Origin of the sequence: Pseudomonas sp. ICMP 3272 (assembly GCF_001466905.1) — a bacterium.
GTDB classification, from domain to species: Bacteria; Pseudomonadota; Gammaproteobacteria; order Pseudomonadales; family Pseudomonadaceae; genus Aquipseudomonas; species Aquipseudomonas amygdali.
This window is the reverse complement of the sequence record NZ_LKEK01000046.1, coordinates 56,282-97,922: the sequence shown is the minus strand read 5'-3', so window position 1 is coordinate 97,922 and position 41,641 is coordinate 56,282. Positions and strand designations below refer to the sequence as shown.

Below are 41,641 nucleotides of genomic sequence, written 5' to 3'. Positions count from 1 at the left end.
CGTGCCAATGCTCCGCGTTGGCATGCAGTTCGTGACGCTCCGCGTCACAGATCTGCGCCGCACCACCTATTCAAGAGAGGACGCAGAGCGCCCAGAACGGCATTCCCACGCTGGAGCGTGCGGAACGATAATCGTCAGAGCACCATCGTGCCAATGCTCCGCGTTGGCATGCACTTCGTGACGCTCCGCGTCATAGATCTACAGCCTTGTCCGGTAGCAAATGCAGCCGAGACAAGGTTTCAGTAGCAATAAAAAAAGCGGCTACCTCGATAGCCGCTTTCCATTTACCTCAATAACGCATCACTTCGGCAGTTTGAACGCCATCACGTAGTCACCCTGTTTGGTGCCCAGTGAGCCGTGACCGCCCGCAACGACCAGCACGTATTGCTGACCGTCCTTGCCGGTGTAGGTCATCGGGGTGGTTTGCGCACCTGCGGGCAGGCGGGCTTCCCACAACTGCTTGCCGTTACGCACGTCATAAGCACGCAGGTACTGGTCAAGCGTAGCGCTCATGAACGCCAGGCCGCTGGCGGTGGTGAACGTACCACCCAGGCTTGGAACGCCCATGGTCAGCGGGAGCGGGATCGGCGAGCTGTCGCGCACGGTACCGTTCTTGTGCATCCAGATGGTCTTGTGGTTGGTCAGGTCGACTGCTGCCACGTAACCCCACGCGGGTGCCTGGCAAGGCAGGCCCATCGGCGACAGCAGTGCTTCCAGGATCACACCATAAGGCGCGCCCTTGTTCGGCTGTACGCCTTCGGTTTCGCTCTTGCGACCCGGGCCGCCTTCAACTTCGGCAGACGGTACCAGCTTCGAACGGAAAGCCATGTAGTTAGGATTGACGAAGGCGATCTGACGCACCGGGTCGACGGAAAGACCGCCCCAGTCGAACACGCCGAAGTTACCCGGATAAACGATCGAACCCTGCAGTGAAGGTGGTGTGAACGGACCATCGTAGCGCAGCGACTTGAAGTCGATCCGGCACATCATCTGGTCAAACGGCGTCACGCCCCACATGTCGCGCTCCTTGAGCGGCGGCGGCATGAAGTTCAGGTCGGACTTGGGCTGGGTCGGCGAGGTGTGATCGCCCGCGACAGCGCCTTGCGGGACCGGCACTTCATTGATCGGCACGATCGGTTTGCCGGTGCTGCGATCCAGCACGTAGATGCTGCCCTGCTTGGTCGACGCCAGCACTGCGGGTTTGACGCCGTCAGCGGTTTTCATGTCCAGCAGCGTCGGCTGACCGCCCACGTCCATGTCCCACAGGTCATGGTGAGTGAACTGGTAGTCCCAGCGCACGCGGCCGGTAGCGATGTCCAGTGCAACCAGGCCCGCGCTGTACTTCTCGGACTCTGGCGTACGGTCGCCGCCCCACTGGTCAGGGGTCTGGTTACCCATCGGCAGGTAGATCATGCCGAGCTTTTCATCGACGCTGAACATGGACCACATGTTCGGCGAGTTGCGGGTGTAGATCTTGCCTTCGGCAATCGGTGCAGTTTCTTCCGGATTGCCGCTGTCCCAGTTCCACACCAGACGGCCGGTGTGCACGTCATAGGCGCGGATCACGCCGGACGGCTCGTCCATGGAGACGTTGTCAGTGACGTGGCCACCGATAATCACCAGGTCCTTGGTGACCGCGGGTGGCGACGTGGAGTAGTAGCCGCCCGGAGCGAAGGTGCCCATGTTGGCGGTCAGGTCAACCGAACCCTTGTTGCCGAAGTCTTCACACATCTTGCCAGTATCGGCGTTCAGCGCGATCAGACGGGTGTCGGCAGTCGGCAGGAAGATTCTGCGCGGGCAGGCAGCACTGGCAGTGGCCGTGCCGTCAGCAGCCGGGACCGTCGGGCTTTGCGCCGGGGCGCTGGCGGCGTAGGCAGCGTCGTCATGATAGGTGACGCCACGGCAGGTCATGTGCGCCCAGCCCTTGAAGTTGGCTGCGTTCTGAGTGCTGAGCTTCGGATCGAAGCGCCAGATTTCCTTGCCCGAATCCGGGTCAAGCGCGATCACCTGGCTGTGCGGCGTGCACACATAAAGCATGCCGTTGACCTTGAGTGGGGTGTTCTCGGCAGTCGTTTCCCCCGGATCGTTCGGCCCCGGAATGTCACCCGTGCGATAGGTCCAGGCCGGCTCCAGCTTGTTGACGTTTTCCGGCGTGATCTGCGCCAGCGGCGAGTAACGGTCACCGAAGGCGGTGCGGCCGTAGGACTGCCAGTCGCCGTCAGGCATGGCTGGGGCGGTGTTGGTCGTGCCAGCCGTCTCGCGGTCCAGCTGGCCCTCGATACGACCCGGATTGGTGAACTGGCTCGCCAGCGCGGTCAGGCCGGCCAGCACCACAGCGATGCTCAATGCACCGGTGCCCATGCGTGCCGGACCGTTGCGCAGCAGTGGCTTACGGAACCACGGCAGCAGCAGGACGATGCCCAGTGCGAACCACAGCGCCAGGCGTGGCACCAATTGCCACCAGTCGAGACCGACTTCCCACAACGACCATACAGTGCTCGCGAACAGCAGCAGTGCATAAAGGCCCAGCGCAGCCGCGCGACCCGTGATCAGCAACACGCCGGTCACGGCGAAGCCGATACCGGCCAACAGGTAATACAACGAGCCATCCAGTTGCAGCAGTCGGGCACCACCGACCAGCAAGGCCAGCCCCATCAACAGGATCACCAGCCCGAGCAGGGTCGGCAACAGGCGATTTCTATTTGAAGCACCGTCAGTGCTCATAATGCGAATCTCCGCGAGAAGTAAGTAATTGAAATCTTTTTTTAAGCATCGCCTGCCCTGGCGCCATTCCTTGAAGCTGCTTGTTGAGACGAATCGCCGACGGTGGAATTAAACCGTCAGGCAGAGCGCGGCTGCACGTTCGGCTGGCGCGGTCGTTGAGTCGTAGACCATTACCGCCCGAATTCGTGCATAGGCTTTTTGTCCGAAGGAACATCTGCAGAAGGGGGAATCTTCAATCCTTAACCCGGCAATGATAGGGCGCTAACGATTTTTCTAAAAGCGAAAAACCTGACATGGATCATTGCAACGCCGGCAACAGTGCTGCAGGTCGACGGTGTTTTATGAAAGCGCGGCGCTTACAATGGCAGACTTTCGGGAAGCACCTGCGTACTCCAGAGATCCGTTCAGGTTCGTCTCTTCTTATTTCGTTGCAAGGCTCATCATGACAACACCCAATTCCGACCCGTTGCACGGCGTCACGCTGGAGCAGATCCTCAGGGCGCTGGTCGAACATTACGAATGGTCCGGCCTCGCCGAACGCATCGATATTCGCTGCTTCAAGAGCGATCCGAGCATCAAGTCCAGCCTGACCTTCCTGCGCAAGACACCCTGGGCGCGGGAAAAGGTCGAAGCGCTGTATGTGAAATTGCATCGCAGCAAGGGCTGGTAACAGGCCCGCCAGACAGTCCGGCAGGGACGCCGGCACGCAAGGATACCGATTGATGCTCAGTGAACATCCACAACCTGCGCAGGGACAGCGCTATTACGCCCTTGTGGCCGCTTGTCTCGGCTGGTCGGGATTGGTGATTCAGCTTTACCTGATCCTGATTGGCCGTTATGCCGATCACGCCAGTCTGCTGGGTGGGCTGGTGCGCTTTTCAAGTTTTTTCACCGTACTGACCAATACGCTGGTAGCGGTCGCCCTGAGTTGTGCGCTGACAACACGGCAGTCGGCAGGCCACCGGTTTTTCCGGCATCCGGTGGTGTGTGGTGGCATTGCGGTGAGTATTGCGCTGGTGGGCATCGCCTACAACATTCTGCTGCGCCACTTGTGGCACCCGGAAGGCTGGCAGTGGGTGGCCGACGAACTGCTGCACGACATAATGCCGCTGGCGTTCGTGCTCTATTGGTGGCTGTACGTGCCCAAGGGTACGCTGCGTCTGAGCCATGTAGTGCTCTGGGCGATCTATCCGATCGTCTACTTCGCCTATGTCCTGCTGCGTGGCCACATGTTCGGTGATTACCTGTACCCGTTCATCGATGTCGGCACGCTCGGTTTCCCGGCGGCATTCATCAACGCGCTGGGCGTGCTGCTCGGTTTCGTGCTGATCGCATTGGTGCTGCTGGCAGTTGATAAACGGGCGTCTCGTCGTACGCGGTGAGTCGCCCGGTCCTGCTCATTCTTCAGTGCTGTCCAGCTTCCAGTAACCGGCGGCCTTGACGAAGTCCTCTTCCAGGCCGAACTCGTCGAGCAGCACACGACGTAACTTGCGTGACAGCGCGGATTCGGTCGCGACCCAGGCGTACAGCTTGCCCTCGGGCATCTCCAGACGACGCGTGACGTCCAGCAGACTCTGTTCGCCGCGTACGATCCAGATCACGTCGACCTGTGCGGCACTGTCGAACACCTGCTGTTCCTGCGGGCTGGCCACTTCGACCACCACCAGCGCAGCACGATTGGCGGGCAGCGATTCAAGGCGTCGGGCGATGGCCGGAATGGCTGTTTCGTCGCCGATCAGCAGGTAGCTGTCGAACATGTCCGGCACCACCATCGACCCCTTTGGCCCGGCGATGTGCAGGAATTGCCCGGGCGCTGCCTGCGCGGCCCAGGTGGCCGCCGGGCCTTCGCCATGCAGAACGAAATCGATATCCAGTTCCCCGGTTTCTTCGTCGTAGCGACGCGGCGTGTAATCGCGCATCGGCGGGCGCGGCGTGTCCTTGTCGCCGGCAGGGTTCAGGTTTTCCAGCGCGGCCTGCTCTTCTGCCGTTTGCGGGAAGAACAGTTTGACGTGGTCGTCGGTACCCAGGCTGATGAAACCCGCCAACTCCGGCCCCTGCAAGGTAATGCGCCGCATCAGGGGTGTCAGTTCCGTGACCCGCACCACCTGCAGCTTGCGACGCTTGATTTCATGCATGACGCGATGGATTGACTGGGGCGAATTCATGCCGACTCCTCCGAGGCAGGTTGAGGCCCATCGACGACAGCCTTGGCCGTGCTGTTGAGCAGTTCGCTGACGCGCAAAATCTCTTCCGGGCTCCAGCGGCCATGGTGCATCTGCAGCGCGTGGCGCAGGTTGTGCACCGCTTCGTGGATTTCCGGCGGACGATCGTGGCCGCGCAGTGACCGCTTGCTGACATCTATGCGCATGCGCACACCTTCCAGCGCCACGGCCTGATTTTTCAGGGATTGGCGACCCGCATCGGTGATGGTGTAGAGCTTCTTGCCAGCCTGGGCGTCGCCGACCACCATTTCGCTTTCTTCAAGAAACGTCAGGGTGGGGTAGATAACGCCGGGGCTGGGGCAGTACGCACCTTCGAACAGACCTTCGATCTTGCGGATCAGGTCATAGCCGTGGGCGGGCTGTTCGGCGATCAACGCCAACAGCAGTAATTTCAGATCGCCAGGGGCGAAAACCCGAGGGCCACGTCCACCGCGTTCACGGCCCGGGCGTTTTTCAAAGCCGTCGCGATCTTCACCTGGTTCACGAAGATGCGGCGGACGGTGGTGGGGAGGGTGTTTATCTTCACGCATGTTTTTGCTCTCTGGTTACAAGTTAGATATACCTTAAGATATATCTTATTGTAATCACAGAGCTGGCAGACGAGCGGTCATTGCCGGTCAAACACCCTTGGGCGGATCGGCAAGCGGGGCGTTGCACATCGCCTGCCCATGATTCTCCAGGTACGGGGTCAGGATCGGAGCCATGCCTTTGAGTACCTGCACCGGCAGCGCCGAAGTAAAACGAAAGCCTTCGGCGGCGCGCCCTGGCACGAACGCGGTCAATGCGCCGAAGTGGTTGTCGCCGATATAAAACACAAAGGTCGCCGTGCGATTGATCGCCCTGGAACTGAGAATGCGTCCGCCTGCGCCGATGCTCTCGATCCTGTTATCACCCGTGCCAGTCTTGCCGCCCATCGCCAGCACGCTGCCGTCCTGCATCTTGAAGGTGCCTTGCACACGCTTGGCGGTGCCGCCATCCACTACCTGCGACAAGGCTTCGCGCATTGCCGCGGCAACTTCTGATGGCAGCACGCGCTGGCCCAGCTCCGGGTTGATGGTCAGTTCGGTGTCGTAAGGTGTATCAGCGGCAAAATGCAGACTGTCGATGCGCACGGGCGGCAAACGGATGCCATCGTTCTGGATAATGCCGATCAGCTCGGCCAGCGCCGCCGGGCGATCACCCGAGCTGCCGATAGCCGTTGCCAGCGATGGCACCAGATGGTCGAACGGATAGCCCACGCGCTGCCAGCGCTGTTCGATATCCAGAAACGCTTCGACCTCCATCATGGTCCTTACGCGGCTGTCGCGAGCGCTTTTGTGGCGACTCTTGAACAGCCAGCCGTAGACTTCCTGGCGCTCGTAACGACTGGCGGCCACGGCGTCCTTGAATTGTGCTTCAGGGTGTTTGAGCAGGTAGCCCACCAGCCACAGCTCCAGCGGGTGGACGCGGGCGATGTAGCCTTGATCGGGCAAGTCGTAAGTGCCCGGCCCATAGCCCTTGTACAAGTCGGCAAGACGCTTGTCGGTCAGCTTCGAGGTTGCTTTCGGCTCATCCAGATGCGCGCGGATGAACGCGTTGAACGTCGCTTGATCAGCCCCAGGCAGCAAGTAGCGATGCACGGCAGCCAGGCGAATGGCCGTGGGATGGATACCGTCCAGAAAAGTATCGAGGCGTTCCTGAGTGGTCTTTTCCTTGTAGCGTTTCCAGAAGCGCAGCAGGAACACCGTGCCCTCGCGGTCGGCAAACTGCGCGAGGTATTCCTGACGGCGCGGGTTGTCGTCATCCTTGAGCAACTCGGCACTGTTGTTGGGTGCCTGATATGTGCTGTAGCGCACCACATCGCGCATCAGACGAATGAACGGCAGGTTGATCGACTCACGCAACGACTCGCGCAGGGTGGGAATCCGCTCGTTGTCCTCACGCCGGAAGTTATTGAAACGGTGCATGCCGCCACCGGTGAAGAACGCTTCTGCCGGGCTGGCCGAATAGGTGCGGTCCAGTGCGGCCGAAAGCATTTTCGCCAGATCACGGTCCTTGTTCATCAGCAGGTAATCCACTGCCCAGCGAGTCAGCCGGTCCGGTTCTTCGACAGGCACTTTGCGCAGTTGCGCGGTACTCAGGTTCCCATACCGCCCATGCAGCTCGGCGATGATCTCCAGGTAAGTGGTCAGCACGCGCATCTTTGCGGTCGAGCCCAGTTCCAGCTTGCTGCCTTCGTTGATGTCGAAGGGCTGATCGGTGCTGTCGGTCTGCACCCTGACCCGCGAGCCATCCACGCCGCGTTCGAACAACGTGAAGCTATAGCGTACCTGGGTGGTACTGGCCGGGGTCAGCAGCCGCTCTCCCATCAAACCGGTTTTCGCAGCGAACTCAGGGTTGGCCAGGTCACGCAGGTATTGGCTGACGCTGCGCTGTAATTCGCCGTGCAGGGTGCTAGTGGCCGATAGATCAAGACGGTCCAGATCGTAAAGCGGGCGATTGAGCAGGTTCGACAGACGAGTGCGCGCGACACTGATGCCCTTGTTGGTTTCGATAGGCTGAATGGTCGGCTGCTGTGCCCAGTCACGGTAGGTAACCTGGGCGGCCAATGCGGCATCGGCCAGCGGTTGATCAATGACATTGGCCTGGGCCAGCAGGCGTAGGTGGCTATCGGTCAGGTCCGCCAATTCCAGGCGACCCTTGGCCAGATAATGCGACGGACGACGCTGAGCAATGACCAGTGACAGCACTTCGCGCAGGGCCAGTGCCTTATCGGCCAGCCGTTGTTTGTCAGTGGGGCTGGAGGCCAGTAATTCATTGGTTTTGGCAAAATCTGCACCGAACCACACCCGCAACCCTTCGGCCAGCCCGTGCACTTCACCGTGCCCCGGCACCGCGGACAACGGCACGCTGTTCAGGTAATCACGCACCACCCGTTGGCGTACCGCGAGGGTCTCGGTGCCCGGTTGATAGGCGCGAACACTGGCGGAAATCATCTGCCGCAACTTCTCTGAACCCGACAGCGTCAGCCCGTCGGGTGAGTGGCGATATTTTTCCAGTTGAGTCGCCAGCGTACTGCCGCCGGCCGACTGGCCGGGAAGGGCGAACATCTTCGCCATTTGCGACCACGCAGCCTTCACGAAGCGTGGCCAGTCCACTGCCGGGTTGGCCAAGGGTTGCTGCGGGTCCAGCAAGTCGCGGTTTTCGATAAACAGCAGGCTGTTCACCAGCAGTGGCGGAATAGCGGTAAAGGTCGGGTAAAACTGCTGCGGGTATCTGAACTCATACAACGGTTCATTTCGGCAATCAGTGATCGACAGGCCAGCCTGGGTTTTTTCCTCGTAAGGTACGAAGAAGCCATGCTGAACGTAGCGCATCAGCTCTGGAGAGAAACGGGTCTGGCGAGTAATCACATAATCGCGCTTGAGCAGGCGCTGCAGGAACTCATCCAGCGACGAATAGCCCAGGCGCCTGTCGAACGGCCCGTCACCGGGATACACCACGTCATGGCTCGGCCCAGGCTGCATTGAATAACTCAGGCTCGCGGCAAATCGGCTGAACTCACGCGCCTGCAGCCTTGAACTGCGGCTCTCCACGGTTATTGCAACACCCAGCGCAATGCAGGCCAGCACCACAATCACCCAAAACACCCGCCATCCGTATCGCTTGCGACGCGGACGCTTTGGCGCGCGTGGGTCATCCTGGCGGTCAGCTGACAGCGCTTCATGCTTGCTATCGGAATGCCGAAATACGCCCATAGTCGATTGTCCGGTCATCCTGTCAACGCACCTGACCCAAGCTTAGACGCTGGATGGGAATGTGGGGGAATTGTGTGGTGGTTTTCGAGATTGGCTGAGGCGATGCCTGGGCTGGCATGGCTTGTATGCTTTTTCGTCTAAGCACAGGATTTGACTGAAAAAAAATCAGTCATAGATAAGCGCCTGAAAACCAGTCTTTATAAATCCAGGCGCTGGACTTATAAAAGCCTATCGGTTATTTGTAGGACGTTTCTGATAATTGTTTCCAGCGCTTGATCTTGAATTAAACAGGTGATTACGTGCGTTTGTGTCTGGATTGCTATTGGCAATGTCTTACCACGCCATGGCACAAGTAGAAGGAGCTCCTGTCGTCAGTCAACAACCAATGTTGCAGGAACAGGCTGTACAAAACCCAAGCCATTCGAATCCTGTGGTGCTGTCGGACAAGATTCATCAGATCAGTCATATTCTGGAGAATACCTCCGCAGTTCATCAGTATAATTTCACCGCTACGCGCGGCCAGAATGTGCTGATTACAACGCCAGATTCGGATTACGACCAGAAATGGAGGTTGGAGTATCAGGTGGATGGCGGGGAGTGGCAGCCCAAGCGTCATTCATCGGCGCAGAGAATCGAAGGGCTCAATCCTGGTTCACAAGTCAATATACGTATTATCGCGACTGACGGTGCCAGGTTTGATACCACTGATTACAGCGTGGTGTTTGGCTCGTTTCCTCATATGCGTTATGACTTGCACCACGAAGAGGGCTTCAGGTTGATTCCCTATGGTTTCACCAAACCCGCTTTTCTGGCGACTCAAGCGCTCACAGAGGCAATGCTCGAGGTTACGTTTACCGACAGCAAGGCTTTTCCGCTGGAGGGCGGTGTTTTTGATTTCGAGCTCAGTATCAAACATCACCAGGCTAACGGGCAATACACCTCGGACAGTTCGGGGAAAATAATGCAGCGGGTAACGTTTAAACGCTGCGAGGGTGGTTTGCTCGCTGATAACTTCACTCACTTGAGTGAAAACGGGCGAGAAACCTGGAGTACTCGCTACGAGCCAAAAAAGTATTGGGCTAATAATAGGCTCGCTGAACAATTGGCGGATAAACCTCATGTGTACAACTTGGGGCTGATTTGCAATCGCTGGCTGATCAACTGGTCAAGGAACTGATTTAAAAAAACGCTCTGTCTGCCGTAGGCGCTACAGAGCGTTTTCTGACCGTCAGGCCCTCGTATCGATCAAGTGTGTCGAATCTTTTTCTGCTTTTTCTTTGATCTGACTTATCCAGATTTCACTAGGGTCATCTTTTTTGCTGAGTGCTATTTTTCCAAGATCAATGACGTTTTGAAAATTTAGCAGGTCCAGTTTGTAGGTTCCTTTGAATGTGTCTGTGTCATGGTCAGCCAGCGTCATGAGGATTTTGGCATGCGTGATCGCAGCATCCTTGAGATGGTTTTTTTGGTTGATGGCATCTGATAAATACTTGATTTCATTGGTGCCTAACTTATCGTCCAAGTCTATTATTTTAAGCTCGGCATCATCGCCTATCGTATAGCTGAAATTTTTACCCGTCAGGTCGGGCCGCAAATCTATAAGCTCCGCTCTGAACTCTTGGTAGAAACAGGATTGTAATTCCGACATGAGCAATGCATCCACATTAAGGTGCTCTAGATAAAGCTCTTTTGTCATTGGGCGAATGACTTTTTTAGTCGGGTCTTTCTCGTCGGGATGGTTGGAGGTGAATTGCAGCCACGGCTCTTCCTCACGCGTGTAGAAAGCATTTGCAAACTCTTCTTTTTTACTCAGTGCCGGTTTATCCTCAGGCGATCGTGGGAGGGGTTTTGTTTGAAGGTGGGTCAAGGGGCGCGACGGAGGAAGTAAAAAGTCGGAAGTAATAGTGCTAATGTACATTTTCTGCTCCTTGCTGAATGACTGTATCTTTCTTGTTATCGGTGAATGGGCTGGATACTTGGGCTGATAAAGCTGTGGGAAAATTCCTGGTCACAGGCTTTGTGTGATCTGCGTCACGAACCAACCGCATGTCACTGGTTATTCCGAGCGAAATATCAACGGCCTGTATTTGCATTCATCAAACGTGTACATCAACCAGAGGTTTTGGTTCTTCCTCACGCTTCGGCGCATAGCGCTCGATCTGGTAAATAATCGTGTCCATGAAATTGCCAATATGGTTGCGGCTGAAGATCTGTCCGTAGTCGATGACCTTGCTGTAATTCTCAAGGTTGAGCGTGTGCTGATCGCCGAATTTTTCCGTGTAATGGTCGAGTAGCGTCATCACGATTTTTGCGTGCGCACGCAGATCTTCTTTCAGTTGTTGACGTTCGTTCAGCTTTTCGGTCAGGTACGTGAACTCTGTCGGGGTGAGAACCTCGTCCGGGTCGGTCACCTGAATGTCCTGATTAAAGCCCAGCGTGAAGCCGAAATGCTTTTTTGACAGCTCAGTATTGAGGTAAAAAAGCTGCTGCTTGAAATCGTGGAAATTGTCGTACATACGGCATATGGTTTGGTCAAAATCCTTAATGCAGTTTTCCAGATACTTGCCTCGGATATCTTTTGCTTCCTTTTCAGACATGTTCTCTAAAATAGCGCGTCCTGCCGCCGAATTTTTGTAGCTGGAAAACCAAGGTGTCTCTTCGGTTGTATAGAATTCAGCGTTCGGGTCACGCGGTTTATCATGTGCCAGAGGGACATTGATCGGCAGAGCAGCAGATGAATTGAGGGGTGGCGAGCCTAAGAGAGTGCGCTGTTGATTTTGTAATGGAAAAGCCAAGGGGTTGATATACATGCTAGGCGCTCTTTGGTGTTAGTGATAGCTATCTAACGGCAGGCCTTTGCAAAACTTTGCCTGATAAGCGTGTAGGATATTTCCCAGGCTGTAGGTGGTGGTTGTTTTTGTAGGAGATTTCCTTAATTTCAATATGATGGTTGACTAAGTGTTCGGCTCTCTATTACGTCGATTTTGTCAGTGGCAACCTGCCTCTGCATAATCTGCGAGAGTATCTATGAATATTTATGGGGAAAAATGTGTTGGTTTTTGCTTGTTTTCTATCTTCGTGGTACTGGCATCGGCGTCCGGCGCTCACGCCAATACAGGTAGTGAGGATCCGGTCGTTGCATCAACTAACGAAACCAGCGAAACCGTTTTGGCTGAAGCTGTTCAAGAAATTTCCGAGCCAAGATTCACCGTCATGCTGGATAAGCTGCACTCGGTAGCAGATGCGTTGACAGTTAAATATCCTGTTCACTACTACGGTTTTGTGTCGCATCGTGGGCAAGATGTACTACTCTATGCGCCTGTTGGTGACCCGGTAACTAACGAGTGGAAGACCGAGTATTACGAAAATGGTGAGTGGGTTGCTCAGACACTTGAGACCAAGGTTTTTACAAATCTGACTCCCGAGGCAGAGGTGATTGTCAGAATCACGCCAAGAAACCCGTTAGTAGGGAGCACTCTCCCATACACCGTCAGATTTGGTTCCTACCCTGTTCTAAAAAGCTACGAACTGCTTGACGAGCCGGGTGTGATAAGGATTCCAAGTGGGTATACCAATCCTGACTGGTTGGCCACCCAGATTTATAAAGAGGCTGTTTTTGAGGCGAGATTTACCGACACCAAAGGCACGCCCTTGGAAGGCGGCATGGCGATTCTTGACCTGAGTTTTGGTAAAGCAGAACCTTCAATTGAGCATGTTGTAGTCAGTGATGCTACCGGCTTTGCTTCTCAGCGTATCGAGTTTGGACGCTGTTACGGTGGCGTGGAGGCCCAAGATTTTGTGCACGCACAAAGAGGTTTCAATACATGGAGAAGTCACTATAAAGTTGCTGGCTACACCGTACACAATTTTTCATTGGGACCAATGACAGCGACCCCTCATATTTTTTACATGGGGCATATCTGTACACAGACCGTTCTGCGAACTGTCGCTCCTCGTGGTTAACATTCAGCTCAGTCTGGCGAGCCGTTTGTCTCGCCAGACTGATTTCTCATACCGCCAAAGAAATATAGGAAAAATCTCGCTTTCAGCATTGCTCTGGACTTGCTGTATCCATTCGTCCTGCATTTTTTGCACGCTGGTGCTCATAATCCTGCCATAATCGATCACATCCTGAAAATTACTGATATCCAGTTTATATCGACCACCAAATGTTTCATGATCATGGTCAACTAAAGTCATGACCGTCTTTGCGTGCTGCTGTATTTGCTCTTTGAACTCTCTGAACCCGTTGATAGCATGGGTAAGCACTGATGTGTCATTCTCAGTCAGGCTGTTATCGTAGTCAATTATCTTGATGGACGCGCTTTCGTTCAGTGTAAAACCAAATTTTTTACTTGCGATGTCGGGGTGCGTTTCTTGCAGGTCTTTACGAAAACTGTCGTAGGTGACATTTATCAACGCAAGCTCCAGTACGTCGACTATTTTTTTATGCGCCACGTAGTCGAGCCGATTTGTAATGTGCTCGTTGATCGACTCCAATAACCACGGCTCTTTCTGATATTCATAAAATACATTTTCTTCTGTCTTTTTTGCTTCGGATGCAATGGCCTTTTCCAAGCCAGCATCTTCTGTCGGATCGCCATTTTTGGTGCCAGGTATCAGCGCCGTTTGTTGCAGGGTGTTTGCCTGATTCGGAATGCCATTAATGTTCAAAACGTTGCCCTCCCTTTGGTCTCATAACGAATAGCGGCCAGTTCCTGAAAAACTTGGCCTGATAAACCAGTAGGAGATTTCCGAGAGGGCGTGCAAACGTGACGCTGTTCTCAAGTAGTTAACAAGCGGGGCGATTTCCCCAGCCGCTTATTCAACTCCAGCCCATTGGCCATCAGCATCATCAAGCCGAGCCCGACAATCGCGGTAGTCACCTGCATAGGCCATGTATCACCTGCCAGTGCATTTGCCATGTCTGCCAGTGGCGCGAGCAATACGCCCAGGCAGAATACTTCCAGCGAATAACGGCCCATGCGGCAGGTCTGGCGGGCGGGCCAGTTTTCGAGCCAGGCGCTTGAGGTTGGCAGTAGTCGGGCGACGACGTAGACCAGTGCAAGGAAGTGCAGCAGGCGCGCGGGTGCCAGGTCGGTCTTGCTGATGGGGTACAAGGCGTCGAGGTGCAGGGTCGAGACTAGCGCGCTGTGCAGGCCGGGCCATTTTTCGCTGAAGGTCAGCATTCCGGCAATCACCACGTAGACGGCGGCCATCAGGAACAGCGGTTGTTGGCGCAACGGAGGTTGCACAGCAGTTGTGGCTGTTTCGCTGCGCAATGCACAGGCGCCGCCGAGGATGAACAGCAACTGCCAGGCCACCGGGTTGAAGTACCACACGCCACCGCCTTCATAGGCACGCAGGTTCCAGCCGAATAACGGCACCATCAGGTACAGCGCGATCGACAGGCCGACCGCCAGTTCCAGTTTGCGCAGCATCAATGGCAAGGTCAGGGGCAAGGTCAGCAGCAGGACGATGTACAGCGGCAACGGGTCGGTCAGGTTGGGCTTGAAACGCAGCAGCAGTTCATCGGCCAATGCCTGTTGCGGGTTGCCGACGAAGTATTCAAGGCCCATCTGCTGGACCATGTCGCGGGTTTCGACATGGTTGTTGGCGACGAAGACGATGCCCATCAGCAAGGTCAGCAGAAAGATGTGCACGACATACAGCACCCAGGTGCGGCGCAGGATCCGCACGCCAGCCACCAGCATGCCGTCGCGCCGGGCGATGCGCCCATAGGCCAGGATCGATGCGTAACCGGCAAGGAAAACAAAGATTTCCGCTGCGTCGCTGAAGCCGAAGTTGCGTACGGTCAACTGAGCGAGAGGGTTGTCCGGCACGTGATCCCAGAATATGAAGACCAGCGCCAGGCCACGAAAGAAGTCGATTCGATGATCGCGTCCGTTATTCATAACGGTGGACTCTTGAAAGTGCTAATGAGTAAAGATCGGCCACAGAGGCTCAGGTTCCAGGCCGGCGACCAGTGACGTTCGGCGGCGCGGCAGGGTGCCGTTAATTCGGCTCGATTGCAAAGTCACGCTATTACAGAATGTCTCTGGCACGCTGGTTCTGGCGGTTTCAGGGCGACAGCGGCTGCATGCGCGCGTTCGATCAAGCTCGCCGATGATGGCAATCAACAGCAATCATTCTCATCTTCTTTTATGTTACTGTATAACGATTGCAGTCAACTCACCGGAGAGCTAACCATGAAACCCGATATCCATCCTGCTTACCGTACTGTGCTGTTCCACGACACCGCTGCCGACGTTTACTTCCTGATCGGCTCGACCGTAGACACAGACCGCACGCAGCAGCACACCGACGGCAACACCTATCCTTATGTCGCACTCGACGTGTCCAGCGCCTCGCACCCGATGTACACCGGGCAGCAGCGCAAGACCACCAACGAAGGCCGGATCGCGGGTTTCAACAAGCGTTTCGCCACCTTTGGCTCTGGCGGCAAGAAAGAAACCGCAGCGGCTCAATGAGCTGTCTGACCTCCCGGTGATGGGCATTTCGCATGGATTGCCCACCACCGGGTTTTTTTTGTCTGAATTTCAGGTGTGCGGCCAATCATCTGCTGGACTAACAGCCGACATTGCTTTTATCTTCGCGGCCTGAAAAACAGGAGTAACCGCTTTGAAAAAGTCAGTCGCCATCGTTTTCGGTGGGCAATCCAGCGAGCATGAGGTTTCGTTGCAGTCGGCACGCAACGTGATCAATGCGATTGATCGTGATCGCTATGCGCTGACCCTGATCGGTGTCGATAAGCTGGGCCGCTGGTTGCGCTTCGACGAAGCCGACTACCTGCTCAATGCCAATGATCCTGCGCGGATCAAACTGAGTGCATCCGGCAAGCAGTTGTCGCTGTTGCCTGGCAGCACTGGCGGCCAGTTTGTCGAGGTCGAGACAGGCAAACCGCTGGCAGCTATCGACGTGGTATTTCCGCTGATCCACGGCGCGTTTGGTGAAGACGGTGCATTGCAAGGCGTGCTGCGCATGCTGGCCGTTCCGTTTGTGGGCGCTGACGTACTCGCCTCGGCGGCGTGCATGGACAAAGACGTGACCAAGCGTCTGCTGCGCGATGCAGGCATTGCTGTCGCGCCGTTCATGGTGCTCAGCCGTGGGGAAACCCTGTCGTTCGCCGATGCAGCCACGCAGTTGGGCCTGCCGATGTTCGTCAAACCGGCCAATCAAGGCTCGTCGGTGGGCGTCAGCAAAGTGTCTGACGAGGCTGGCTTCGTGGCTGCACTGGCATTGGGTTTCGAATTTGACCACAAGCTGCTGATCGAGAAGGGCATCGTCGGCCGGGAAGTGGAGTGCGCGGTACTGGGTAACTTCGATGCGCAGGTCAGTGTCTGTGGCGAAGTGATTGCCAACGACGAGTTCTACGCCTACGACACCAAGTACCTGAATGGCGACCAGGCGCGCATCGCGATACCCGCCGAGTTTCCCGCCGATCTGAGTGATCAGGTACGTGAAGTCGCGTTGCAGGCTTACAAAGTGCTGGGTTGCGCAGGGCTTTCGCGGGTCGATTTCTTCGTGACCGATATGCATGACATCATCATCAACGAGGTCAACACGCTGCCCGGCTTCACCTCGATCAGCATGTACCCCAAGCTCTGGCAGGCCAGTGGTCTGACCTATGCCGAACTGATCCATCGCCTGATCGTGCTGGCCCTTGAGCGCGCTGATCAGGCGCGTTTGCTGAAAACGGAAATCTTTGCATGAAGATAATCCGCATCGCGGCGGCGCTACTGGTCGGCACAGACGGCCGGACTCTTCTGGTGCGCAAGCGCGGCACTCAGGCATTCATGCAACCGGGCGGCAAGATTGAACCTGGCGAACCGGCACCGCGGGCGCTGGCCAGGGAGCTTGAAGAAGAACTCGGGCTGATCATCGATCCGCAGCAGGCGCTGTTTCTCGGCGAGTTCGTTGCACCGGCTGCCAATGAGCCGGGCTTTGAGGTGTGTTGTCAGCTTTACGAGGTCAGATCTGATGCCCAGGTTCTGCCCGCCGCCGAGATCGAAGAAGTACTCTGGGTCGGCGCAGACAGTCTTGCGGATGTGCATCTGGCTCCGCTGACACGCGACCTGATCCTGCCGTTGTACCGCCAGCGGCAAACCCGAGCGAACTGAACCCGTGTCGTCCTGTGCCTTGGCGCAGGACGATACTGTCAGCGAACCACGCTCACCCCGTCCAGCGTTGAAAACGAGGTGTCCTTGGCGGTCAGCAGGAAATCGCGCATGTACGGTGCATCGAGCATGTCGGCGCGAATACCGGCATACAGCGTTGCGAACAGCCCTTTCTCACCCAGGCGCTTGGCCTTCACATAACCGCGTGAGCTGTATTCATGCAGCGCCCAGTGCGGCATCCCACAGACCCCGCGTCCGCTGGCGACCAACTGCATCATCATCACCGTCAATTCCGAGGTTCGTACCTGTGCAGGCTCGATATCGGCGGGCTCCAGAAAACGGGTAAAGATGTCCAGTCGGTCGCGCTCCACCGGGTAGGTGATCAGCGTTTCGCTGAGCAGGTCTTCCGGAACAATGTACGGCCGGCCCGCCAGCGCGTGTTGATTGGCCACCGCCAGCATCGCTTCATAGGTGAACAGCGGCACGTAGGTGATGCCGGGCAATTCCAGTGGGTCGGACGTTACCACCAGGTCCAGGTCACCACGCGCCAGCGCCGGCAATGGCGCGAAAGAGAAGCCGGAAGACAGGTCCAGCTCGACCTCGGGCCAGGCATCGCGGAACTGGTCGATGGTCGGCATCAACCATTGAAAACAGCTGTGGCATTCGATTGCCATGTGCAGCCGTCCCGCCGTGCCGCCTGCCAGACGGGCAATGTCGCGCTCAGCACTGCGCAGTTGCGGCAGCATGGAGTCGGCCAGTTGCAGCAGGCGCAGACCGGCGCTGGTAAACCGTACCGGTTTGGTCTTGCGCACGAACAACGGCATGCCCATGCGCTCTTCCAGTTCCTTGAACTGATGGGACAGCGCCGACTGCGTCAGGTGCAGGCGTTCGGCGGCCTCCACAAGGCTGTCGGCCTCGCGCAGGGCGTGCAGGGTTTTGAGGTGGCGTATTTCAAGCACCGTGAGTGCTCCATGAGCAGTATTTGTGATCAACACGAAAAAAATGAGTTTGTCTCATGTTGTGTCAGCTGTCGACAATAGACCCATCTTTTATGGAGGACGCATCGTGGCCCTGACTCAACACCCTGACTATTTTCACATTGGCGCAGACCGTGAATTGCAGCACGCTCTGCAGGCTTTCTGGAAACAGGATCAGGGTGTTGCGACAACGGACGCCGAACTGCGCACCTGGCTGATGGCGCGTTACCCGCAGCAGGTGCCACACCTGAAACGCGACCAGCGTTTTCAGCCTGACTGGGCACCGCTGCTGGCGAGCGTCGCTGAAGCGTGCGAGCAAGGCCGCAAGCCTGCGTTGATCGGTCCTCTGACACTGCTCTGGCTAAGTGATGTTCAGGGTGGCGAGGTCGATCGCCTCGACCTGCTGGAGCATCTACTGCCGGTGTATGGCGAGATCTTCGGGCGTCTGGCGGCGCGCGGTGTCGAGTGGATTCAGATCGACGAACCGATCCTGGCGCTCGACCTGCCGCTGGCATGGAGCAACGCCTTCGAACGCGCCTATCACATTCTTCAGTATTCGCCGTTGAAGAAGCTCATTGGCCTTTATCACGGTGACCTGCGGCCCAACCTGGGTGTCGCGGCCTTGCTGCCGGTTGCAGGGTTGCATCTGGACAGCGTGACCGAACCGGAGCTGCTGGCTCCGGTGTTTGATCGTCTGCCGGTTTACAAGGTCCTGTCCCTGTCCCTGGGCGAGTGCGACACGCATTCGGGCTGGCACCAGGAGTCCCTCCTCGAAGCGCGCGCCCGTTTTGGGGAAAACCTGATGGTGGCGGATCAGGTCGCTGCGTAACGCAACACCCGATTAACGACCGCTCAGCGCCATTCATCAAACTGTCACGCAAGTGTGGCAGCGCGCTTGGCAAAACATCATCAGACTCTCTGCCTACTGGGGATCTGTTTTTTGGTGTTTTTCATGCGGGTTTTAATTTTTCTGGCCGCGCTTCTGTGCGGCTTGCCGTCTTTTGCGGCCGATCGTTGTGATGTCGATGTTCCTGTACAGCATGCTGACCTTAAAGAGGTACGAATTGCCTATCAAAGCATCGGCAGTGAGTCCGACCCTGCCTTGCTGTTGGTAATGGGCCTGGGCGGGCAGTTGATTCATTGGCCGGACGAGGTTGTGGTCGCGCTGTGTCAGCAGGGCTACCGGGTGATTCGCTACGACAATCGCGATGTCGGTCTGTCCACCTGGGTGCAACAGCCCGCCGAGGCCAATCTGACCTTTGAAGTGCTGCGCTACAAGCTGGGCCTGCCGGTCTCTGCACCGTATTCGCTGACCGATATGGCCGACGATGCCTTGGGCCTGATGGACGCCCTGCAGATTCGCCAGTTTCACGTTCTTGGCGCGAGCATGGGCGGCATGATTGCTCAGCACCTGGCCGATCTGGCCCCGTCGCGGGTCGAAAGCCTGACGCTGATCATGACCAGCTCCGGTGCACAGGGCTTGCCGATGCCCAGTGCGGCGTTGATGCAACTGCTGGCGCGGCGCGGCGCGCCCAACCGGGAAATGGCCATCGAGCAACAGGCTGATCTGCTTGCAGCGCTGGGCAGCCCGCAGGTCAAGGACGATCGCCAGCAATTGCTGCATCAGGCTGCGGTGTCCTACGACCGGGCCTTCAATCCCGAGGGCGTCAAGCGTCAGATCATGGCGATTCTGGCCGAGCCGAGCCGGGTGGAGTTGCTGAACCGTCTGCGCCTGCCGGTGCTGGTGGTGCATGGCACGGCTGATCCATTGTTGCCGGTCATGCACGGTGTGCATGTGGCCGCGCACATTCAGGGCAGCCAGCTGCGCCTGATTCCGGGGCTGGCGCACCGTTTTCAGGAAGCCTTCAAGGCACCGTTGCTCGGGGCGGTGCTGCCGTACCTGAAAGCCCAGCATGAGGACGGTCGCAGTCTTGCTCAACTGTGAAGCCTGCCCGGTTGTCAGGCTCCGACAGAGGTGTATCGTATGGCCCTTGTTTATTGAATTAGCTGACTGAAAAGGGCCGACATGACGACTGCACTGAAGATCGATTTCATCTCCGATGTTTCCTGCCCCTGGTGTGTCATCGGCCTGCGCGCGCTGGATCAGGCGCTGGAGGCACTGGGGGATGAGGTGCAAGCGCACATTCACTTCCAGCCTTTCGAGCTGAACCCGAACATGCCTGCCGAAGGGCAGGACATCAAAGAGCACATTGCCGAAAAGTACGGCTCCACGCCGGAACAGATCGAAGGTATTCACCAGACCATCCGTGAACGCGGTGCTGAACTCGGCTTCACTTTTGCCAGCGGCGAGCGGCGTATCTACAACACGTTCGACGCCCATCGCCTGCTGCACTGGGCCGAACAACAAGGCAAGCAGTACGCATTGAAACAGGCGCTGTTCGAAGCCTATTTCAGCGACCTGAAAGACCCGTCCAGCCACCAGACTCTGGCAGACGTAGCGCAGAAGGTCGGCCTGGACCGTTTGCGCGCTCAGGCCATCCTCGACAGCGGCGAGTACACCGCAGAGGTCCGCGAAGCCGAGCAACTCTGGACATCCCGTGGTATCACGTCGGTGCCGACCATGGTCTTCAACGACCAGTACGCCGTCTCGGGCGGTCAGCCGGTCGAGGTATTCGTCAGCGCGATCCGCCAGATTGTCGGTGAATCGCAGTAACGCACTGCCTGTGCAGGATAGGACGCAGAGCGTCCGGAAAGGCATGCCCACGCGGAGCATGGGCACGATAGGTGTCTTGCGGACGCCTATCGTTCCTCGCGCTCCTGCTTAGGGACGTGCGGACGCCGATCGTTCCGCACGCTCCAGCGTGGGAATGCAGTGGGTGACGCTCTGCGTCACAGATCTGCGTTACACCGCATACTCAAGATCGGACGCAGTGCTCAAAGCCCGTATTTCTTGACCTTGTCGAACAAGGTGGTCTTGGCCATGCCCAGCTCCTGACTGGCCTGGCTGAGGTTGCCGCCGCTGCGTTGCAGGGCTTCGCTGAGCAGGGATCGTTCGAAGGCCTCAACCGCTTCGGCAAACCCCAGGCTTTGATTTTCACTGACCGTGCCTGCCTGTTTGAACGCTGGCAGACCCAAGGCAAACCGCTCGGCTACGTTGCGCAGCTCCCTCACGTTACCCGGCCAGTCGTGGCTCATCAGGCTTGAACTGGTCTGTCTGTCCAGCGTCGGCGGCTCACGGTCGAAGCGCAATGACGACAACTGCAGGAAGTGTTCGAACAGTTGCAGAATGTCTTCGCGGCGCTCACGCAATGGCGGCAGCTCCAGCGTGACGACGTTCAGACGGTAATACAGGTCGCTGCGGAACTGACTGGTCTTGCTCAGTGCATTGAGGTCGGATTTGGTCGCCGCAATGACCCGGCAATCCACTGCAACACTTTGGTTCGAACCAAGCCGCTCCAGAGTTCGTTCCTGGAGGACGCGCAACAGTTTGATCTGCAGGTTGACCGGCATGCTTTCCACTTCATCGAGAAACAGCGTGCCATTGTGGGCGTGTTCGATCTTGCCGATGCGCCGCTTGCCCGCGCCGGTAAATGCATTGGCTTCGTGACCGAAAATTTCCGACTCGAACAGACTTTCTGCCAGCCCGCCGCAATTGAGTGCCACGAACTGACTGTCCTTGCGCCGGCTGAAGTCGTGCAGGCAACGCGCGACGAGCTCCTTGCCGGTGCCGGTCTCGCCTTCGATCAGCACATTGGCCGACGTATCGGCGACGTTGGTAATCAATGCGCGCAGGTTTTGCATGGCGGGGGAGCGGCCGATGATTCGGCCTTCCAGCGAATCGCGTTCGGCCAGTTGCTTGCGCAACGCCCAGACTTCCCGGGCCAGCCCGCGCTGCTCCAGCGCGCGCCGGGTGACGTCGACCAGGCGCTCGGGAGAAAAGGGTTTCTCCATGAAATCGTAAGCGCCATCGCGCATTGCGTTGACGGCCATGGTGATGTCGCCGTGACCGGTGATCAGCACTACCGGCAGGCTACTGTCACGCGCCTTGAGACGGCTCAGTAATTCCAGCCCGTCGATACCCGGCAAACGAATGTCGCTGATGACGATACCGGCAAAATTGTCACCAATGCGCTTGAGGGCGTCTTCGGCGCTGGATAGGCCTTCGCTGGCAATGTCTTCCAGCGCCAGCGCCTGCTGGCAGCCGAGCAGCACATGCGGGTCGTCTTCGACGATCAGCACGGTCAGGTCGCTGTTGATGCTCATGGGTGTCGTCTCATGTCAGCCCACCTAGGCCGGGGCCGGTCGGGCGATTGTCGGTCGGGGCATCGGGGACAAATGGCAGGCTCAGTACAAATGTCGTGCCGCCGTCACCCGGATGCTCTGCGCTCAGGCTGCCCCCGGCTGCGGCGGCAAGGCTCGCCGACAGCGTCAGGCCCAGTCCCAGGCCTTGTTCGCCGGGTTTGGTGGTGAAGAAAGGTTCGAACAGGTGCTTGCGGGTTTCGGTATCGACGCCGTGTCCGTTATCACGCACCCGCAAGCGATAACGGCCGTCTTCAATTGACCCGGTAAGCCACAATTCGGGCGCTGGCTGGTTGAACATGGCGTCCAGCGCATTGCCGATCAGGTTGACCAGAATCTGTTCCAGACGGGTCTGATCGATGGTCAGGGTGGCGTCGACAAAGTCTCGATGCAATGCCAGGCCGGATTGCTCCAGGCGTACGCCGAGCAACTGCGCCGCCGCCTCGACGGCCTTGCTCAGTTGCGCCTGGCCCTGATCGTCGCCGCGTCTGGCGAATGCGCGCAGGCTGGCGGTAATGCGGCCCATGCGGTCGACCAGATCATTGATGGTGCGCAGGTTGGCGCTGGCGGTGTCCAGTGCGCCTCGCTCAAGAAAACGCACGGTGTTGCCAGACAAGGTGCGCAATGCTGCCAGAGGCTGGTTCAGTTCATGAGCGATGCTGGTCGACATCTGGCCGATAGCCGCCAGCTTGCCAGCTTGCACCAACTCGTCCTGGGCTTTGCGCAGGGTGTCTTCAGCCTGTCTTCGTTCGCGAATCTGCGCCTTGAGGCGTTCGTTGCTGGCACGCAGGTGTTCGGTACGCTCGGCGATCTTGCGTTCCAGCTCATTGTTCGCAGCCTGCAGCGCCTCTCTGGCCGCCAGCCGGGTCGAGATAACCTTGCGCCGCTCGTTCCAGGCAATCAGCAGAAAGGTCACCAGCGCGCAGGCCACAGCTACCAGCATGCCCTGGTTGGCCGCTTCACGGCGCAGGTCTTCCAGGGGCGTAAGCAGTGTCAGGTGCCAGGCGGTATCGCTCAGCGGGCGGCTCTGGGCCAGATAGCTGACCTGCTTGTGCTCTCGATCGACACTGACGTTGGCCGGGAACACAAGCTTTTCGACGCCTTCGGAAAGGGTTTCCCGTTCCAGCGGCACCAGTTCGTTAAGCGGCCACCAGTAATATTGCAGGCTGCGGGCCAGACGTTCCTTGACCTGCGGAGTGAGCGGTCGAACTGACTTCAGGCGTCGAGCCGGGTCACTTGAGAGGATGATGATGCCGTTCTCGTCGCTGACAAATGCCTCCAGACGAGCACGCTGCCAGCGTTCTTCCAGTGCTTCAAGGCGCACCTTGATCACGGCGACGCCGATGATCCGGCCTTTGTCTTCCAGCCCGTGGGCCAGGTAGTAACCCGATTCGCCCGTGGTGGTGCCAATCCCGTAAAAACGGCCGGGCAGGCCGCGCACGGCGTCCTGAAAGTAGGCGCGGAAGGACAGGTCTTCACCCTGATAGCTGTCGGAATCACGCCAGTTGCTGGTGGCCAGCACTCGGCCGGTGGTGTCCATCACATAAATGGCGCGGCTGCCGCTGCGTCGATTCATCCCTTCCAGATAACGGTTGACCTGCTGCTGAAGCTCGGGGCTCGGCTTGTTGAGCATCTGCGACACGCTGGATTCAAGCTCCAGCACGCTGGGCAAATAGGTGTACTTGCTTATTTCGCTCTCGACCGTACGGGCGTGCAGCTCCAGCTGGCGCTCACCGGTCTCGCGCAGGCTCTTGATACCGCTGTGTTCGCTGATCAGGTAGGCGATATAGCCCAGTCCGATCATCAGCATGAGGATCAGTGGCGGCAAAAACAGTTGGCGTATCAGACGAGGTTTCACGGCGAGTGATGGCGGCGCGGCGCGATACAGAGTGGGGTCGCATTTCATCACAGTCGTCCTGAACCGAACAGCTGCCCGCGAGCGCGCGGGCAGCCGGCATTACCTAGTGCTGGAGAATCTTGGCGAGAAATTGCTGAGCGCGTTCCGAGCGTGCGCTGACGTCACCGAAAAACTCTTCTTTTTCGCAGTCTTCGACAATCTGTCCCTTGTCCATGAAAATCACCCGATTGGCGACCTTGCGAGCGAAGCCCATTTCGTGGGTCACGCACATCATGGTCATGCCTTCGTGCGCCAGTTGCACCATCACGTCGAGCACTTCGTTGACCATTTCCGGGTCCAGCGCAGACGTCGGTTCGTCAAACAGCATGACCACCGGGTCCATCGCCAGGGCGCGAGCGATGGCAACACGTTGTTGCTGACCGCCGGAAAGCTGCCCGGGATGCTTGTGCGCATGCTCGGAGAGGCCGACGCGGTCCAGCAATTTCAGGCCTTTTTCGGTCGCTTCGGCCTTGCTGCGGCCCAGTACCTTGATCTGCGCGATGGTCAGGTTTTCGACAATGCTCAGGTGCGGAAACAGTTCGAAGTGCTGAAACACCATGCCGACCCGCGAGCGCAGTTTTGGCAGGTTGGTCTTCGAGTCGGAAATGGAAGTGCCGTCGACGACAATGTCGCCTTTCTGAAACGGTTCCAGCGCATTCACGCATTTGATCAGGGTCGACTTGCCGGAACCGGAGGGCCCGCACACCACCACCACTTCACCTTTGCTGACCTCGGTGCTGCAATCGGTCAGCACCTGGAAGTCGCCATACCATTTGTTGACATTTTTTATGGAAATCATACGGCAAACCTTTTTTGCAGACGCTTCACCAGCAGCGAGGCGGCAAAGCTGATCGTGAAATAGACCAGACCGGCAATGATCAGGAACTCGTTGGCGCGCCCGATGATGTCGCCACTGGAGCGCGATGCGTTGAGAAAGTCCACAAGGCCCACGGTGTACACCAGAGAGGTGTCCTGGAACAGAATGATGCTCTGTTGCAGCAACAGCGGCGTCATCTTGCGAAATGCCTGGGGCAGGATGATCAGTCGCATCATCTGCGAGTAATTCATGCCCAGCGCCTGGGCTGCGCCCATCTGTCCTTTGGAAATCGACTGCACGCCGGCACGGACGATTTCGCAGAAGTACGCGGCTTCGAACATCATGAAGGCCACGACGCAGGAGGCGAAGGCCCCGATGGGCGTGTCTTCACCGGTAATCCAGCGCAACACGAATGGCACTGCGAGGTAGAACCAGGTGATCACCAACAGCAGCGGGATCGAACGGAAGTAGTTCACGTAAGCGCCAGCCAAATTGGCCAGCAGCTTGTTCGATGACAGGCGCATCAAGGCCAGCAGCGTACCGAGTACCAAGCCGCCGACGACACCCATTGCCATCAGCTTGAGGGTCATGACCATGCCGTTCCACAGGCCGGGAATGGCTGGAACGATTCCAGTGAAGTCCATTATTTGCCCCCCAGTGAGATGAGTCCGGGTACAGCGACTTTCTTCTCGATCATGCGCATCAGCAGCATCAGGCTCATGTTCAGCGTGAAGTAGATGAGGGTTGCGAGCGTAAAGGCTTCAAACAGGTTCGCGGAAAACTCGGCGGTCTGTTTGGTCTGCGCGAGCAGCTCCATCAGGCCGATCAGCGACGCTACCGACGAGTTCTTGAACACGTTCAGGAATTCGGAGGTGAGCGGCGGAATGATGATCCGGTAAGCCTGTGGCAACAGCACGTTCCAGTAGATCTGCGGCAGCTTGAAGCCCATTGCACGCGCGGCCGACTCCTGGCCCTTTGGCAGTGCTTCAATGCCGGTACGCACCTGTTCGCAGACCCGTGCAGCGGTAAACAGACCCAGGCAGACCACCACGCTCAGGAACGCTGAGGTAGTCGGGTTGAGGTCCTGCTTGTACCACTCCTGCAGGTTTTCCGGCAGCAGGTCGGGCACCAGAAAGTACCAGATGAACAGCTGCACCAGCAGTGGCACATTACGGAAAATTTCTACGTATACCGTGGCAATACCCGATACCAGACGGCTTGGTACGGTGCGCATGACGCCCAGTACCGAACCCAGTATCAGGGCGATGATCCAGGCAACGACAGCAATGGCGATGGTCCAGCCCAGGCCGGATATGAACCAGTCCAGATAGGTCTCGCTGCCGACGCCGGTGGACTTGAAGAACACGCCCCAGTCCCAGTTGTAATTCATCAGGGTCTCCCCCTATTTTTCTATTTATATCGAGATGCACGCACTGTCGGACTTCGAGAGTGAGGGGCCGGTCCCGAACAGGTTTTGCCTGCCCGGGATGCGATCAGTTCAGGCTGGCTGAACCGGTTGCTCAGGCTTTCTTGTCTTCTGCGGCCTTGTCGGTCGGGTTCTGAATCAGTTCCTTGAGCTTGTCGCTCATCGGGAAATTCAGATTCAGCCCTTTAGGCGGGACGGGGGACATGAACCACTTGCTGTAGATGGCATTGATGTCGCCAGACTTGTAGGTGGCAACAATGGCGTCATCCACTGCCTTCTTGAACGGGGCATCGCCCTTGCGGACCATGCAGCCGTAGATTTCGTAGGATTGCGCAGTACCGGTCACTGCCCAGTCATCCGGCTTCTTGGCCTTGGCCATCTCGCCGGCCAGCAGCGCGTCGTCCATCATGAATGCGACCGCACGGCCAGACTCAAGCATCTGGAAGGATTCGCCGTGGTCCTTGGCCGAGATCACGTTCATGCCCATCTGCTTGTCGGCGTTCATCGCCTTGAGGATGCGCTCGGACGTTGTGCCAGCAGTGGTCACGACGTTCTTGCCTTTCAGGTCATCGAAGTCCTTGTAGCTGGAGTCCTTTTTCGACAGCAGACGCGTGCCGACTTCGAAGATGCCGATGGAGAAGTCGACCTGCTGCTGACGCTCGACATTGTTGGTGGTCGAACCACATTCAACGTCGACGGTGCCGTTCTGAACCAGCGGAATACGGGTCTGAGACGTTACCAGGTTGTACTTGACCTTGAGGTCAGGCATGTCGAGGTCTTTCTTGATGGCTTCGACGATTTTCAGCTGGATGTCATGCGAGTAGCCCATCGGTACGCCAGAAGCGTCTGCGATGTAGGAAAACGGAATGGACGCGTCACGGTGGCCCAGCGTGATGGTGCCGGATTCCTTGATTTTCTTCAGGGTGCCGGTAAGTTCGGCGGCGAAAACCGGGGTGCTGATCAGAGCGGCAGTGATTGCTACGCCCAATAGATGGGGAACGATGCGCATTGATGAATCCTTGATTTCATTTTTATTGATGGGGCCGCAAGGTGAGTCGGCCCGCTTCTTGGCGAATGCTTCAACGGCGTCCAGATCCAGACACACGCCCTGTCGAAACGCTCGGTTCAGAGTGTAGAGCATGAGTCGTGCCAAGCAGCTTGAATCAAACAAGGCTATGAATTTAAAGGGTTTTATTCATGGTTGAATGCGACGCCCGGAATCGAAGCGTCCGGGAAGCCGAATCAGGCAGAGCGAAATGTTCGGAAAACCGAATGCAACGGAGTATTCAGGGGGAGGGCGGTGCAGAGGAACAAACCTGTTCGCCGCGCGATGGGCGAACAGGTGGTATGCGAGCTATCAGGCAGCCTCGATAGCTGCCTTGTTGCGCACAACAGTTTCCAGGTAGCTGCGCACAGCGGCCTGTTCTTCAGGCGTAGTGAACAGGCCAAGCTTGGTACGGCGCCACAGGATGTCTTCGATGCTGGTAGCCCATTCCTGGTCGCACAGGTAATCGACCTCTCGAGTGTACAGACCGGCACCCAGATGCTGGCCGAGGTCTTCAAGACCTTGCGCGCCTTCCAGCAAGCGCCAGCTGCGGCTGCCGTAGGTAATCGCCCAGCGTTTGGCGATAGGCGCGGGCAGCCAACTGAAGCGGCGAGTCATTTCTGCTGCCAGGGCTTCTGGCGTGGTCATGTCTTCGCCGCCTGGCAGTGCTGCCTTGGCCGTCCAGCTCGGTTTCATCTGCTTGAAGAACGGTGCCAATTGCGTCATCGCCGATTCGGCCAGTTTGCGGTAGGTGGTCAGCTTGCCGCCGAACACCGACAGAATTGGCGCCTCGTCCGCGCCGCCTGACAACGAAAGCGTGTAATCACGGGTAATGGCAGACGGATTATCGGACTCGTCGTTGCACAGCGGGCGCACGCCAGAGAATGTGTGGAGCACGTCTGCGCGACTCAACTGTTTCTTGAAGTGGTCGTTGGCCACTTTCAGCACGTAATCCATCTCGCCTTCGGTGATGTCCACCTTGTTCGGATCGCCCTGATACTCACGGTCGGTGGTGCCGACGATGGTGAAGTGCTCCAGGTACGGAATCGTGAACACGATGCGCTTGTCTTCGTTCTGCAGAATGAACGCGTGCTCACCCTCGTACAGTTTCGGCACGATCAGGTGGCTGCCTTGAATCAGGCGGATGCCGTAAGCCGAATCGAGCTTGAGGTCTTCACGGATGAACTTGGCCACCCACGGGCCTGCCGCATTGACCAATGCCTTGGCGTGGATCGAGAACAGGCTGCCATCGCTGCGTTCCAGGTGCAGGTGCCACATGCCCTTGATGCGGCGGGCACTGACACAGCGGGTCTGCGTATGAATATGCGCGCCGTTTTCACGCGCGGCCATGGCGTTGAGCACCACCAGACGGGCGTCGTCGACCCAGCAATCGGAGTATTCGAAGCCACGGGTGATGCTCGAGTTGAGCGGGCTGTCCGCACCAAAACGAATGGTTTTCGAGGCGGGCAGTTTTTCGCGCTTGCCGAGGTTGTCATACAGGAACATGCCGGCGCGGATCATCCACGCTGGACGCAGGTGCGGGCGGTGCGGCAAGACAAAACGCATGGGTTTGACGATGTGCGGCGCCTTGGCAAGCAGCACTTCGCGCTCTGCGAGTGCTTCGCGGACCAGACGGAATTCGTAGTGCTCAAGATAGCGCAGGCCGCCATGAATCAGCTTGCTGCTGGCCGAGGACGTGTGGCTGGCCAGGTCGTCCTTTTCGCAAAGAAAAACCGACAGGCCGCGACCGGAGGCATCCGCCGCAATACCGACACCATTGATGCCACCGCCAATAACGGCGATGTCGTAAACCTCGGAGAGGGGTTGGGTTGGCACGGTAGTGTGGGGCATTGGTGGCCTCCTGGACAATTCGTGAGCAAAGCTCGAAAGGCGAATCTGAACATTAATGTTCACTTTCGAAAATAATAGCTCAATAAAATGACCCTTGCTAGCGAGTATCGATTGAAAATACTGATGGTGAAGTCAGGAAAAGAACAAAAATGAACATTGTAGGGCGGGATGTCACGCGGGGGATGACCGTACTATCTGATGCTTTTCGTTCTGCACGCGCCAGCCTGGACACCTCTCGTGTCTCAGGCTCCAGCGGGAATCAAGTTCGCGACGCTCTGCGCATAAAAGAGGACGCAGAGCGTCCGGAACGGCATGCGACGCGGAGCGTCGCACGATATTCGGGCTTATCGTTCCTCACGCTCCAGCGTGTCCGGAACGGCATGTGTTATCGCGGACACCGCTCGTTCCTGACAATCACACCACTTCCAGACGAATCTTGTGCTGGGTCAGCAGTTGTTGCAGTGCGGGCACAGGTGGCTGATCGGTGACCAGGCAATCGATCAGGGTGATTGGTCCCAACCGGACCATCGCATTGCGCCCGAACTTGCTGGAGTCAGCGGCAAGCAGCACTTTGCGTGCGTTGGCGATTATCGCCTGGGAAACCCGTACTTCCTGATAATCGAAATCCAGCAGGCTGCCGTCTTCGTCGATGCCGCTGATGCCGACCAGGGCGAAGTCCACCTTGAACTGGGTAATGAAGTCGATACTGCCCTGGCCCACCACGCCGCCGTCACGACGCACATTGCCACCGGCTACTCAGGACCTCGAAATCGTCCTTGGTACTGAGGATCGATGCCACATGCAGGTTATTGGTGATGATCTTCAGGTTGTTGTGGTTGAGCAGGGCGCGTGCGATGGATTCGGTGGTGGTGCCGATATTGATGAACAACGAGGCGTTGTCCGGGATCTGCGCGGCGATGGCCTCGGCGATCCGCTGTTTTTCGTCGCGCATCTGATCTGCACGCATGGCGTAGGCGGTGTTTTCGATGCTGGAGTCATAGGCCGCGCCGCCGTGGTAGCGACGCAGCAGATTCATTTCCGCCAATTGATTGATATCACGGCGGATGGTTTGTGGGGTCACGACGAACAGCGTCGCCATTTCCTCGATGCTGACGTAACCACGGTCACGGACCAGTTCGAGGATCTGTTGTTGGCGGGGAGGCAGGTTCATTGTTTTTCCTTGAGCGCCCTCTGCAAATGGCGCCCATCATGCCGCAGGAAAGTGTGACCTGTCAGCCGGAATCCTGTCCCCTCCGCACAACAGCGGGTATCACTCTTCGTTTTCGTGCGGTTCCCAGTCACGGGTGCGCGCGACGGCTTTTTGCCAGCCTGCGTAGAGTTTCTCGCGGTGGGCCTCTTCGCAGGAAGGTTCGAACACGCGCTCGATCACGGCCTTGTTGCGCAACTCGTCCAGGCTGCTCCAGAACCCGATCGCCAGGCCGGCCAGGAAGGCTGCACCCAGTGCCGTGGTTTCACGCATTTGCGGACGCTCGACGTGGGTGCCGAGGATGTCTGCCTGGAACTGCATCAGGAAGTTGTTGGCCACGGCACCGCCGTCCACGCGCAGCGACTTGAGGCGTTCGCCGGAGTCCTGTTGCATGGCGTCGAGCACGTCGCGGGTCTGATAGGCGATGGATTCCAGCGCTGCACGGATGATGTGATCGACTTTCACTCCGCGGGTCAGGCCGAACAATGCGCCTCGTGCGTACGGGTCCCAGTAAGGTGCGCCCAGGCCCGTGAACGCCGGCACCAGATACACGCCGTTGCTGTCCTTGACCTTGCCAGCGAAGTATTCTGTGTCCAGCGCGTCGTTGATGAGCTTGAGTTCGTCGCGCAGCCACTGCACGGTCGAGCCACCGTTGAAGACCGCGCCTTCCAGTGCATAGGCCACTTCACCACGCGGGCCGCAGCCGATGGTGGTCAGCATGCCGTGCGCCGACTTCACGGCTTTCTTGCCGGTGTTCATCAGCAGGAAGCAGCCGGTGCCGTAGGTATTCTTGGCCTGGCCGGGTTCGACACACATCTGGCCGAACAACGCCGCCTGTTGGTCGCCTGCGATACCGGCAATCGGGATGCCGCTTTTGCTGTGACCGTAGACCTCGGAGGAGGCTTTGACCTCTGGCAGTATCTCGCGCGGGATGTCCAGCACGTCGAGCATGCGCTGATCCCATTCCAGCGTATGGATATTGAACAGCATGGTGCGCGAGGCGTTGGTGTAGTCGGTGACGTGAACCTTGCCGCCGGTGAATTTCCAGATCAGCCAGGTATCGATGGTGCCGAACATCAGCTCGCCTTTGCGGGCGCGCTCGCGGCTGCCTTCGACGTTGTCCAGAATCCACTTGACCTTGGAGCCGGAGAAGTACGGGTCAATCACCAGACCTGTGGTGTCCTTGATGTACTCCTCAAGACCGTCGCGCTTGAGCTGCTGGCAGATCTCGGTGCTGCGGCGGCACTGCCAGACGATTGCGTTGTAGATCGGGCGGCCGGTGTCGCGCTCCCAGATGACCGTGGTTTCACGCTGGTTGGTGATACCGATGGCGGCGATCTGGTTGTGGTGCAGATCGGCCTGCGCCAGCGCCTTGGTCATGCAGGCCGTCTGGGTGGCAAAGATTTCCATCGGGTCATGCTCGACCCAGCCTGCCTGCGGGTAATGCTGGACGAATTCGCTTTGGGCAGTGCTCACCACGTTGGCATCGCGGTCGAAGATGATGGCGCGCGAGCTGGTGGTGCCCTGGTCAAGAGCAATGATGTAGTTCTTGTTCTGTGTGTCAGTCATGTCGATTGCCTTGCATTTATTGGGTGGGATTCAGTTGAGTGAGATTCAAATTGAGGGGTGCTCAAGATGAAGCCTGAACTTTGCCGCGAACCACAGGAGCCTCTTTTTCATTTTCAACAGGAGCGGCGCTGGGCAGATGACGCGCAATCAGCGCGCGGTAGCCAGCAGCACCAAGGCAGGCACCCAGAATGGGCGCAAAAATCGGAACCAGGAAGTAAGGAATGTCACGACCGCCGGTGAAGGCCATTTCACCCCAGCCAGCGAAGAACGTCATCAGCTTCGGACCGAAGTCGCGCGCCGGGTTCATGGCAAAACCGGTCAGTGGGCCCATCGAGCTGCCTATCACGGCTACCAGCAGGCCGATCAGCAAGGGCGCCAGCGGGCCGCGCGGCAAGCCGTTGCTGTCATCGCCCAGAGCCATGATCACACCCATCAGAATGGTGGTGATGACCACTTCGACCAGAAAGGCCTGACCGACCGAAATGGCCGGGTTTGGGTATGTCGAGAATACCGACGCCAGTTCAAGACTCTGCTCGCTGCCGCGAATGATGTGGTGAGCATGTTCGAAGTCGAAAAAAAGGCTGATGTACATCAGGTACACCAGACCCGCTCCGCAGAACGCGCCTGCGATTTGCGCCGAGATATAAAAGGGCAATTTGCGTTTTTCGAAACCGGCGAACAGACTTAGCGCGATGCTGACGGCCGGGTTGAGGTGGGCACCTGAAATGCCGGCGCTGAGGTAGATCCCCATGCTGACGGCCATGCCCCAGATGATGCAGATTTCCCACAAGCCGAAAGTGGCTCCCGCGACCTTGAGCGCTGCAACGCATCCTGTGCCGAAAAAAATCATCAGGGCTGTGCCAAGAAATTCAGCTACACATTGCCCGGTGAGTGTCGGTTGTTTTAGTGCGATGGTCATGGATACCTCATTTTTGTTTTTGTCTCGGCACCCTGAGACAGGCATGGGTGCTCGTTATTCGTGCGTATCAGAAAAACCCCATTTCTGATCGCTGGTGCGAGTTATACCGAAAAACCGCTTTCGATAATATTCGTAAACGAAAAAATATAGACAAGAAACAACGCTGTCAAAGGTCGGAACCGAACGGTCATGGAGTGGATACGAGCCCGCACAGCCGCTTTATACCGGGATTTTATGGCTGTTACCAAAAAGCCATCAGTGTTGCAGGTGGCGTGAATCAAGGCATGTTCACTTTACTTGGCTTAAAGTGGCAGGCAGTCGGAAGCCTAAGGAGCGTTGCATGACCCCTGCACTGGATTTACTGAAAAAACTTCGCGCCGAACATCGTATCCACAGTTACGAACACGATCCCAAAGCAGCGTCATATGGGCTGGAAGCAGCGGAAAAGCTAGGGCTGGAGCCCGCGCGGGTTTTCAAGACATTGTTGGCCAGTACCGAAAAGGGCGAGTTACTGGTCGCCGTAGTGCCGGTCGTCGGAACGCTTGATCTGAAGGCTCTGGCACAGGCCGCCGGGGCGAAAAAAACCGAAATGGCTGACCCCGCGGCGGCGCAGCGCTCAACGGGCTACCTGTTGGGTGGCATCAGCCCACTGGGCCAGAAGAAGCGCCTGCGTACGTTCATTGACGACACAGCGCAGGGTTTTGAGAGTATTCACGTCAGCGCCGGGAGGAGGGGGCTGGAGGTTGAGCTTTCGGCAGCCGTGCTGGCCGAGCATACGCAGGCTCGCTTCGCAGCGATTGGCCGGGAATAAGCTGGGGCTCAGTGATTGACCGTATGCGCCGCGACGCTGCCTGGCGCTGCAAACAGCACCAGATGGTCAGCTGCCACACGAATACCGACTTCCTCGCCCTGACCGTGATCGGCATGACTGGGGAAAATGGCTTCAAGTTGGCTGCCGGTAGACAGCTGCAGGCGATACAGCGTCGATGCGCCCTGAAATGTTCGACCGATTACCCGCGCTTTCAGGTCGCTGCGCGGCGCGTAGACGATATCGTCAGGTCGCAGCAAGACATCCACGGCGCTGCCGCTGACGCCCGGATATGCCCGGTTGCCGCGCAGAACACCCAGTTCGGTGCGCACCGATTCGGGGTCTATCATCTGCCCGCGAATGAAATACCCCTGGCCAATGAAGCTGGCGACAAAGGGCGTACGAGGTTCGTGATACAGGTTGTAAGGCGTATCCCACTGCTCCAGGCGACCTTCCTTGAATACGCCGACATGATCGCTGACCGCGAAAGCCTCTTCCTGATCATGGGTCACCAGAATGGCACTGGTGCCACGCGCCTTGAGAATATCGCGCACCTCATGGCTCAGACGTCTACGCAACTCGCCATCCAGGTTGGAGAAGGGTTCATCGAGCAACAACAGTTGTGGCTCCGGTGCCAGCGCCCTGGCCAGGGCCACTCGTTGTTGCTGCCCGCCGGATAACTCGTGAGGGTAGCGTTTGCCCAGGGCACCGAGGTTGACCAGTTCAAGCAACTCGGCGATCACCTGATCAAGGCGCGGGTGGTTGCGAATGCCGAATGCGATGTTCTCGGCGACGCTCAGGTGCGGGAACAGCGCGTAATCCTGAAACACCATGCCGATACGGCGCTTCTCCGGTGCCAGAGTCCAGCCCGGACGGGAAATGACTTCGCCCGCCAGGGTTATCTCCCCTGCATGTATCGGCTCGAAACCGGCAATCGCACGCAGTGTGGTGGTCTTGCCGCAGCCCGACGAGCCTAGCAGGCAGCCAATATCGCCCGCGTTGAGGTGCATGTTCAAATCCTGCACCACGCGCTGTTTCTGATAGCCGCAAGCGAGGTTGCGCAGGTTCAGCAGCAACGGGTTCATGCGGGCTTGCAGGCCGGCGCGACGAGAAACTCCAGCAGCGCTTTCTGCGCGTGCAAGCGATTTTCTGCCTGATCCCAGGCGATCGAGCGTGAATCATCCAGCAGGTCGACACTGATTTCTTCGCCGCGATGAGCAGGCAGGCAGTGCATGAACAGCACGTCCTTGTCAGCCAGGTCGAGCAGGGCGCGCGTGACCTGAAACGGCGCGAACAACTTCTTGCGCCGGGCGGTTTCCTCTTCCTGACCCATGGAGGTCCACACATCGGTGCTGACCAGATGGGCGCCCTCAACTGCGGCTTTCGGGTCGCGGACCACGGTGACACGCTCGCCAGCCAGCGTCAGGAACTCGGCGTTTGGCTCGTAGCCGGCAGGGCAGGCCACACGCAACTGGAAGTCGAATTGAATCGCCGCTTCTATATAGCTGTTGCACATGTTGTTGCCATCGCCGATCCAGGCAACGGTCTTGCCCTGGATCGAGCCGCGATGCTCCAGGAAGGTCTGCATGTCGGCCAGCAGCTGACACGGGTGTAAGTCATCCGACAGACCATTGATAACCGGAACGCGGGAATTGGCGGCGAATTCGGTCAGATTGCTGTGCGCGTAGGTACGGATCATTACCGCATCGAGCATGCGTGACATGACTTTTGCACTGTCGGCAATCGGCTCGCCACGGCCCAATTGGGTGTCGCGATGGGACAAAAAGATGGCCTGGCCACCCAGCTGAATCATCCCTGCTTCAAAAGAAAGACGGGTACGTGTCGAGGATTTCTCGAAAATCATCCCCAATACCCGGTTCTTCAGCGGTTCAAAAAGCTCACCGCGATTTCGCAGGTCTTTGAGCTCTACGCCACGACGGATCAAGCCCAGGAGTTCATCTGGGGTGTAATCCATCATCGAGAGAAAGTGCCTGGCGTTCATGATTAACTACCTTTTTTGCAACAGACCGCAGGTTATCAAAGCCGGTTTTTATCGGGAAAACGGGCGAGACCTGCGGCGGAAGCCGCACGAGGCGACGAATAAGAAAGGCGCGATAGTATAAAAAAATGTCGCGTCTTACCAATAGCATGCTGTTTTCTGAAACACCGATGTCACTGGCGCTCCCCGTCAGGGGGCACTGTTATTCTTTGTTGACGAGTTAAAAACTGGCTAAGCTGATAAGGCCAATAGCCATCTCTGCTTTTTCCGAAGGCAGCATTTGTACACTGCTCAAATAGCGCTTGGCAATTAGTACCAATCCTGCAACAGTCCGGGTTTGCGCGGGCGCGCTGAATGCGACCCGCTTCACGGGCTGGAAACAAGGACCGTTTCTTTAATGCCGGGCGTAGGTTATAAATCGTTGCCGATACATTACTGATCGAGGGGTGGGGAATGGACTCAAAAGAGCGTCAACTAACGGAGTTACTCGGGCTGACCGCCCGCACGCTTACCCATCTGACCGCCTCAATGACCTCGATGTCCTTTGAGTTGCTGCGCAGCGAGGACGAAGTCACGCGTAATGCGGGGCGGCGCATGATTGATCGCATGGCGACCATCAGCTCGGGACTCGACGAGCACTGGCGCCTGATCGGTGACCTGACCGGTGTTCACCTGGCTCAGGAGCAGGTCGAAACCGTCACTGAAATCCAGCTGCAGCGCAAGGTCGTCACGCCTATCGGCGGCTGATACGGTCCACTCATCGGCCCGCCTGATGCCCCCCGATTCACACGACAAACGTCAGTGGCGCGGGTTATTGGCAGCGGCCATAGTGCTTGTCAGGCAATCAACCGGATTGCCATGACAAGATCTGAGGCTGTGATGACCCGGACTGAACACTACCGCGCCTGCCACCTGTGTGAGGCCATTTGCGGTCTTGCCATCGAGACCGTTACCGAGCCGGATTCTGCCCCGCGCATCACCTCGATAAAGGGTGACCCGCTGGACACTTTCAGCCGTGGCCACATCTGCCCCAAGGCTGTTGCGCTGCAAGACATCCAGAACGACCCCGACCGCCTGCGTCAGCCGATGCTGCGCACCGGTGACCAATGGCGACCGATCGCCTGGCAGGCCGCGTTCGATCTGGTGGCAGAGCGGCTTTACGCCATTCAGCAGCGCCATGGGCAGAACGCGGTAGCGGTTTATCAGGGCAACCCCAGCGTGCACAACTATGGGCTGATGACCCACAGCAATTATTTTCTCGGGCTGCTCAAGACTCGTAATCGCTTCTCGGCGACCTCGGTTGATCAGTTGCCGCATCACCTCACCAGTTTTCTGATGTATGGCCACGGCATGCTGTTGCCGATTCCGGATATCGATCACACCGACTTCATGCTGATTCTCGGCGGTAATCCGTTGGCGTCCAATGGCAGCATCATGAGCGTGCCGGATGTCGAAAAGCGTCTGAAAGCGATCCAGCAGCGCGGCGGCAAACTGGTGGTCATTGACCCTCGCCGCAGTGAGACGGCTGCCATCGCTGACCAGCATCTGTTCGTACGTCCGGGCGGTGATGCGGCGTTGCTGTTCGGGCTGCTTAATACGCTGTTCGAGGAGGGGCTGACCCGCGAGAGCCATTTGCCCGTCGACGGCCTGGAGCAGGTTCGCCACGCCATTTCCGGCTTCACTGCCGAGGCCATGAGCCCACGCTGCGGCATTGCTGCCGAGCAGATCCGGCAACTGGCGCGGGATTTCGCGGCCGCTGACAAGGCGGTCTGTTATGGCCGAATGGGGGTGTCGACCCAGACCTTCGGCACGTTGTGTCATTGGCTGGCGCAACTGATCAATCTGGTGACCGGCAACCTGGATCGCGTGGGCGGAACGCTGTGTACGGAACCCGCAGTTGATCTCGTCAGTTCGACTTCGGGCGGCCATTTCAATCTATGGCAAAGCCGGGTGTCCGGCCTGCCTGAGTACGGCGGCGAATTACCGGTGTCAGCGCTGGCCGAGGAAATGCTCGTGGAAGGAGAGGGGCAGGTTCGCGCACTGGTGACTGTCGCGGGTAATCCGGTTCTGTCCACCCCCAACGGCCGTCAGTTGGAACAGGCGCTCGAAGGTCTGGAGTTCATGCTCAGCATTGATCTTTATATCAACGAAACTACCCGCCACGCCGACTTGATCCTGCCGTCCACCTCGGCGTTGGAAAACGATCACTACGACACCACCTTCAATACCTTGGCAGTGCGCAACGTCACTCGCTTCAATCAGGCCATTTTCGACAAGCCCGCAGGTGCGCTGCATGACTGGGAGATCTTTGTCGGTCTGGCCAGATCATTTGCAGCCAGGGCGCAGCGGGAACTCAAACCGACCCTGCCACCCGCGCAGATGATCGATCGCGGGTTGCGCGCAGGCTTCTATGGCGATGCATCGCCGCACAAATTGTCACTGGAAACGCTGGCCAGCCACCCGCATGGGCTTGATCTGGGCGCGTTGAAGCCTAACCTCACCGAGCGCCTGAAAACCGCCAATAGGCGGATTCAGGCGGCCCCAGAGGTCATCATGGCCGATCTGGCGCGCTTCGCGGCCGACCCCGCTCCCGATTCCGCAGCGTTGTTGCTGATTGGTCGTCGGCACGTGCGCAGCAATAATTCGTGGATGCACAACTATCACCGGCTGGTAAAAGGCAAGCCCCGGCATCAATTGCTGATGCACCCTGACGATCTTGCCTGTCGTGGTTTGAGCGATGGCCAGCAGGTGCGGATCAGCTCTCGGGTCGGGACGATCGAGGTGCAGGTGCTGGGCAGTCTCGACATGATGCCCGGGGTGGTCAGCCTGCCGCATGGCTGGGGACATTCGCGTACCGGGGTGAAAATGGATATCGCCCGGAGTCAGCCAGGGGTGAGCGCCAATGACCTGACCGACGAACGGCAACTTGACGTACTCTCCGGCAATGCGGCGTTGAACGGTGTGCCGGTACAGGTGGCTGCCTGTTAAGGCTCAAGACAGAGCGTCATGCTCGGGATTTCGTTACAATGCGCCACCGTGCCGACAACTGAGTCGGATATTTCAGCCGAGGTGCTCCATGGATATCATCGAAACGATCAAAGAGCAGATTGCAAACAACACCATTCTGCTTTACATGAAAGGCGCTCCGAATGCCCCTCAATGCGGCTTTTCGGCCAAGGCTTCCCAGGCATTGATGGCGTGTGGCGAAAAATTTGCCTACGTCGACATTCTGCAAAACCCTGAAATTCGCGCCAACCTGCCAAAGTACGCCAACTGGCCGACTTTCCCGCAACTGTGGGTGGCTGGTGAACTGGTCGGCGGTAGCGACATCATCACCGAAATGATGGCTGATGGTTCGCTGCAAACTCTGGTCAAGGAAGCATCGGCCGCCAAAGCCGAGTAAAGCCTTGCGCTGCATCGTGGGCACGATAGTCGAGATTATCGTGCCCTGCGCCCAAGCATGGTTTTACGCACAAGAAAAAGCCCGCTCTCGATTGAGGCGGGCTTTTTCATTGCAGCGCAACCGGTGAATCAGTCGCCCATCTGCGACTGCAGGTAGTTCTCGATACCGACCTTGACGATCAGACCCAGCTGGGTTTCGAGCCAGTCGATTTGCTCTTCCTTGGGCTCGAGGATGTCTTCCAGCAGTTCACGGCTGCCGAAGTCACCTACCGTTTCGAAGTGAGCGATGGCCGCTTTCAGATCAGCCAGGCCTTTCTGCTCGATCTTCAGGTCGCACTCCAGCATTTCCTTGGTGTGCTCGCCAATCAGGATCTTGCCCAGATCCTGCAGGTTTGGCAGCCCTTCAAGGAACAGCGTGCGCTTGATCAGCTTGTCGGCATACTTCATCGCATGGATGGATTCTTTGTACTCATGGCCGCCGAGCTTTTTCAGACCCCAGTCTTCATACATGCGCGCATGCAGGAAATACTGATTGATGGCGACCAGCTCGTTTCCGAGGATCTTGTTGAGATGCTGGATGACTGTAATGTCGCCTTTCATGTTCGAGGTCCTGCCGGTGGCTTGTGTATATAAGCGCCGAGTGTGAGCCGCGCTTAAACGCCTGTCAAACCTAAGTTGTTGAATAATAAGTGAATTTAAATAGGAATAAGAATGTTTGAGTTCCGCATCTTGACGCTAAGCGCTTGAATTACAGGCATAAAAAAACCGGGCAGGGTGCCCGGTTCTTTAAAAGAGGGGTATTCAGGCGGCTGAAAATTCTGCTGGATAGGCCAGCGATGCCTGAGTGGTTTGCAGTTCTGTCAGCGTGTCACGCACCACTTCCTTCGCAAGGCAGGCGCATTTTCCGCATTTACTCGCAACACCCAGCGTTTCACGGACTTCACGATAACTGCAGCAGCCTTCCAGAATTGCATCCCGGATTTGACCGTCTGTGACACCTTGGCAAAGACAAACATACATAAGCTATTGACCGTCGCTGGTTTATTGCTTGGTGCCGAGGAGCTTAATGTTAATGAGAATGCTTGTCAAAACTGTTTTGGGTTCGATTCAGGTAGAACGATGAGCGGTTGTTTTCATCCTGAGCGCATCCAGCCATCACGTTTCAGGCAGGCATGAAAAAACCGGCGCGAGGCCGGTCCGTTCACTGCTGTGCCGACGTTAGTCGTCGAAGTCTTCCCAGCCGCCCATTTCCTTCCAGCGGTTGACGATGCCGCAGAACAGCTCTGCAGTCTTCTCGGTGTCGTAGCGAGCCGAGTGGGCTTCGCGGCCGTCGAAGTCGATTCCGGCAGCCTGGCAGGCCTTGGCCAGCACGGTCTGACCGTAAGCCAGGCCTGCGAGGGTAGCGGTGTCGAAGCTTGAGAACGGGTGAAACGGGTTGCGCTTCATGTCCATTCGCGCGACAGCGGCATTGACGAAGCCGAGGTCGAAGCTGGCGTTGTGGCCGACAAGTACGGCGCGTTTGCAGCCATTGGCCTTGAGTGCCTTGCGCACGCCGCGGAAGATGTCGTTCATTGCGGTTTCTTCGCTGACCGCCATGCGCAACGGGTGATCCAGCTTGATCCCGGTAAACTCCAGAGCAGCGGCTTCGATATTGGCGCCTTCGAACGGCTCGACGCGGAAGAAATAGGTGTGTTCCGGGAACACGAAGCCTTTTTCATCCATGCCGATGGTCACGGCAGCAATTTCCAGCAGTGCGTCGGTGGCTGAGTTGAAACCGCCGGTTTCTACGTCGACGACCACGGGCAGGTAGCCGCGAAAGCGTGCTGCCATCGGGTGACGAGAACCGCCGCCACCGCCGTGGCCTTCGTGTTCGTCGTCAAAATGATCTTCACTCACGCGTGTTCCTCCAGACGCCAGCGCAGTTTTTCACCAGCGCGCAGCGGGATAACGTTCAACTCGCCAAACGGCAGGCTGGCAGGGGCGGTCCACTCGTCACGCACCAGCGTGATGGTGTCCTGATTGGCGGGCAGGCCGTAGAACTCCGGACCGTGAAGACTGGCAAAGCCCTCCAGCTTGTCCAGAGCATTACGCTGCTCGAAAGCTTCTGCATACAATTCGATGGCCGCGTAGGCGGTGTAGCAACCGGCGCAACCGCAAGCGTTTTCCTTGGCGTGTTGGGCGTGCGGTGCCGAGTCGGTGCCCAGGAAGAACTTGCCGCTGCCACTGGTGGCGGCGTCGAGCAGGGACGTCTGGTGCGTATTGCGCTTGAGAATCGGCAGGCAATAGAAGTGCGGGCGAATGCCGCCAACCAGCATGTGATTGCGGTTGTACAGCAGGTGATGCGCGGTGATGGTCGCCGCGACATTGGCTGATGCTTCATTGACGAACTGCACCGCTTCACCGGTGGTGATGTGTTCAAACACCACTTTTAGCGTCGGGAAGCGTTCGACTACACGACGCAGGTGCTCATCGATGAAGACCTTTTCGCGGTCGAACACGTCGATCTCGCCGCGCGTCACTTCACCGTGTACCAGCAGGAGCATGCCGACTTCGGCCATGGCCTCGAGCGCCGGGAAAATCTTGTCGATGCTGGTGACACCGGAATCGGAGTTGGTGGTCGCTCCGGCCGGATACAGCTTGGCG

At 57.7% G+C, this 41,641-nt stretch carries 37 protein-coding genes and 2 pseudogenes (1 of these 39 only partly in view); 14 read left to right on the top strand and 25 right to left on the bottom strand.

Translation table 11 applies throughout. From position 1 onward, the window contains the following. Positions 1-300: 300 nt before the first annotated feature. On the bottom strand, positions 301-2,724 hold the full coding sequence (locus AO068_RS11110; RefSeq protein ID WP_058408382.1) for a glucose/quinate/shikimate family membrane-bound PQQ-dependent dehydrogenase: 2,424 nt from the start codon (positions 2,722-2,724) through the stop codon (positions 301-303). 442 nt (positions 2,725-3,166) lie between these two features. Between AO068_RS11110 and AO068_RS11105 the strand changes: the two genes are divergently transcribed. Together AO068_RS11105 and AO068_RS11100 are read left to right on the top strand one after the other, a co-directional pair. Next, a complete protein-coding gene (locus AO068_RS11105; RefSeq protein WP_003363662.1) occupies positions 3,167-3,394 on the top strand; it encodes a VF530 family DNA-binding protein in 228 nt (75 codons plus the stop codon). A gap of 52 nt (positions 3,395-3,446) precedes the next feature. After that, a complete protein-coding gene (locus tag AO068_RS11100; RefSeq protein ID WP_003363659.1) occupies positions 3,447-4,106 on the top strand; it encodes a Pr6Pr family membrane protein in 660 nt (219 codons plus the stop codon). Between the two features lie 15 nt (positions 4,107-4,121). On the opposite strand, the gene AO068_RS11095 is transcribed toward AO068_RS11100, so the two are convergent. The 3 genes from AO068_RS11095 to AO068_RS11085 all read right to left on the bottom strand — a co-directional run bounded on the left by AO068_RS11095 (position 4,122) and on the right by AO068_RS11085 (position 8,683). Continuing rightward, entirely contained in the window at positions 4,122-4,889 is a 768-nt protein-coding gene (locus AO068_RS11095; RefSeq protein WP_058408381.1) for a siderophore-interacting protein, read from the bottom strand. Next, positions 4,886-5,476, bottom strand: a complete 591-nt coding sequence (locus AO068_RS11090) for a PadR family transcriptional regulator (protein WP_058408380.1) — start codon at positions 5,474-5,476, stop codon at positions 4,886-4,888. The genes AO068_RS11095 and AO068_RS11090 overlap by 4 nt, the downstream gene beginning before the upstream one ends. A gap of 87 nt (positions 5,477-5,563) precedes the next feature. Next, positions 5,564-8,683: a transglycosylase domain-containing protein gene (locus AO068_RS11085; protein WP_058408379.1), complete on the bottom strand. Its 3,120-nt coding sequence runs from the start codon at positions 8,681-8,683 to the stop codon at positions 5,564-5,566. Positions 8,684-9,011: 328 nt separating this feature from the next. On the opposite strand from AO068_RS11085, the gene AO068_RS11080 reads away from it, so the two are divergent. Next, the gene (locus AO068_RS11080; protein WP_058408378.1) at positions 9,012-9,860 is read left to right on the top strand and encodes a hypothetical protein; all 849 of its coding nucleotides are present in this window, start codon (positions 9,012-9,014) and stop codon (positions 9,858-9,860) included. Positions 9,861-9,911: 51 nt separating this feature from the next. On the opposite strand, the gene AO068_RS11075 is transcribed toward AO068_RS11080, so the two are convergent. Further along, positions 9,912-10,601, bottom strand: a complete 690-nt coding sequence (locus AO068_RS11075) for a hypothetical protein (protein ID WP_058408377.1) — start codon at positions 10,599-10,601, stop codon at positions 9,912-9,914. 178 nt (positions 10,602-10,779) lie between these two features. Continuing rightward, positions 10,780-11,493: a hypothetical protein gene (locus tag AO068_RS29235; protein ID WP_058408376.1), complete on the bottom strand. Its 714-nt coding sequence runs from the start codon at positions 11,491-11,493 to the stop codon at positions 10,780-10,782. 403 nt (positions 11,494-11,896) lie between these two features. Here AO068_RS29235 and AO068_RS11065 point away from each other — a divergent pair, with 403 nt between their 5' ends. Continuing rightward, entirely contained in the window at positions 11,897-12,646 is a 750-nt protein-coding gene (locus AO068_RS11065) for a hypothetical protein (RefSeq protein ID WP_058408383.1), read from the top strand. A gap of 46 nt (positions 12,647-12,692) precedes the next feature. On the opposite strand, the pseudogene AO068_RS11060 reads toward AO068_RS11065, so the two are convergent. Further along, positions 12,693-13,357, bottom strand: a pseudogene (locus AO068_RS11060) (hypothetical protein). A gap of 110 nt (positions 13,358-13,467) precedes the next feature. Next, positions 13,468-14,598: an OpgC domain-containing protein gene (locus tag AO068_RS11055; protein WP_058408375.1), complete on the bottom strand. Its 1,131-nt coding sequence runs from the start codon at positions 14,596-14,598 to the stop codon at positions 13,468-13,470. A gap of 294 nt (positions 14,599-14,892) precedes the next feature. Here AO068_RS11055 and AO068_RS11050 point away from each other — a divergent pair, with 294 nt between their 5' ends. The 3 genes from AO068_RS11050 (at position 14,893) to AO068_RS11040 (ending at position 16,824) form a co-directional block, all read left to right on the top strand. Then, a complete protein-coding gene (locus AO068_RS11050) occupies positions 14,893-15,174 on the top strand; it encodes a type B 50S ribosomal protein L31 (RefSeq protein WP_002554875.1) in 282 nt (93 codons plus the stop codon). A gap of 151 nt (positions 15,175-15,325) precedes the next feature. Further along, positions 15,326-16,417, top strand: a complete 1,092-nt coding sequence (gene ddlA / locus AO068_RS11045) for a D-alanine--D-alanine ligase (protein ID WP_058408374.1) — start codon at positions 15,326-15,328, stop codon at positions 16,415-16,417. After that, on the top strand, positions 16,414-16,824 hold the full coding sequence (locus AO068_RS11040) for an NUDIX hydrolase (protein WP_058408373.1): 411 nt from the start codon (positions 16,414-16,416) through the stop codon (positions 16,822-16,824). The genes ddlA and AO068_RS11040 overlap by 4 nt, the downstream gene beginning before the upstream one ends. Positions 16,825-16,862: 38 nt before the next feature. On the opposite strand, the gene metR is transcribed toward AO068_RS11040, so the two are convergent. After that, entirely contained in the window at positions 16,863-17,780 is a 918-nt protein-coding gene (gene metR / locus AO068_RS11035; RefSeq protein WP_002554872.1) for a transcriptional regulator MetR, read from the bottom strand. A 106-nt stretch (positions 17,781-17,886) separates the two neighbouring features. Here metR and AO068_RS11030 point away from each other — a divergent pair, with 106 nt between their 5' ends. The 3 genes from AO068_RS11030 (at position 17,887) to AO068_RS11020 (ending at position 20,472) form a co-directional block, all read left to right on the top strand. Next, a complete protein-coding gene (locus tag AO068_RS11030) occupies positions 17,887-18,627 on the top strand; it encodes a 5-methyltetrahydropteroyltriglutamate--homocysteine methyltransferase (RefSeq protein ID WP_058408372.1) in 741 nt (246 codons plus the stop codon). A gap of 123 nt (positions 18,628-18,750) precedes the next feature. Beyond that, on the top strand, positions 18,751-19,743 hold the full coding sequence (locus AO068_RS11025; RefSeq protein WP_080164866.1) for an alpha/beta fold hydrolase: 993 nt from the start codon (positions 18,751-18,753) through the stop codon (positions 19,741-19,743). Between the two features lie 81 nt (positions 19,744-19,824). Then, positions 19,825-20,472: a DsbA family oxidoreductase gene (locus AO068_RS11020; protein WP_058408371.1), complete on the top strand. Its 648-nt coding sequence runs from the start codon at positions 19,825-19,827 to the stop codon at positions 20,470-20,472. 221 nt (positions 20,473-20,693) lie between these two features. Here AO068_RS11020 and AO068_RS11015 read toward each other — a convergent pair whose 3' ends face one another. The 10 genes and pseudogenes from AO068_RS11015 to AO068_RS10970 all read right to left on the bottom strand — a co-directional run bounded on the left by AO068_RS11015 (position 20,694) and on the right by AO068_RS10970 (position 32,789). Continuing rightward, positions 20,694-22,022, bottom strand: a complete 1,329-nt coding sequence (locus AO068_RS11015; protein ID WP_058408370.1) for a sigma-54-dependent transcriptional regulator — start codon at positions 22,020-22,022, stop codon at positions 20,694-20,696. A gap of 10 nt (positions 22,023-22,032) precedes the next feature. Next, positions 22,033-23,964 carry a sensor histidine kinase gene (locus tag AO068_RS11010; protein WP_058408369.1) on the bottom strand — a complete coding sequence of 644 codons (1,932 nt, stop codon included), beginning with the start codon at positions 23,962-23,964 and terminating at the stop codon, positions 22,033-22,035. A gap of 55 nt (positions 23,965-24,019) precedes the next feature. Then, positions 24,020-24,754, bottom strand: coding sequence for an amino acid ABC transporter ATP-binding protein (locus AO068_RS11005; protein WP_002554866.1), 735 nt, complete (start codon positions 24,752-24,754; stop codon positions 24,020-24,022). Next, the gene (locus AO068_RS11000; RefSeq protein WP_177342370.1) at positions 24,751-25,419 is read right to left on the bottom strand and encodes an amino acid ABC transporter permease; all 669 of its coding nucleotides are present in this window, start codon (positions 25,417-25,419) and stop codon (positions 24,751-24,753) included. Before AO068_RS11000 ends, AO068_RS11005 begins: the two co-directional genes overlap by 4 nt. Continuing rightward, positions 25,416-26,162: an amino acid ABC transporter permease gene (locus AO068_RS10995; protein ID WP_004658194.1), complete on the bottom strand. Its 747-nt coding sequence runs from the start codon at positions 26,160-26,162 to the stop codon at positions 25,416-25,418. Before AO068_RS10995 ends, AO068_RS11000 begins: the two co-directional genes overlap by 4 nt. 130 nt (positions 26,163-26,292) lie before the next feature. Beyond that, positions 26,293-27,207, bottom strand: coding sequence for a glutamate/aspartate ABC transporter substrate-binding protein (locus tag AO068_RS10990; RefSeq protein ID WP_004664079.1), 915 nt, complete (start codon positions 27,205-27,207; stop codon positions 26,293-26,295). 348 nt (positions 27,208-27,555) lie between these two features. Next, a complete protein-coding gene (gene glpD / locus AO068_RS10985; RefSeq protein ID WP_002554862.1) occupies positions 27,556-29,094 on the bottom strand; it encodes a glycerol-3-phosphate dehydrogenase in 1,539 nt (512 codons plus the stop codon). A 414-nt stretch (positions 29,095-29,508) separates the two neighbouring features. After that, a pseudogene (locus AO068_RS10980) lies at positions 29,509-30,265 on the bottom strand (DeoR/GlpR family transcriptional regulator). Positions 30,266-30,364: 99 nt separating this feature from the next. Further along, on the bottom strand, positions 30,365-31,870 hold the full coding sequence (glpK, locus tag AO068_RS10975) for a glycerol kinase GlpK (RefSeq protein WP_003363615.1): 1,506 nt from the start codon (positions 31,868-31,870) through the stop codon (positions 30,365-30,367). Between the two features lie 61 nt (positions 31,871-31,931). Continuing rightward, positions 31,932-32,789 carry an MIP/aquaporin family protein gene (locus AO068_RS10970; protein ID WP_058401634.1) on the bottom strand — a complete coding sequence of 286 codons (858 nt, stop codon included), beginning with the start codon at positions 32,787-32,789 and terminating at the stop codon, positions 31,932-31,934. 340 nt (positions 32,790-33,129) lie between these two features. Between AO068_RS10970 and ybaK the strand changes: the two genes are divergently transcribed. Continuing rightward, positions 33,130-33,600: a Cys-tRNA(Pro) deacylase gene (gene ybaK / locus AO068_RS10965; RefSeq protein ID WP_058401635.1), complete on the top strand. Its 471-nt coding sequence runs from the start codon at positions 33,130-33,132 to the stop codon at positions 33,598-33,600. Between the two features lie 8 nt (positions 33,601-33,608). On the opposite strand, the gene AO068_RS10960 is transcribed toward ybaK, so the two are convergent. Next, positions 33,609-34,682, bottom strand: a complete 1,074-nt coding sequence (locus AO068_RS10960) for an ABC transporter ATP-binding protein (protein ID WP_058408368.1) — start codon at positions 34,680-34,682, stop codon at positions 33,609-33,611. Beyond that, on the bottom strand, positions 34,679-35,599 hold the full coding sequence (gene argF / locus AO068_RS10955; RefSeq protein ID WP_058408367.1) for an ornithine carbamoyltransferase: 921 nt from the start codon (positions 35,597-35,599) through the stop codon (positions 34,679-34,681). Before argF ends, AO068_RS10960 begins: the two co-directional genes overlap by 4 nt. Positions 35,600-36,049: 450 nt before the next feature. Here argF and AO068_RS10950 point away from each other — a divergent pair, with 450 nt between their 5' ends. The 3 genes from AO068_RS10950 to grxD all read left to right on the top strand — a co-directional run bounded on the left by AO068_RS10950 (position 36,050) and on the right by grxD (position 38,999). Further along, on the top strand, positions 36,050-36,343 hold the full coding sequence (locus AO068_RS10950) for a hypothetical protein (protein ID WP_002554854.1): 294 nt from the start codon (positions 36,050-36,052) through the stop codon (positions 36,341-36,343). Positions 36,344-36,475: 132 nt separating this feature from the next. Beyond that, positions 36,476-38,584 (top strand): molybdopterin oxidoreductase family protein, encoded by a 2,109-nt coding sequence (locus AO068_RS10945; protein WP_058408366.1) that lies wholly within the window; start codon positions 36,476-36,478, stop codon positions 38,582-38,584. An 88-nt stretch (positions 38,585-38,672) separates the two neighbouring features. Next, complete coding sequence (grxD, locus tag AO068_RS10940; RefSeq protein ID WP_002554852.1) at positions 38,673-38,999, top strand: Grx4 family monothiol glutaredoxin; 327 nt, start codon at positions 38,673-38,675, stop codon at positions 38,997-38,999. Positions 39,000-39,127: 128 nt separating this feature from the next. On the opposite strand, the gene bfr is transcribed toward grxD, so the two are convergent. From bfr to pyrC, 4 genes are all read right to left on the bottom strand, one after another. Next, positions 39,128-39,598: a bacterioferritin gene (gene bfr / locus AO068_RS10935; protein WP_002554851.1), complete on the bottom strand. Its 471-nt coding sequence runs from the start codon at positions 39,596-39,598 to the stop codon at positions 39,128-39,130. 201 nt (positions 39,599-39,799) lie between these two features. Further along, positions 39,800-40,018, bottom strand: a complete 219-nt coding sequence (locus AO068_RS26170; protein WP_002554850.1) for a bacterioferritin-associated ferredoxin — start codon at positions 40,016-40,018, stop codon at positions 39,800-39,802. Between the two features lie 198 nt (positions 40,019-40,216). Continuing rightward, entirely contained in the window at positions 40,217-40,894 is a 678-nt protein-coding gene (gene rnt, locus AO068_RS10930; protein ID WP_003363600.1) for a ribonuclease T, read from the bottom strand. Beyond that, positions 40,891-41,641: the 3' portion of a dihydroorotase gene (gene pyrC, locus AO068_RS10925; protein ID WP_058408365.1), read on the bottom strand. Its footprint extends 293 nt past the window's final position; 751 of the gene's 1,044 nt are visible here — the last part of the coding sequence; the start codon falls outside the window, past its right edge; the stop codon is at positions 40,891-40,893. Before pyrC ends, rnt begins: the two co-directional genes overlap by 4 nt.

Coding starts and splice junctions, on each gene's coding strand:
- AO068_RS11055 (WP_058408375.1), bottom strand. CDS start 14,598: ATGAATAACGGACGCGATCATCGAATCGACTTCTTTCGTGGCCTGGCG.
- AO068_RS29235 (WP_058408376.1), bottom strand. CDS start 11,493: ATGTATATCAACCCCTTGGCTTTTCCATTACAAAATCAACAGCGCACT.
- AO068_RS11020 (WP_058408371.1), top strand. CDS start 19,825: ATGACGACTGCACTGAAGATCGATTTCATCTCCGATGTTTCCTGCCCC.
- AO068_RS11100 (WP_003363659.1), top strand. CDS start 3,447: ATGCTCAGTGAACATCCACAACCTGCGCAGGGACAGCGCTATTACGCC.
- AO068_RS10950 (WP_002554854.1), top strand. CDS start 36,050: ATGGACTCAAAAGAGCGTCAACTAACGGAGTTACTCGGGCTGACCGCC.
- AO068_RS11110 (WP_058408382.1), bottom strand. CDS start 2,724: ATGAGCACTGACGGTGCTTCAAATAGAAATCGCCTGTTGCCGACCCTG.
- AO068_RS26170 (WP_002554850.1), bottom strand. CDS start 40,018: ATGTATGTTTGTCTTTGCCAAGGTGTCACAGACGGTCAAATCCGGGAT.
- glpD (WP_002554862.1), bottom strand. CDS start 29,094: ATGCCCCACACTACCGTGCCAACCCAACCCCTCTCCGAGGTTTACGAC.
- AO068_RS11095 (WP_058408381.1), bottom strand. CDS start 4,889: ATGAATTCGCCCCAGTCAATCCATCGCGTCATGCATGAAATCAAGCGT.
- ybaK (WP_058401635.1), top strand. CDS start 33,130: ATGACCCCTGCACTGGATTTACTGAAAAAACTTCGCGCCGAACATCGT.
- AO068_RS11015 (WP_058408370.1), bottom strand. CDS start 22,022: ATGAGCATCAACAGCGACCTGACCGTGCTGATCGTCGAAGACGACCCG.
- AO068_RS10970 (WP_058401634.1), bottom strand. CDS start 32,789: ATGACCATCGCACTAAAACAACCGACACTCACCGGGCAATGTGTAGCT.
- AO068_RS11090 (WP_058408380.1), bottom strand. CDS start 5,476: ATGCGTGAAGATAAACACCCTCCCCACCACCGTCCGCCGCATCTTCGT.
- glpK (WP_003363615.1), bottom strand. CDS start 31,870: ATGACTGACACACAGAACAAGAACTACATCATTGCTCTTGACCAGGGC.
- AO068_RS11085 (WP_058408379.1), bottom strand. CDS start 8,683: ATGGGCGTATTTCGGCATTCCGATAGCAAGCATGAAGCGCTGTCAGCT.
- argF (WP_058408367.1), bottom strand. CDS start 35,599: ATGAACGCCAGGCACTTTCTCTCGATGATGGATTACACCCCAGATGAA.
- AO068_RS11080 (WP_058408378.1), top strand. CDS start 9,012: ATGTCTTACCACGCCATGGCACAAGTAGAAGGAGCTCCTGTCGTCAGT.
- AO068_RS11005 (WP_002554866.1), bottom strand. CDS start 24,754: ATGATTTCCATAAAAAATGTCAACAAATGGTATGGCGACTTCCAGGTG.
- AO068_RS11105 (WP_003363662.1), top strand. CDS start 3,167: ATGACAACACCCAATTCCGACCCGTTGCACGGCGTCACGCTGGAGCAG.
- AO068_RS11025 (WP_080164866.1), top strand. CDS start 18,751: ATGCGGGTTTTAATTTTTCTGGCCGCGCTTCTGTGCGGCTTGCCGTCT.
- AO068_RS10960 (WP_058408368.1), bottom strand. CDS start 34,682: ATGAACCCGTTGCTGCTGAACCTGCGCAACCTCGCTTGCGGCTATCAG.
- AO068_RS11050 (WP_002554875.1), top strand. CDS start 14,893: ATGAAACCCGATATCCATCCTGCTTACCGTACTGTGCTGTTCCACGAC.
- AO068_RS10990 (WP_004664079.1), bottom strand. CDS start 27,207: ATGCGCATCGTTCCCCATCTATTGGGCGTAGCAATCACTGCCGCTCTG.
- AO068_RS11010 (WP_058408369.1), bottom strand. CDS start 23,964: ATGAAATGCGACCCCACTCTGTATCGCGCCGCGCCGCCATCACTCGCC.
- AO068_RS11040 (WP_058408373.1), top strand. CDS start 16,414: ATGAAGATAATCCGCATCGCGGCGGCGCTACTGGTCGGCACAGACGGC.
- bfr (WP_002554851.1), bottom strand. CDS start 39,598: ATGAAAGGCGACATTACAGTCATCCAGCATCTCAACAAGATCCTCGGA.
- AO068_RS11065 (WP_058408383.1), top strand. CDS start 11,897: ATGCTGGATAAGCTGCACTCGGTAGCAGATGCGTTGACAGTTAAATAT.
- AO068_RS11075 (WP_058408377.1), bottom strand. CDS start 10,601: ATGTACATTAGCACTATTACTTCCGACTTTTTACTTCCTCCGTCGCGC.
- AO068_RS10995 (WP_004658194.1), bottom strand. CDS start 26,162: ATGAATTACAACTGGGACTGGGGCGTGTTCTTCAAGTCCACCGGCGTC.
- grxD (WP_002554852.1), top strand. CDS start 38,673: ATGGATATCATCGAAACGATCAAAGAGCAGATTGCAAACAACACCATT.
- AO068_RS10945 (WP_058408366.1), top strand. CDS start 36,476: ATGACCCGGACTGAACACTACCGCGCCTGCCACCTGTGTGAGGCCATT.